44 protein-coding genes and 1 tRNA gene are annotated in these 52,298 nt (G+C 55.2%); 28 read left to right on the forward strand and 17 right to left on the reverse strand.

Going from position 1 to position 52,298, the window contains the following annotated elements:
- The 6 genes from LUQ43_RS10765 to LUQ43_RS10790 form a co-directional block, all read left to right on the forward strand.
- Positions 1–1,042, forward strand: a 1,042-nt coding sequence (locus LUQ43_RS10765) for a V-type ATP synthase subunit C (RefSeq protein WP_363318515.1), incomplete at its 5' end; no start/stop codon positions are given.
- A complete protein-coding gene (locus LUQ43_RS10770) occupies positions 1,043–1,348 on the forward strand; it encodes a V-type ATP synthase subunit F (protein WP_299967416.1) in 306 nt (101 codons plus the stop codon).
- A complete protein-coding gene (locus LUQ43_RS10775) occupies positions 1,339–3,105 on the forward strand; it encodes an ATP synthase subunit A (RefSeq protein WP_299967419.1) in 1,767 nt (588 codons plus the stop codon). The genes LUQ43_RS10770 and LUQ43_RS10775 overlap by 10 nt, the downstream gene beginning before the upstream one ends.
- On the forward strand, positions 3,102–4,490 hold the full coding sequence (locus LUQ43_RS10780; RefSeq protein WP_299967422.1) for an ATP synthase subunit B: 1,389 nt from the start codon (positions 3,102–3,104) through the stop codon (positions 4,488–4,490). Before LUQ43_RS10775 ends, LUQ43_RS10780 begins: the two co-directional genes overlap by 4 nt.
- 6 nt (positions 4,491–4,496) lie before the next feature.
- Positions 4,497–5,126, forward strand: coding sequence for a V-type ATP synthase subunit D (locus LUQ43_RS10785; protein WP_299967425.1), 630 nt, complete (start codon positions 4,497–4,499; stop codon positions 5,124–5,126).
- Positions 5,127–5,148: 22 nt separating this feature from the next.
- Positions 5,149–6,363, forward strand: coding sequence for a phosphoglycerate kinase (locus LUQ43_RS10790; RefSeq protein ID WP_299967427.1), 1,215 nt, complete (start codon positions 5,149–5,151; stop codon positions 6,361–6,363).
- A 111-nt stretch (positions 6,364–6,474) separates the two neighbouring features.
- On the opposite strand, the gene LUQ43_RS10795 is transcribed toward LUQ43_RS10790, so the two are convergent.
- Entirely contained in the window at positions 6,475–7,065 is a 591-nt protein-coding gene (locus LUQ43_RS10795) for a class I SAM-dependent methyltransferase (RefSeq protein ID WP_299967430.1), read from the reverse strand.
- 198 nt (positions 7,066–7,263) lie between these two features.
- The gene (locus LUQ43_RS10800; protein ID WP_299967433.1) at positions 7,264–7,749 is read right to left on the reverse strand and encodes a hypothetical protein; all 486 of its coding nucleotides are present in this window, start codon (positions 7,747–7,749) and stop codon (positions 7,264–7,266) included.
- A 157-nt stretch (positions 7,750–7,906) separates the two neighbouring features.
- Here LUQ43_RS10800 and LUQ43_RS10805 point away from each other — a divergent pair, with 157 nt between their 5' ends.
- From LUQ43_RS10805 to LUQ43_RS10830, 6 genes are all read left to right on the forward strand, one after another.
- Positions 7,907–8,221 carry a hypothetical protein gene (locus tag LUQ43_RS10805; RefSeq protein ID WP_299967436.1) on the forward strand — a complete coding sequence of 105 codons (315 nt, stop codon included), beginning with the start codon at positions 7,907–7,909 and terminating at the stop codon, positions 8,219–8,221.
- A gap of 77 nt (positions 8,222–8,298) precedes the next feature.
- The gene (rlmH, locus tag LUQ43_RS10810; RefSeq protein WP_299967439.1) at positions 8,299–8,778 is read left to right on the forward strand and encodes a 23S rRNA (pseudouridine(1915)-N(3))-methyltransferase RlmH; all 480 of its coding nucleotides are present in this window, start codon (positions 8,299–8,301) and stop codon (positions 8,776–8,778) included.
- A gap of 124 nt (positions 8,779–8,902) precedes the next feature.
- Positions 8,903–9,610: a VIT1/CCC1 transporter family protein gene (locus tag LUQ43_RS10815; RefSeq protein ID WP_299967442.1), complete on the forward strand. Its 708-nt coding sequence runs from the start codon at positions 8,903–8,905 to the stop codon at positions 9,608–9,610.
- A gap of 191 nt (positions 9,611–9,801) precedes the next feature.
- Positions 9,802–10,140: a hypothetical protein gene (locus LUQ43_RS10820; RefSeq protein ID WP_299967445.1), complete on the forward strand. Its 339-nt coding sequence runs from the start codon at positions 9,802–9,804 to the stop codon at positions 10,138–10,140.
- Entirely contained in the window at positions 10,141–10,473 is a 333-nt protein-coding gene (locus tag LUQ43_RS10825; RefSeq protein ID WP_299967447.1) for a hypothetical protein, read from the forward strand. It begins immediately after the preceding gene.
- Positions 10,470–10,736, forward strand: coding sequence for a hypothetical protein (locus LUQ43_RS10830; RefSeq protein ID WP_299967450.1), 267 nt, complete (start codon positions 10,470–10,472; stop codon positions 10,734–10,736). Before LUQ43_RS10825 ends, LUQ43_RS10830 begins: the two co-directional genes overlap by 4 nt.
- Here the strand turns inward: LUQ43_RS10830 and LUQ43_RS10835 are convergent.
- Entirely contained in the window at positions 10,733–12,637 is a 1,905-nt protein-coding gene (locus tag LUQ43_RS10835) for a PAS domain S-box protein (RefSeq protein WP_299967453.1), read from the reverse strand. The genes LUQ43_RS10830 and LUQ43_RS10835 overlap by 4 nt on opposite strands.
- Positions 12,638–12,931: 294 nt before the next feature.
- Here LUQ43_RS10835 and LUQ43_RS10840 point away from each other — a divergent pair, with 294 nt between their 5' ends.
- Positions 12,932–13,378, forward strand: coding sequence for a HEAT repeat domain-containing protein (locus tag LUQ43_RS10840; RefSeq protein WP_299967455.1), 447 nt, complete (start codon positions 12,932–12,934; stop codon positions 13,376–13,378).
- A gap of 151 nt (positions 13,379–13,529) precedes the next feature.
- Here LUQ43_RS10840 and rbr read toward each other — a convergent pair whose 3' ends face one another.
- Positions 13,530–14,102, reverse strand: a complete 573-nt coding sequence (gene rbr, locus LUQ43_RS10845; protein ID WP_299967458.1) for a rubrerythrin — start codon at positions 14,100–14,102, stop codon at positions 13,530–13,532.
- 121 nt (positions 14,103–14,223) lie between these two features.
- Here rbr and LUQ43_RS10850 point away from each other — a divergent pair, with 121 nt between their 5' ends.
- A complete protein-coding gene (locus tag LUQ43_RS10850; RefSeq protein WP_299967460.1) occupies positions 14,224–14,934 on the forward strand; it encodes a C39 family peptidase in 711 nt (236 codons plus the stop codon).
- Between the two features lie 29 nt (positions 14,935–14,963).
- Here the strand turns inward: LUQ43_RS10850 and LUQ43_RS10855 are convergent, their stop codons facing one another.
- The 4 genes from LUQ43_RS10855 to LUQ43_RS10870 all read right to left on the reverse strand — a co-directional run bounded on the left by LUQ43_RS10855 (position 14,964) and on the right by LUQ43_RS10870 (position 22,379).
- Complete coding sequence (locus LUQ43_RS10855; protein ID WP_299967462.1) at positions 14,964–18,578, reverse strand: PAS domain S-box protein; 3,615 nt, start codon at positions 18,576–18,578, stop codon at positions 14,964–14,966.
- Positions 18,579–18,874: 296 nt separating this feature from the next.
- Positions 18,875–19,159 carry a hypothetical protein gene (locus LUQ43_RS10860; protein ID WP_299967464.1) on the reverse strand — a complete coding sequence of 95 codons (285 nt, stop codon included), beginning with the start codon at positions 19,157–19,159 and terminating at the stop codon, positions 18,875–18,877.
- Positions 19,160–19,392: 233 nt separating this feature from the next.
- Positions 19,393–21,537, reverse strand: coding sequence for a PAS domain-containing sensor histidine kinase (locus LUQ43_RS10865; protein ID WP_299967465.1), 2,145 nt, complete (start codon positions 21,535–21,537; stop codon positions 19,393–19,395).
- Positions 21,538–21,923: 386 nt separating this feature from the next.
- Positions 21,924–22,379: a hypothetical protein gene (locus LUQ43_RS10870; RefSeq protein ID WP_299967468.1), complete on the reverse strand. Its 456-nt coding sequence runs from the start codon at positions 22,377–22,379 to the stop codon at positions 21,924–21,926.
- A gap of 65 nt (positions 22,380–22,444) precedes the next feature.
- Between LUQ43_RS10870 and LUQ43_RS10875 the strand changes: the two genes are divergently transcribed.
- Positions 22,445–22,819, forward strand: a complete 375-nt coding sequence (locus LUQ43_RS10875) for a hypothetical protein (protein WP_299967471.1) — start codon at positions 22,445–22,447, stop codon at positions 22,817–22,819.
- A gap of 383 nt (positions 22,820–23,202) precedes the next feature.
- Here LUQ43_RS10875 and LUQ43_RS10880 read toward each other — a convergent pair.
- Positions 23,203–23,276, reverse strand: a tRNA-Lys gene (locus tag LUQ43_RS10880).
- 101 nt (positions 23,277–23,377) lie between these two features.
- Here LUQ43_RS10880 and LUQ43_RS10885 point away from each other — a divergent pair.
- The 3 genes from LUQ43_RS10885 to LUQ43_RS10895 are packed head-to-tail and all read left to right on the forward strand — an operon-like array spanning position 23,378 to position 27,144.
- Positions 23,378–24,850, forward strand: a complete 1,473-nt coding sequence (locus LUQ43_RS10885; RefSeq protein WP_299967474.1) for a DHH family phosphoesterase — start codon at positions 23,378–23,380, stop codon at positions 24,848–24,850.
- A gap of 33 nt (positions 24,851–24,883) precedes the next feature.
- The gene (locus LUQ43_RS10890; protein WP_299967477.1) at positions 24,884–25,504 is read left to right on the forward strand and encodes a 6-hydroxymethylpterin diphosphokinase MptE-like protein; all 621 of its coding nucleotides are present in this window, start codon (positions 24,884–24,886) and stop codon (positions 25,502–25,504) included.
- Positions 25,501–27,144: a radical SAM protein gene (locus tag LUQ43_RS10895; protein WP_299967480.1), complete on the forward strand. Its 1,644-nt coding sequence runs from the start codon at positions 25,501–25,503 to the stop codon at positions 27,142–27,144. The genes LUQ43_RS10890 and LUQ43_RS10895 overlap by 4 nt, the downstream gene beginning before the upstream one ends.
- A gap of 425 nt (positions 27,145–27,569) precedes the next feature.
- Here the strand turns inward: LUQ43_RS10895 and LUQ43_RS10900 are convergent, their stop codons facing one another.
- Entirely contained in the window at positions 27,570–28,703 is a 1,134-nt protein-coding gene (locus tag LUQ43_RS10900) for a CBS domain-containing protein (protein WP_299967483.1), read from the reverse strand.
- A gap of 51 nt (positions 28,704–28,754) precedes the next feature.
- Here LUQ43_RS10900 and LUQ43_RS10905 point away from each other — a divergent pair, with 51 nt between their 5' ends.
- Together LUQ43_RS10905 and LUQ43_RS10910 are read left to right on the forward strand one after the other, a co-directional pair.
- Entirely contained in the window at positions 28,755–29,024 is a 270-nt protein-coding gene (locus LUQ43_RS10905) for a PRC-barrel domain-containing protein (RefSeq protein ID WP_299967486.1), read from the forward strand.
- Between the two features lie 67 nt (positions 29,025–29,091).
- Complete coding sequence (locus LUQ43_RS10910; RefSeq protein WP_299967488.1) at positions 29,092–29,829, forward strand: tRNA(His) guanylyltransferase Thg1 family protein; 738 nt, start codon at positions 29,092–29,094, stop codon at positions 29,827–29,829.
- Positions 29,830–30,342: 513 nt separating this feature from the next.
- Here LUQ43_RS10910 and ileS read toward each other — a convergent pair.
- Both ileS and LUQ43_RS10920 read right to left on the reverse strand, forming a co-directional pair.
- Positions 30,343–33,528 carry an isoleucine--tRNA ligase gene (gene ileS / locus LUQ43_RS10915; RefSeq protein WP_299967491.1) on the reverse strand — a complete coding sequence of 1,062 codons (3,186 nt, stop codon included), beginning with the start codon at positions 33,526–33,528 and terminating at the stop codon, positions 30,343–30,345.
- Between the two features lie 102 nt (positions 33,529–33,630).
- A complete protein-coding gene (locus tag LUQ43_RS10920; protein ID WP_299967494.1) occupies positions 33,631–35,349 on the reverse strand; it encodes an ATP-binding protein in 1,719 nt (572 codons plus the stop codon).
- Positions 35,350–35,574: 225 nt separating this feature from the next.
- On the opposite strand from LUQ43_RS10920, the gene LUQ43_RS10925 reads away from it, so the two are divergent.
- Genes LUQ43_RS10925 through LUQ43_RS10950 form a run of 6 tightly spaced genes read left to right on the forward strand, consistent with a single transcriptional unit; the run spans position 35,575 to position 40,708 of the window.
- A complete protein-coding gene (locus LUQ43_RS10925) occupies positions 35,575–37,008 on the forward strand; it encodes an aldehyde dehydrogenase family protein (protein ID WP_299967497.1) in 1,434 nt (477 codons plus the stop codon).
- 41 nt (positions 37,009–37,049) lie between these two features.
- Positions 37,050–37,514 (forward strand): TIGR00725 family protein, encoded by a 465-nt coding sequence (locus LUQ43_RS10930; protein ID WP_299967500.1) that lies wholly within the window; start codon positions 37,050–37,052, stop codon positions 37,512–37,514.
- A 27-nt stretch (positions 37,515–37,541) separates the two neighbouring features.
- The gene (locus LUQ43_RS10935) at positions 37,542–38,861 is read left to right on the forward strand and encodes a D-aminoacyl-tRNA deacylase (RefSeq protein WP_299967503.1); all 1,320 of its coding nucleotides are present in this window, start codon (positions 37,542–37,544) and stop codon (positions 38,859–38,861) included.
- The gene (ftsZ, locus tag LUQ43_RS10940) at positions 38,858–39,949 is read left to right on the forward strand and encodes a cell division protein FtsZ (RefSeq protein WP_299967506.1); all 1,092 of its coding nucleotides are present in this window, start codon (positions 38,858–38,860) and stop codon (positions 39,947–39,949) included. Before LUQ43_RS10935 ends, ftsZ begins: the two co-directional genes overlap by 4 nt.
- A 6-nt stretch (positions 39,950–39,955) precedes the next feature.
- A complete protein-coding gene (locus LUQ43_RS10945; RefSeq protein ID WP_299967510.1) occupies positions 39,956–40,165 on the forward strand; it encodes a protein translocase SEC61 complex subunit gamma in 210 nt (69 codons plus the stop codon).
- Between the two features lie 12 nt (positions 40,166–40,177).
- The gene (locus LUQ43_RS10950) at positions 40,178–40,708 is read left to right on the forward strand and encodes a transcription elongation factor Spt5 (RefSeq protein ID WP_299967513.1); all 531 of its coding nucleotides are present in this window, start codon (positions 40,178–40,180) and stop codon (positions 40,706–40,708) included.
- Positions 40,709–40,751: 43 nt separating this feature from the next.
- Here LUQ43_RS10950 and LUQ43_RS10955 read toward each other — a convergent pair whose 3' ends face one another.
- From LUQ43_RS10955 to rsgA, 4 genes are all read right to left on the reverse strand, one after another.
- Positions 40,752–43,043 carry a PAS domain S-box protein gene (locus tag LUQ43_RS10955; RefSeq protein ID WP_299967516.1) on the reverse strand — a complete coding sequence of 764 codons (2,292 nt, stop codon included), beginning with the start codon at positions 43,041–43,043 and terminating at the stop codon, positions 40,752–40,754.
- Between the two features lie 245 nt (positions 43,044–43,288).
- Positions 43,289–43,882, reverse strand: coding sequence for an SET domain-containing protein (locus LUQ43_RS10960; RefSeq protein WP_299967519.1), 594 nt, complete (start codon positions 43,880–43,882; stop codon positions 43,289–43,291).
- Positions 43,883–43,928: 46 nt separating this feature from the next.
- A complete protein-coding gene (locus tag LUQ43_RS10965; protein WP_299967522.1) occupies positions 43,929–47,306 on the reverse strand; it encodes a response regulator in 3,378 nt (1,125 codons plus the stop codon).
- Between the two features lie 196 nt (positions 47,307–47,502).
- Positions 47,503–48,600 (reverse strand): ribosome small subunit-dependent GTPase A, encoded by a 1,098-nt coding sequence (rsgA, locus tag LUQ43_RS10970; protein WP_299967527.1) that lies wholly within the window; start codon positions 48,598–48,600, stop codon positions 47,503–47,505.
- Positions 48,601–48,761: 161 nt separating this feature from the next.
- Between rsgA and LUQ43_RS10975 the strand changes: the two genes are divergently transcribed.
- The gene (locus LUQ43_RS10975) at positions 48,762–49,313 is read left to right on the forward strand and encodes a GNAT family protein (protein ID WP_299967530.1); all 552 of its coding nucleotides are present in this window, start codon (positions 48,762–48,764) and stop codon (positions 49,311–49,313) included.
- 1,156 nt (positions 49,314–50,469) lie between these two features.
- Here LUQ43_RS10975 and LUQ43_RS10980 read toward each other — a convergent pair.
- On the reverse strand, positions 50,470–51,642 hold the full coding sequence (locus LUQ43_RS10980) for a hypothetical protein (RefSeq protein ID WP_299967533.1): 1,173 nt from the start codon (positions 51,640–51,642) through the stop codon (positions 50,470–50,472).
- A gap of 167 nt (positions 51,643–51,809) precedes the next feature.
- Here LUQ43_RS10980 and LUQ43_RS10985 point away from each other — a divergent pair, with 167 nt between their 5' ends.
- Complete coding sequence (locus tag LUQ43_RS10985) at positions 51,810–52,286, forward strand: 50S ribosomal protein L11 (RefSeq protein ID WP_299967535.1); 477 nt, start codon at positions 51,810–51,812, stop codon at positions 52,284–52,286.
- The last annotated feature ends 12 nt before the right edge of the window (positions 52,287–52,298 follow it).

Below are 52,298 nucleotides of genomic sequence, written 5' to 3' on the forward strand. Positions count from 1 at the left end.
GAATATTTCAGCACCGTACATCTATGTGTGCACCAGGATGCGGGTGCGGAAGGCAAAACTCCTCCCCAAGGAGGAGTACATGCGGATGCTCAACATGAGCGTTGCCGAGATCACCCGTATCATTGAGGAGACCGAATACAAGCAGGAAATCGACGAACTCGGGACGACCTTCAAGGGCATGGACCTCATGGAAGTCGCCCTGAGCTGGAACCTGGCCAAGGAATACCAGAAGATCCAGGAGATCACCCCGGGCACGCTCAAAAGCTTTACCCAGGCATACCTCCGCCGCTGGGACATCCAGAATGTCTTAACGATTCTCCGCGGCAAGGTGCAGGGTGAGAAGTCGGGCAAGATCAAGGAGATCCTGATCCCCGCCGGCAGCCTGGACAAGGTTGTGCTGGACCGGCTGCTTGCCGAGGACAGCAATGACCGGATTATCGAACTCTTAAAAGATCACCGGATGTATGCGGTGCTTGCACGGGAATACCCCGATGCCAAGGAGACCGGGTCCTTCTCCCGTATGGAGAACGAACTGTACAAGCAGTTCTACGCGGAGATCCTCGGCGATGCAAAGGCCGGGATCAAGGGCGGGGCATCGTTTTTGTCCTACATCCAGCTGGAGATCGATATCAAGAACGTGAAGACCCTCTTCCGGCTCCGTGCGGATGCACAGGCCGATGACGTGCGGGACATGTTCATTGCCGGGGGAACCCTCTCGGTCGTGGATTTTTCGAGCCTGCATGCCATCAGGGATCTGAACGAATTCATCGACCAGCTCAAGGCAAATGTCAGAAACGACTCACTCCACACGCTGCTTGACGAGATGAAAGGCAAGAAGGCCATGCACGATATCGAGGTCAGGCTGACCCGCGTGCAGCTCGAGCAGATGGAGAAGATGAGCAAGCGCAACCCGTTCTCGGTTCACCCGGTCCTCGTCTATCTCGAGAAGAAGAAGTACGAGGTCTTCAACCTGCGGGCGCTCGCCCGCGGCAAGGAGTCGAAGCTGCCATCCGAGAAGATCGCGGAATACCTGGTGATGTAAATGGAGATCGCAGTAATCGGCAACAGTGAGTTCATTCTCGGGTTCCGGCTCGCAGGCATCCGCAAGACCTACGCAGCAGAGAACGAAGAGAAACTGAACGAGCACATCACTACGGTGCTGCAGGACAGCGAAGTCGGGATCCTCGTGCTCAACAGCAGTGACATGGATAAGATCCCAAGAAGGCTCCGCGCAACGCTTGAAAATTCCGTCAAGCCGACCGTGATTGCGATCGGCGGCGAGGAAGAGGGCGGGCTGTCCATGCGGGAGAGAATCAAGAGATCGGTGGGTGTTGATCTGTGGAAGTAAAAGGCAAACAAGCACAAGAACAGAAACAAGGGGTCCTGAAGAGGATCGCCGGCCCTGTCGTTACGGCAGTCAACCTTGATGCCCACATGTACGATGTGGTGAAGGTCGGCAAAGAACAGCTGATGGGAGAAGTCATCAAGATCCAGGGTGATAATGTCATCATCCAGGTATACGAGGATACAACGGGTATCCGCCCGGGCGAACCGGTCACGAATACCGGTCTCTCGCTCTCCGTGGAACTCGGCCCGGGTCTCCTGACCAGTATCTACGATGGTATCCAGCGCCCGCTGGAAGTGCTCGTCAACAAGATGGGCAACTTCATCCAGCGTGGTGTCACGGCACCAGGACTTTCCCATGACAAGAAGTGGACCTTCAAGCCGCTCGTTAAGGCCGGCGACAAGGTTGAACCGGGTGCGATCCTCGGCGAAGTTCAGGAAACGAACATCGTCCACAAGATCATGCTCCCACCCAATGCAAAGGCAGGCGTTGTCAAGACCATCAAGAGCGGTGACTTCACCATCGACGAGATCATCTATGTTCTCGACGACGGGCGCGAGTACCCGATGATCCAGCGCTGGCCGGTCCGTGTCCCCCGCCCCGTGCGTGAGAAGAAGAACCCGACAATCCCCCTGATCACCGGTCAGCGGATTCTCGACGGTCTCTTCCCGATCGCGAAAGGAGGCACTGCCGCAATTCCCGGCCCGTTCGGGAGCGGCAAGACCGTTACCCAGCAGCAGCTGGCCAAGTGGTCGGATGCTGAGATCGTGGTCTACATCGGCTGCGGAGAACGCGGCAACGAGATGACGGAAGTTCTTACGGAGTTCCCGAGTCTTGAGGACCCGAAGTCCGGAAAGCCCTTGATGGAGCGGACGGTGCTCATTGCAAACACCTCCAACATGCCGGTGGCAGCCCGTGAAGCATCGGTGTACACCGGTATCACCATCGCGGAATACTTCCGTGATATGGGATACGATGTCTCGCTGATGGCAGACTCGACCTCCCGCTGGGCAGAAGCCATGCGTGAGATCTCAAGCCGTCTTGAAGAGATGCCTGGTGAAGAAGGATACCCGGCATACCTCGCAGCCCGGCTCTCGGAGTTCTACGAGCGTGCGGGTCTTGTCGAGACCCTGAACGGAAAATCCGGTTCGGTCTCGGTTATCGGTGCAGTCTCACCACCTGGTGGCGACTTCTCGGAGCCGGTCACCCAGAACACCCTGCGTATCGTCAAGGTCTTCTGGGCACTGGATGCAAAGCTCTCCCAGCGCCGGCACTTCCCGGCCATCAACTGGCTGAACTCCTACTCCCTGTATCTCGATGCCCTTCACGACTACTATGACCGTGAAGTCGCACCCGACTGGAACAAGACCCGGTCCTGGGCCATGGAAGTCCTCCAGAAAGAGGCAGAACTCCAGGAGATCGTGCAGCTCGTCGGTTCCGATGCGCTGCCTGAGTCAGAGCAGGTGACCATCGAAGTTGCCCGTATGATCCGTGAGATCTTCCTCCAGCAGAACGCATACGACGCAGTCGACACGTTCTGTGACATGAAGAAACAGTACGACATGATGAAGGCGATCAAGCTCTTCGCAGACTATGCCTATGCGGCACAGCTCGCTGGTGTCAGCCCTGCGCAGATCCTTTCGGTCAAGTCGAAGAACGAACTGCCCCAGATCAAGTTCATCAAGGACTACAAGCCCGAACTCGCGAAGATCGAGAAGGATATGGACGCTGAGTTCAACACACTGAGGTCGGCAGCATGAAGGAATACAGGACGATCAACAAGATTGCCGGTCCGCTCGTCTTCGTAGAGAAGACCGAACCTATCGCGTACCAGGAACTCGTAAACGTGGTCCTTGCCGATGGCACGATCAAGCGTGGCCAGGTACTGGATACGAGCGATGAACTGGTCGTTGTCCAGATCTTCGAGACCACAACCGGTATTGGTAAGGACAGCGGCGTCCGGTTCACCGGAGAGACCATCAAGATGCCGGTTGGCAAGGAGATGCTCGGCCGTATCCTGTCCGGTGGCGGTAAGCCCATCGACGGCGGCCCGGAGATTGTTCCGGAGAAACGCCTCGACATCACCGGTGCTGCAATCAACCCGTATGCCCGGGGTATGCCGGCGGATTTCATCCAGACCGGTATCTCGACCATCGACGGGACCAACACCCTTGTCCGTGGCCAGAAGCTCCCGATCTTCTCGGCAGCAGGTCTGCCGCACAACAATGTTGCGCTCCAGATTGCCCGCCAGGCAAAGGTGCCCGGCTCGACCGAGAATTTCGCCGTGGTCTTCGCTGCCATGGGTATCACCAAGGAAGAAGCGAACTACTTCATGGCCGATTTCGAGCGCACCGGTGCTCTCGAGCGTGCCGTTGTCTTCCTCAACCTTGCGGATGACCCGGCGGTCGAGCGTATCATCACGCCCCGTCTCGCCCTCACCACTGCAGAATACCTTGCCTTCGAGCTCGGTATGCACGTGCTGGTTATCCTGACGGATATGACCAACTATTGTGAAGCGCTCCGCCAGATCGGTGCAGCCCGTGAAGAGGTGCCCGGTCGCCGTGGCTACCCGGGGTACATGTACACGGATCTCGCCTCGCTCTACGAGCGTGCCGGTATGATCAAAGGACTGAAGGGTTCTGTTACCCAGATCCCGATCCTGACCATGCCCGGTGACGATATCACCCACCCGATCCCTGACCTGACCGGTTACATTACCGAAGGCCAGATCGTGGTCAGCCGTGAACTGCACCGCAAAGGTATCTACCCGCCCATCAACGTGCTGCCCTCGCTGTCCCGTCTGATGAACCTCGGTATCGGCAAGGGGAAAACGCGTGAGGACCACAAGAAGGTCTCCGACCAGATGTACGCAGGATACGCAGAAGGCAATGACCTCCGCGGCCTCGTGGCCATCGTGGGTAAGGACGCCCTCTCCGAGCGCGACCGCCTGCTCCTGGAGTTCGCGGATCTCTTCGAGAACCGCTTTGTCCGCCAGGGATATGACGAGGACCGCACCATCGAGGACACCCTGAACATCGGATGGGATATCCTCTCGACGCTGCCGGTTGAGCAGCTGACCCGTATCGACCGTGAGCTGATCAACAAGTACCACCCCAAGATCAAAGCCGGTGCAAAGAAGGAGTAATCATCCATGGCGCTGCGCGATATCAAGCCAACCCGTTCGGAACTGATCGACCTGAAAAGGAAGATCAAGCTCTCCGAGCGCGGCTATAAGATCCTCAAGATGAAGCGCGATGGACTGATCATGGAATTTTTCAAGGTGCTTGCCAATGCAAAGGACTGCAAAGGCGAACTCCTCGTGAAATATGACCGCGCCGCCGAGATGATGGCGCTCGCGAACACGGTTGAAGGCGCAATCGGGGTGAAATCAGCGGCATTCTCCGTCAAGGAAGTGCCCCAGATCACCTTAAAGAGCAAGAACATCATGGGTGTCGTCGTGCCCCAGATCGAGTCTTCGAAAGTCAGAAAGACGCTCGCTGATCGTGGCTATGGTGTCCTCGGGACATCCACCGTCATCGACGAGACTGCCTCATCATTTGAGGAGCTTGTCGAAGCGATCATCATGAGTGCCGAGATCGAGACCACGATGAAACGCCTGCTCGATGAGATCGAGAAGACCAAGCGCCGTGTTAACGCGCTGGAGTTCAAGGTGATCCCGGAACTCACGGAAGCCCGGGACTTCATCAAGATGCGTCTCGATGAAATGGAACGCGAAGAGCTCTTCCGGATGAAGAGAACCAAATCCCGGAATACCGCATAATTTTTTAAAAAAAGGTGTATCGATGCCGATTGGAACGATCAAGGACCTGGGCGCTGAGGGAAAGACAGTTCTCCTCCGGCTTGACCTCAATTCCCCCATCGATCCCACGTCCAACCTTATTCTCGATGACAAGCGCTTCAGGGAACACCTCCCGACCATCCGTGCCCTGGAATCCAGCCGGGTCGTGATCATCACCCACCAGAGCAGGCCCGGAAAGAAGGATTTCACCACGCTTGAGGCCCATGCAGAGAAACTTGAACAGCTGCTGGGTAAGCCGGTTACGTACGTTGACAGCATCTTCGGGCGCCATGCCCGCGAGACGGTGAACGCGATGAAGATCGGTGAGGTGGTGATGCTGGAGAATGTCCGGTTCAATGCAGAGGAGAACCTGACGCTCAAGCCTGAAGAAGCGAAGAAGATCCATCTTATCCGGAAACTCTCGTCCATGGGGGACGTGTTTGTCAACGACGCGTTTGGTACTGCCCACCGGTCGCAGCCAACCGTTGTCGGCCTGCCTCTTGCGATGAGGTCAGCAGGAGGTCTCCTTATGGAAAAGGAGGTCTCAACGCTCTCAAAAGTCTTCTCCGGCGCTCCCCGTCCTGTCTGCATGGTGCTCGGCGGCACGAAGGTGGATGATTCCATCGACGTTGCCCGGCACGTGCTGGACAATGGCATCGCCGACCAGGTCATCGTCATCGGCGTTGTGGCGAATGTCTTCCTGATCGCGGCCGGGTATAATATCGGCAAACCCTCTGCGCAGCTGATTGCCCATCTCAAGTACCAGCCGGAGATCGAGAAGGCAAAAGAGATCCTCTCCCGCCACCGCGACCGCGTCGTGATGCCGGAGTCCGTTGCCGTCCGGCAGGATAACCGCCGCGTTGAATACGCAGTTGGTAAGATTCCCGAAGATGCGCCGGTGCTCGATCTTGGCATGGATGCGCTTGCCTCGATGGTTCAGGATCTCAAAAAGGCAGGGACTGTTGTCTTCAATGGCCCGGCCGGTGTCTTTGAGGATGCCGACTTTGCCACCGGCACCTTCGAACTCCTCCGGGCCGCTGCAAAGGTTGAATTCTCGGTTGTCGGTGGCGGGCATACGGCAGCCGTCATCGAGAAACTGGGTATTGAGAATGAGTTCACCCACATCTCCACCGGTGGCGGGGCCTGCATCGAGTTTTTGACCGGCAAGAAACTGCCCGCGGTCGATGCACTCGAGCAGTCAAAAAAGATCTTTGGATAATTATCTCATCTTTTTTTCAGGATGTTTACCGAAAAGATGATCATTGCGATCGTGATCCCGGTTGAAATGCGGAACCGGATCCATCTGACTTTGCTGTAAACGATACGGGCACTACTCCTTTCTCAGCACTGCCGCCCGGTTCACAAAGTACCAGAACCGGTCCACCTGCCGGAACCCGGCCTCCTCCGCCAGCGCAAGGTTCTCCCGAAACTCCCTGCCGGAGACAATGAACGGGGGCTCGGTGTAAATGTATGTCCCGCCCGGCTTCATGAGGGTGAATAGTTCCCGGAACAGCTTTTCCGGATCCGGTACTTCGTGTACAACAAAGATGGTGAACACGGCATCGAAGGTCCCGTGCAGCTCGTTTGGCAGGCCGATGGAGTCCGGCTTGCACTGGTGCGTCCTGATACGCGACATCAGCTCTTCAGGCTCCAGCTTTTTTTTGAGGATGTCGAGCATCTCTTCCTGGAGATCGACAGACCAGACCTGCCCGATCTCACCGACGCGCTGTGCAAACTCGCGGGAGAAAAAACCCGGCCCACAGCCAAAGTCGAGCACCCGGTCCCCGTATTTCACGTACCGCTCCGCGAGCCGTTCGGGGCGATAGATCATGCGGCGGAGGGGCGTGTCGAGGTGAGCGGCATTCTTTGCGGAGAAGACCTCGTGGTGGTGATGGGGGTTGGATTCTCTACCTGATGCCATAGAGACCTGTTGGAAAAGTGTGGGGATAACTGTTCTCCTGGATAAACGAACTCCTGAAAAGGTACTGGCCGGTTCGTCCGAAACCAAACATCGTATCCTTCTCATCGGCTCCGATCCTGAACCCGTCACCCTATAGATCGGCAGGATATTGCCCGTGGTTGATGCCCCCGGGCAGTAAAAAAAGAATGGTGGAGACTATCAATCTTTTTTCAGCATCGTGTCCATCATGATGCCGGTAAGGAAGTTCTCCTGCCGCTTCCGCTTCACGACAGATGTCGGCTCTGATACTCGCTGGGAGATGGTGACGATCTCATCAGCTGTGCCGACCTGCAGAACCGGAATTTCTGCCCTGTTCCTCCGTGCCCGCATGGTGGAAAGCACAGCAAACGAGAACCCGAGTGCCGTGAACATGAACAGGCAGATGGCAAAGAGCGTGGTGATGCCAAGGATCAGGCCGAAGCGTGTCTCCTGCATAAAGCCCCAGATGCCGACGATGAACAGCACCCAGAAGATAACCACTGCGATCCGGGTGGATTCAACAGGACTGGAAAGGCTGTGTTCGCGTTTCGATTCGTCACCTGCCGGGAACCGGTCGATCATCCTGCCCAGGGCAATGAGTGCAATGCTGCACCCTACTGCAAACACCCCGACAACCGGCAGGAGTAACAAAAGTATTTCGTTCATGACGCTCACCTCACGATATTCTCCCTTTAATCGCCGCGCTATAAAAAGTACTCCATATGAATTACCTAAAGAATACGTTTGAAAATTTTGTATTACTTAAAGAATATTCGGGGCAATTAATAGCCTATTTATAGTATTTTACCCTAGTTTCTAGGGAATGGCAGAAAAAATACCGGCGACCCGCGGGGAACGCGTTGCGATCTCGTATAAAATGCCCCCCAATATCTATGAGAAGGTCAATAAACTCGTTTACGAGGAAAAGAAGTTCTCTACGGTCTCCGACTGCATCACGCAAGCTTTATTAGCCTTCGTCGATAATCACCACGATATGGGACAGTTCAGGGAGCTGTTCAAGGACTACATGTCATCAGATGAGGGTCGGGAACTCATGAAAAACATGATGAAAGAAGTCCTGCTGGATGTGTTATCCAACCAGAAAATTGAACCAAAAGATTCCAAGGGTAATTCATAGGTAACATACTTCCATCTCTTCTTTTAGCCCCCCTTTAGCCTGTCATATGGACAAATCCTGGAAATCTGGTGCTTACCATGCAGATACGGATTATTGCTGTCGGCAGGATCAAGGAAAAGTTCCTGCAGGACGGGATCGCGGAATATGAAAAACGTCTCCGCTCATATGCGAAAGTGCAGGTCATTGAGATCCCGGAGGAGAAACGCCCCGCCTCTTCGTCTTCTCCTGGAGGACGTATTGCCATGGAAAAGGAAGGGGAACGGATCCTTTCTGCCATTCCAGACGGCTCGTTCGTGATTGCCCTTGACATTCAGGGGAAGGACTGGTCGAGTATTGCCCTTGCCGAGGCCCTGTCACGCTGGGAGATGGATGGCCGGAACCAGATTGCGTTTCTTATCGGGGGAGACCTGGGCCTCGCGCCTGCCGTACTCGCCCGGAGTGATCTACGGCTCTCCCTCTCGCGCATGACCTTCACTCATCCGATTGCCCGGTTCCTCATCATGGAGCAGATCTACCGGGCATTCCGGATCAAGAGCGGGGAGCCGTATCATAAATAGCTCCCGGGGATCGTCGCGGTTCCCGCACATTTGTTCCTTACCCTTCCCCTGACCAGTTCATTTCTTATTTTCACACCTCACATAGTAGTGGCATGACTCTGATCCAGGTAAAGGTGAACCGGTCATGAGCGGGGATTGTGCCCCGTCTCTCATGAGCCGGTTAAAAGAATCGTTCCGGGACTCTTCCGGAGAGATTGTATTTGGCATGTCCGATGGCACGGTCTCAATTTTCGGGCTGGTTGCCGGTATGGTGGCCAGTGCCCAGTCAGGTAACATTGTTTTCCTTGCCGGGGCCACAGCGGCCGTTGCGGCAACGGTATCGATGATGGCCGGTGTCTTCCTCGATCTTGAATCCGAGCAGGACACGGCCCGGGTCGAGTCAAAGCAGCGGGAAGCCGAGATCAGATGCGATCCCGATGGTGCAGTGAACAAGCTGATCAGCGATCTCCAGGGCACCGGCCTGAGTGCAGCGAGCCTTGACGGGATTCGTGCGGATTTCCAGAAGAACCCGCTCGCCATTCAGAAGTTTGAGGATGCCGTGTGCAATGAGGAAGAGGCCCCGGCACAGAAGATCCCGATCTATATCCATGCCTGCTGGATGGGAATTGCAGACTTCATCGCGGCCATGATCCCGGTGATCCCCTTTGCATTTCTGCCCCTTGAACAGGCAAAGATTGCCTGTATCGCAGGTACGGCAACAATCCTGTTCCTCCTCGGTCTTGGTCGTGCCCGGCTCGGCCAGCGCCCGGTCTTCCGGACCGTGCTGGAGACCATGGCGATCGCGACTGCGGCAGGTATCGCCGGTGTTATCTTCGGCATGCTGTTCAGCTGAAGATAACCGGGGAGAATTCCTCCCATTCTTTTTTCGTTCAGGTCCCGGAGCATGAACTGACGGGATTCACCAGGTTCCGGACCGTTCCGGATCCGGCATACCTGCATGGCCGGGAGAGAACTGGTCTTTCCGGGGAGAGCCAAACGATATTCTTTTATTTGCTCCCACAAATGTAGTCACTAGGCGCACCTGTGGTCATCGAGATCCTTTCATATAAAACCAGCATCCTCAATCCGCTGTTAAAGTTCCTCGTCATCATCATGTTTGCCATCGGGACCTGGTATTTTTACCAGGCCTGGAAGAAGTACGGGGGGAACCTGAAGATCATAGTCGGGGCTCTGACGTGCGGGGGTATTGCAGCATGTATTGGTGCCTCCGCCCGTTTCCTGGGTGATTTCCTGGTACAGTTCAAATGGATCGAGAGCACCGGTGCTATCCTCTTTGCCCTGGTCAGTCTCCTTGTTGCCTGGCTGGTCTATACGAAACTATCAGAGATTGCAGAAGCATTCGGGCTCAAGGGGGGGAAATAAATGATCGATCTCCTCGATTACACCACCAGCCCCCTCGTCCTTATCCTGAAAATTATAGCCCCGCTCATTTTCCTTGTGGTACTGGGATGTTATGTTTTTACCCGGAGGTATTATTCGGAGAAGATCCGGGTATTCATCGATTCCCTGATCCTGTTTGCTCTCTTTGCCTTTGTTGCCGGCTGGCTCAGGATTTATGCTGACGGGACAGAATTCGGATTCACGAAAGAGTATTCCCTCAGATGGTTCCAGTCCGTTGGATATATTGCAGCTTCTGGCGCCTTCATGTATGCCGGATATACCCTGCTGCACTTGTTTGAGGAGGATAAACCATGACGGGATATATTGACCGCATCATGGGAATTCTCGAACCAAAGGTCGGCCATGCCCTTGCACAGTCCGCACTCCGGATCAAGTGCAAGAAACTGGGGATCACGCCGGATGGCATCACCGCAGAAACACTTCCCCTCCTCGCAGACGATCTCTTTGAACCGCTCAGCATCTTTGCCGGTGATGAGTTTGCACGATCCCTGACCATGCAGATCAAAGAACTCTCCTCTGAAGAACGTGATAAAACCGCACAGGCTGTCGTGAGTTAAGATACCCGTGGTTTCCGGTCGTCTGCGGGGGTATGTCTGCGGATCCGGTAACCCCCTTTTGGGACAACCAGTTCAAATCGTGCCCCTGCCCCGGGTATCCCGGTCTCACGGATCCCGATTCCTGTAATGGCGAGGATCTCCCGGACTAAAAACAGGCCAAGACCGGTGTTCTTGCCGTACCCTCGTTCGAAGATCCGCTCTTTCTCGTCAGCCCCGATTCCCACACCGTCATCTTCCCACAGGATAATGAGTCCGGTACCTGATTCACGGTGTGTCACACGGATTTCGTGCACGCCCCCGCCATGCCGGAGGGAATTATCAAAGAGATTGAAAAACACCTTCTCCAGCATAGGGTCCGCATATACCTCGAAATCATCGATATCCGCGTGGAACCGGACCGAATCTGGCACCATGGTTACAGGAAGGATGGATGCAATATCCTGCCAGCGGGACGCGGTGTTCCCGAGGTTCTGGTAAATGCGGCCAAACTCAATCTGCGACTGTATTTCCCTGCTTGCGGTCCCGATTTTCTCGATATATCCACTGATATCCAGAGAGATGCCCTTACGTCGGATCAGGGCAAGGTTACTGTCAATGATGCTGATCTTGTTCAGGATATCGTGGCGGGTGATGCTGGTGAGGAGACCGAGTTTCCTGTTTGCGGTGCGGAGCGCCTCATCTGCCATCACGCGGGAGGTGATGTCGAGGGCTGTCAGGGTCGCCCCCAGGGAAGGATCCTGGGGATTGAGCGGCGTTGAACTGAGAATAACCGTGATGACCGTACCGTCTTTCTTCTGCCACCGCGCTTCCGCACCTCCATTCTGTCTCTCTCCGGCAGCTCCCGGATCCATCTCTCCTTCCGGCAGGTATCCGCCAGCCTCAGGCCAGATTATGCGGAGATCCTTTCCTTCCAGTTCCTGTCGGGAATACCCGGTCATCGTACAGAACCGGTCGTTCAGCTCCGTCATGATCCGATCCCGGAGCACGGCGATACCGGTAGGTGCTGTCCGGACAATACTGTTCAACCGTTCCTTGTTTTTCCGGAGTACCTTCTCCTGCTCCCCCAGCTGCTCGTACTGCTGGCGGAGTTCTTCTTCCGTTGCAGCCAGTTCTTCGTATGCGACATTGAGCCGGGCCTCCGCTTTTTTCCGTTCGGTGATGTCCGATCCCATGGCAATGGTTGCAACGGGTGTTATCCCATCGGTATCATAGATGTTGGCCGAGTTCCAGATCACCGTCCGGACCTCCCCGTGGATCGTACGGATGGGAATCTCAACAGCCTCCCATTTCTCTCCGAAGAGCGCCCTGACCACGAGGTCAAGCGAGCTCGCCCGGGAATCCTCCGGGAAAAGAACATCAAAATCATGTCCCAGCACGTTCGTCTCGGAAAAACCGGTCAGTTTTTCAAATGCCTGGTTGAATCGGGTGATCTTCGAGTTGACATCCCAGGTAACAATCGGGTTGGGAGCATGCGTGATCAGGTTCGTCAGGTAGATATTCGTCTTCCGGAGCTGCTCATCGGCCTTTCTCCTGCCGACAAGCTGCTGGATGATATGTGCCAGCTCGATAAAGAGCGCCTCGGGATCGCCGCCTTTCTGGATATAGAAATCAGCCCCGTTGTTGAGGGCCTGGATCACGACTTCCTCCCTGCCCCGCCCGGTAAACAGGATAAAAGGCAGGTCGTTACCCTGAGCGCGGAGGGTCTTCAACAGGGTGATGCCATCCATCCCCGGCATCTGGTAATCGCAGACAACAACATCGTAGGATGTTTTTTTCAGCAGTTCCAGCCCTGCCGTTGCTGATGTAACGGTATCGATGGTATACTCCCCGCTCACCTCGAGATACAGTTTACAGATCTCAAGGAGATCGGATTCATCGTCAATATACAGGACGTGGAGCATCAACAGACAGTACGTGCAGGAGAGATAATACCTTTATCCTTTTCCGGAAGGCGCCGGCGTTCCCGTCGCAGAAGAACCCTGTGACGGGTTTATCAATTAATTATTTATAATCTGATTACATTATATTAGGCTAATGTACCTTTCAGTTCCATGCAGGGAAATAAGGGCAACTCGGGTACGGTCCGCTTGTGGTAAGCGGATGCTTTTCTTCATCTGCTAGGTTCGGTCTCTTCCGATACTCCGGCAGGAAGTCAGTAATGTTTCGTGAACTTTGTGATAATTACGGTGGATTACATGAATACAAGCGTTGAAAACGAGAATGGCGAATGGTTCAATGCCCTGCCCCGCAGCGGGGGAGTCTATGATCTGGTATCTGCAGCCCAGACCAAGGCAGATACCGGGGAGCGGCTGCGTGCGGTCACGGCTCTTGGGAAGAGTGACGATCCCCGTGCGGTCCGTCCCCTGATGGACCTGCTTGACGATGCAGACCCGGAGGTCAGGTTGTCCGCAACAACTGCGCTTGGACTGCTGAAGAGCGGCCGCCCGGTGGACAGCCTGATCGGCCGGTTGAGGGACGCCGGAGAGAGGAGAGTAACCCGCGAACAGGCAGCTGTTGCGTTGTCTGCCATCCGGAGCACCGGAGCCCTCCGGGGACTCCGTGAGTTTGTTGCAGACGAATATGAGGATGCATCGCTCCGGTCGTTTGCTGGCGGACTTCTCCGCAGTACCGGGAGCTTGTGAGGGGCGGGAGATGTCCTGCCTCTGTCGTCCTGCACGGGGAGTCCGGGGCGGATATGCCCCTGCCATACTCTCCGGATACACCGGCTGAATAAGGAAATCCCACCTCCAGAATACAGGAGACCGGGATTGCACCCCCGCGATAAAAAAAGGATCAGTAATTCTCTATCCACAGTTCGAAGTATGCCTGCGGGTGATCGCAGGCCGGGCACTTCACCGGTGCGTTCTTGCCCTCGTGGACATATCCGCAGTTCCGGCAGTGCCATTTTGTCGGCATCTCGGATTTGAAGACGGTCTTGTTCACCAGGTTCTCATACAGTTTCGTGTACCGTGCTTCGTGGTTAGCTTCTACTTCGGCAATCTTCTCAAAGAGACGGGCGATCTCCTTGAATCCTTCTTTCTTTGCGGTGGCTGCAAAATCCGGGTAGAGTGTGCCCCACTCCATCTGCTCGCCCGCAGCTGCTGCCGCAAGGTTCTCTTTCGTGGTCCCGATGACCCCGGCCGGGTAGCCTGCCGTGATCGTTACCTCGCCTCCCTTGAGCTGCGCAAAGAAGAGCTTCGCGTGCTCCCGCTCGTTTGCCGCAGTGTCCTCGAAGACTGCCGCGATCTGCTCGTAACCTTCTTTCCGTGCAATGCTTGCAAAGAAACTGTACCGGTTCCGTGCCTGCGACTCACCGGCGAACGCGGCAAGCAGGTTCTGTTCCGTCTTGCTTCCTTTGAACTTCATGATCACTCTTGTGAGTGTTCTTTTTTTCAGGAGGGATATACCCAGCGGTCAATCCCGGCGGGTTCCGGATCCGTATCCTTGATAACGGGCAGCGTCCTAAGACTCACAAAGGTAGATCCTCATGAAGCGTCCCGGTCCGGCAATACTTGCGATTCTCCTCATCATTGTGGCCTTCGCATTGCTTGGTATAGCACAGTACGCAATCAGCACACCCCGACCAGGTTCCGGCAATATCACCTACGCACTGGACACTCCCCTGCCCGAACCCAGGTATTATACCGGCATCGATTTCGATACCCTGAAATCCAACGACCACCTGACGGTCATTCCGCTCAAAAGTTTCCGGCAGCAGGTGTCCAATTATACCTGCGGCCCGGTTGCGGCCATGACCGTGCTCTCCTATTACGGCATGCCTGCCAACAATACCGATGCCGATGAGGCGCGGATAGCACGGGAGATGGGGACCTCAGCGAATGGTACGAACCCGGAACAGATCGCATCCTGGTTCAACCGGAACGGCTGGAACGCCACATGGGGCACGGGCGGGTCCGGGCAGATGTTGCGGGATAATCTGAAGGCCGGCATTCCCACGATGGTAGAATGGATCGACTGGGGAGGCCACTGGGTTGTGGTCGTCGGCTACGACACCCGGGGCACGGAGACGGTCTGGGACGATGTAATCATCTGTGCAGATTCCGTTGACAGCCACGATGACCGAGTGGACGGAATAACGTACGCAAACTACGGGGAGTTCGATGCAATGTGGTTCGATGCCCATTACTTCCCGGAACATATGCAGAACCGTGCCTATGTGGTCGCGGTCCCGGCCTGATCTTTTTTTACCTGTGATCAGCCGCACGTTCAGGCTGACCTGGCAACAGCCCGGTATGCACCTTTCGGCACGGAGATCTCGAAAATGGCGCCCTTGCCATGGTACCCCACTTCACGGATCGATATTCCCGTGATGGCAAGGATCTCCCGTGCAAGGAAGAGCCCGAACCCCGTATGCTGGCCGAATCCTTTCTCGAAGATCTTCTGTTTCTCGTTAAGCGGGATCCCGACCCCGTTATCGGCAAACGTGATAACCAGTTCATTGCCTGCCTCTTTGCACCTGACCGTGATGGTTGTCACGCTCTTCCCGTACCTCATCGCATTGTCATAGAGGTTGAAGAACACCTTGTTGATCATCGGGTCTGCAAAGATCTCACAGGAATTGCAGGTGCAGTCAAGGGTGAGCAGCGGGGGCCTGGCATCCGCGATCACATCGCCAACCCGGAACCATGCCGGTGCCTGTGCTCCCATGTCCTGATAAGCCCTGGCAAAGTCGAACTGATGCTGGATCGTGTCAACCGCGGAGGAGATCTTATCGAGGAAGTCCGCAATGATTGGGTCGGGTTTCCTGAGTGCGGCAAGCTGCGTGTATCCCTGCACGACCGCAAGCTGGTTGGCGACATCATGCCGCGTGATACTGGTGAGGAGGTTCAGTTTACGGCTGCTCTCCCGGATCGCGTTCTGGAACCGTTTCATCTCGGTAACATCACGTGCGTTCCCCACGTACGAGAGCACCTGCTTCGTATCATCGATAACAGGGGAGATGGTCGAGGTATGGATCCGGATAGATCCGTCAGCATGGAGGACCCGGTACTCGATACCCGACTGTCGCTCGCCGGTTGCAACGACTTTCGCGAGAAATGCCCTGCACGCGGGGATATCGGCAGGATGAACAAAGTCCTGGAACGATCTGCCGGCCACATCGCCAGGGTTGTGCCCGAGAAACAGCGTCCAGCTCGGTGAGACGAATGTCAGGATTCCCTGAGCATTTATCGTATAGATGATATCATGGGTATTCTCCACCAGCAACCGGTATTTTGTCTCTGACCCCTGGAGCGCATCCTCCATCCGTTTCTGCTCCGTTATATCCCGGAGGGCCACGATATTTGCATCCTGGCCTTGGTACTGTATCCTGGTTCCCACCGATTCGACCCAGATCTCGCCCTTCTCTGAGGTATTCACCCGGTATCTCTGGATATTCCCGCCTTTGCCGGCATAGACATTCTGCAGGTCCTGGATTACCGTTTCCTGGAATTCCGACTGGATAAAATCAAGCACCCGGTTTCCGATGATCTGTTTCGAATCGGAAACGTTGAGCATGCGCAGGATACTGGGATTCACGTACAGGATCCTGCCGGTGAAGTCCTGGATAAGCACACCATCAAAGGCATAATCTGCCAGGACCCGGTAGAGTTCCTCGCTCTCCCTGAGTGCAGCCTCGATAGAAACCCGGTCGCTGATATCCATGATCACCCCGGAAAAGACCAGTTCGTTGCCGTGCCTGACCGGGCTCGATATGGCCCGGATCCAGAGGGTCTCCCCGGAGGGTTTGAGGAATCTCCCGGTGAACTCCCACGGTGTCGTGGATTTCACAGATTCATGAATCGAATCCATGAACCGGGATCGGTCGTCTGGATGGATGCGGTTCACAAACGCCCGGAATGAGCCTTCAGTATCCCCGCTCATCTCCCAGCCAAGGATCTTTCCTGCCTGCCCGTTCGCGTAATACATCCCCATACTGCCATCAGGCCGGACATAAAACTGGTATACAACTCCCGGGACCGTTGAGGTGATCTCTTCCAGCTGCTGCTGGCGGCGACGAAGTTCCTCATCGGCCGCGGTGACCTGGTGGTACGCGGCTATGAGTTCGGTCTCTGCCTGCTTGCGGGCAGTAATATCAGAAAACATCGCAACCATTGTACCGGGAGAGGTCTGGAATGCCGTTACGGAGTAGGCGCCATGGATCTTCTTGTTGTCGTAGCGAATGGTATCGGTCTGCCAGCTCCCGCCCTCTGCGGCAACCCTGCGGTAGTTTACGGGAATGTCCGTGGCGGCCAGATCGGGAAATGCGGCTTCGAACGTTTCACCGATAAGGCTCTCATGTTTTACGCCGAGTATTGCATCCGCACCGGGGTTTGAACCGGCAAAGACCAGCGCACCATCCGGTTTGAGGGTATAGAAATACATGCCGATCGGGGCATTTTCGATGATGTTCCGGTACTTCTTCTCGCTCTCCAGTCTCGTCTCTTCGGAACGTTTCTGCGTAATAATCGTCCAGAGCCCCTGCATCAGGAGAAGAATTTCATGAGCATCCTGATCGGTGTAATCCGTGGGTTTGTTTGCCACACCGGCCACGAGGACAATGTGACCGTTGTCGAAGACCGGCACGTTCATGTGCCGGAGAATCCGGGGATGGCCTTCCGGGTATCCCTTCTTCACCGGGTCCGGTGCCTCATAGTTGTTGGTGATGACTGCCTGGCGCTGCCGGACGGCTTCTCCCCAGAGACCGGTCTTTTCTGTTTTATACACGAGCGGCTTGTCCCGCATTGAGCATTCGGCCATGGCAGACGCTGACCAGGCGTACATGGCGAGTTCGCTCTCGTCATCATTGAGGAATGCAAGGTAGCAGAGAGGGCTGCCGGTAACGATTCCCGCCCCCTCAACAGCATAATCGAGGAGTTCTTTCTCGCTGTTCCGGGCCCGTTCATAGAACCCGATCATGTACGTGAGGCGTATCTCGCTCTCCCGGACCCGCCGCTCGCTGTCTGCCAGGTCATTGTATTGTTCCCGGAGTTCCTCCTCCGATGCGGCAAGCTGTTCGTTGGCGGCCCGGAGTTCTTTCTCACGTATTTTCTGTTCAGTGATGTCCCGGATCGATTCAATTGCGCCGGTGATCTTTCCCTCACGGCTATAGAATGGGCTGGCCTTTGCAAGGACGTGAATCGATCCCACCTTGGGAAGGGAGAGATCGGTTTCGGCAGAGATGGCGTGTCCCTCGCGCAGGACGGGGGAATAGACCGTGTCCATATTTCCATCCGGTTCCAGAATCATGTCAACAAGAGCCGGGCGCCGACTCCCGTAGAACGGCAGGGCATATTCATAATCTCCTTTCCCGAGCATATCTGCAGCTGCTATGCCGGTCATTGCCTCGATTGCCCGGTTCCATGCAATCACCCTCCCGTCCGAATCAATGGCAAAAGTAGCATCCGGGAGGAAGTTGATGAGATCGGTAAGACGCTGCTCGGAATCCAGGAGTGCAATCTCGGCCTGTCTCCTGCTGACCGCCTGCCGGATCTTGTGGACAAGTTCGGCGAACTGTGCCTTGGGATCGCCGCCTTTCTGGAGGTAGAAGTCAGCCCCGTTGTTGATCGCTTCGATAACGACCTCCTCACGCCCCCGGCCGGTGAAGAGGATGAACGGGATATTGCCAAAGGATCCCCGCACCCTTTTTAAAAATTCTATCCCATCCATCCCTGGCATCTGATAATCAGAGACAATGGCATCGAACTTGTGCTCTGCAAGTTCGGCAAGCCCCGCTTTTCCCGACGGAACCGGTGTGACACAAAAATCCCCCGTCTTCTCCAGGAAGATTTTTCCCAGTTCAAGGAGTCCCGGTTCATCGTCGACATAGAGGAGGGAAAGCATCACATGCTCCTGGGCAGGGCGACCAGCAAGAAGTTTAATGAAAGGAATTGACTGCATCAAATTTCAATGTTACGTGCCTACATACTGACAAGCCGGGCTTCACGTCATCGTCTTGTGCGGTGAGCAACAGGGTTTTATCACGATCGTGGCTGCATGCCCATGGGACACGTGATCCGGAAGAAAGGTTTCACGGGTTCATAGCCGGGAACCGGTAAGATCCGACCCTGACAGTCATTTCAGAAATTGTCAGATTATCCATGCTCACACCCCGGCCCCTGAAAAGAGAAGGAACGGGATCAGTCTTCCTGCTCGGTCTCCGGTCCCGTTTCAGGTTTTTGTTCCGACGGCGGTGTTGTTGTAACCTTCCACCAGAACCCTGCAACGCAGACAACGATCAGGACTACGAGCAGGACCAGGCTGAAGATATTTTCCGCCACGTTCGTTGTGATCGAGATATTCGTACGGGCAATATCATTGAATGTGCCGATCAGGAGTGCGACAATGAAGAAGAGGATAGATCCTGTAACAATGCCGAGGATCACTGCTGCTGCAAGACGAAGGGGATCCTGTGTTGTTGTCATCTGAACCATGTAGGGATATCAACGTCTCATGTATAAAAAAACCCGGTGATCTCCCCGCCCGGGAACCACCAGGTGAGAGGGGCAGCATGATAAGAGAATCCAGTCGGACATTTCAGGATATACGCATTATGACGAGAGAATCTGGCAGCGGGGGTATGCCCTTCCCGCACAATCCGGTAAAGAGAGATCGCGGAACTGAGCTCGATGAAAAGAAACCGCCCGGTTGGCATTGGTTATCGCTGGTCACTCGATCTTTTTTTACCCGTCGTGAACCGGTATCCCTCTTCGGGTACGATGATCTCGAATTGCACCCCCTCACCCGGCATTCCGTTTTCTGTTATCGTGATGCCGGTGATGGCGAGGATCTCGCGGGAGAGGAAGAGGCCGAGGCCGGTGTTCTTCCCGAACCCTTTCCGGAAGAGCTTCGTCTTTTCATCTGTCGATATGCCCACGCCGTTATCCCTGTAGGTAATGACCAGCCCCGCATCCGATTCGAGAGAAGAGAATGACATTGTCGTGACCCGTTCACCATGGCGGAGGGAGTTCTCCATGAGATTGAAGAACACCTTGACGATCAAGGGATCTGCAAAGATCTCAACACCCGGTACCGCAACCTGGACATCGATCGACCGGGTGTTGAGCTGTGTCTTTGCCTCCCGGATGACCAATCCTGCCTCCTGCCACTTTGGGGCATTGACCCCGATGTCCTGGTAATATTTCGTGAACTCGATCTGCCGCTGGATTGCTTCTGCTGCCTGTTCTTCCTTGTCGATGAATGCTTCGTATTTTGTCCCTTTGAGGTCCTCTTTGGAGAGTTCGAGGAACGTCCGGAGACCCATGATCTGGTTCAGGATATCGTGCCGCGTGATGGAGGAGAGCATGTTCAGTTTATTGAGGGCAGTTTTGAGGGTCTCATCGGTCTTCTTGCGCCCTGATATGTCCCGGATGATCCCCTCGGATCCCTGGAACTCCCCTGCTGGATTGGTATGCAGGCGGGCAGTCACCGATACCCAGAACGGCGTGCCGTCCCTTTTCACGAACTCCGCCTCCCAGTCCTGTACGCTTCCACCCTGGCGTTTCATGGCTTCGATCATCTGTGACCGTTCTTCCGGGTTCTTCCAGAGCGATGTGGCCGGACTGCCCAGTATCTCTGAAACGGTATTACACCCGAATGTGCGTGCAGCGGAAGGGCTCATCATGACCAGACGGCTGTCCTGATCGAACCGGAAATACACATCCTGGAGGTTCTCGAGGATGGTCCGGTACCGTTCCTCGCTCTCGCGGAGAGCGGCCTCTGCCTGCACCCGGGCAGTGATATCGCGGAACGTCACATACGCAGCCGGTCTTCCCTCCCAGATGCTGGGAACAGTCGTTACATCGACATCGATCGGGGTCCCGTCCAGCTTGAGGAACTGCTCACGAACCAGCTCAAGGGCCTTATCGGGTGCCTGCTGTACCCGTTCTGCGGTCCGTTCCCGGAACGCTGGTGCAACCATGTCAAGTGCGGATCTCCCGAGAAAGAGCGAGGGATCTTCGGAACCCAGGATCCGGGCAGCAGTCTGGTTGACATAGACGAGAATGCCCTTCTGGTGGATTGCAATACCATCGAACGAAGTCTCTACCAGCGACCGGTACTTCTGCTCGCTCTCCCGAAGCTCCCGTTCAGCCTTCTTGCGCTTGGAGATGTCCCGTGCCACATGGACGCTCCCGATAAGGTTTCCCCCGGGATCATACAACGGGTTTGTCGTCACGAGGAAGTCCCCGCCAAGAGTATCCTCATGTACTTCGGCGGAATGTTCCTGCCCGTCTTTCATAAGCAATGCGTGGGGGCAGAATGGGGGATGGGACGTTGTGTGGTGGACAACCTCGTAACATTTCAGGCCGACCGCCGTCTCCGGGGTTATTCCCAGGGTGTCTGCCATGGCCTTGTTGACCCTGATGATGTTGTGCTCTTTCCCGATGAGAGCGATCAGGTCAGGGACCGCATTGAAGGTGTTCTCCCACTCCTCTTTTGCCGTCACCAGTTCGTTCTTCTGGGCATCGACCCTGCCCGAGAGCCAGGTGACAACGACCGCGACGATGAGGTACACGACACAGCGGGCCGCCGCAGGAAGGAGATCCGGGCCTGTACCAGCCTGTACACCGGCCACCATCAGCAGGTAGAGTGCACAGAGGGTAACCGCAGCAGGAACCCCCCACCGGGGATAGAAGAATGCCGCGAGGATGATCGGGATATAGAACAGGTGCGGGAAGATGATGGATATCCCGGCAGCCAGCCCGTAAAGGTTTGCTGCAAGGGCAATGACAAACGTCAGGAAAATAAGGAATTGCGTGGCTCTCGGGTGTTCACGCAGCCGGGTGATGATGGGGGAGATCATGAAGGGACCATCTGCTCATACGGGAGTTCTTACGCTCTGCTTAGGTGTGCCGGATTAAAAATAGTATCGCGGAGGGCGTCGTGAAGATCCGGAATTACTCTGCACCATGGATCGCACTATCGTCTTTTCCGGGATAATCGGGCCGATGTCCCTGCCCCGTTATATAAGACGGAATCCCGCCTTTCTCACTCATACGAATGGGTCTTTGCAACTCAAAGATATAAGAAAATTCTTTGAACAGAAGTCAGATGAAATCGGTTTCAATGATGCAAATAAGAATTTTATCATGAGTCACGGAGTGAGTTCAATCAACTGGACTTCCTATAAACAGTTCTTGCCAGAGAATGTGTATGCTCGATATATGGACTGTTGGGGAATTGTCTCACTCACCTCTGAATGATATAAACTGAATTGTTGATTGTTGTTATAGGAAGACAACTCTCAACCCTATACTGGATTTGATATTTCCCATCTATTGGATCTTCAATAGCAGTTCGATCATATTCAAAAAATTGTTGGACTACTCCATTTGAAGATATATTTCTTATGTTAAAGGATCGATTCTCACATTTACGAAAATGGGGGGAAAAATCGTTACAAAATACTGTATCTACATGAACAGATTTTGCCGGAGAATCTCTGGTGTTGACAATTTTTATCGTAACATTATGGTGATTTGTTAACCCCATATTCATTTGAGAATCTCTATTCTCAACAACTGATACATTGATATTTTTGTCTTCTCCGTTTAAACAATTATCAGAGCATCCCGCTGCAAGCACAAATATTGCGATCACTAGACTGATGGGAATAATCTTAATTCGTGCAAAGGATAAACCCATTTTAGACCCTCTCTTGAGTATACAGAATTAGGTAAGACAATATATTTTTAGGTTCGTAAATTATTATGGGATATAAGAAGGAATTCATATTTGGTGTTACATCAGGTATGTTTTTTGGAATCTATCTGATAACGGGCCAAAACATAGATCCTGAAAGCCTTGCATTCACGATAGGAGATACGGTTAATAACGCAACTAAAACTGCCGTATCAAATCAAACACCAACCATGTGGGATCAATATCGTCCTTGGTTATTGTTAGCAAGTGCAATTTTTACGATAGCAGCGATATTATCCGTTATAAAACAGGGTTCTATTGCTATTGTCGTGGCCATTTTAGGGTTCATAGGAGCATTATTCCTAATATTATGTGCAAAAAGCACCAATTTTATGTGGATATCTCTTCCGTGTTTGATAGTGGGAGCAATTTTATCGAATTGAGTTCCAGAAGCAATTAAACAGATAGTAGATCGGTTAGTATGACATAAACAAATCCATACCAAGTCGATTCTGAATAATTTCGTTATAAATCATCCTGATTTTTTCTGGAGTATCATACCCCCCATTTCCGTTAATGAATTCTATGATTGAATAACCGTCTCGGGTGATAATGGGAAGGATCTTCTCAATTCGTGCACTCATTTGTAAGCCTGTATCTATCTACAAGGCTGATGGAGGCTATATCCTCTCAACTGAATCTAACAAGTTTATACCGTTGAATTTGAAAAAGGTCGGATCAAACATAACGGAAATACGAAATAACGAGTTTAAACCAACAGAAATTAGAAATAATCTCGCGCAAGAGTCAAAAACAGTCAAAAGAACGGGCCTGAAGGGATTTGAACCCTTGACCTGCGGATTAAGAGTCCGCCGCTATGCCGAACTAAGCTACAGACCCGCTTGTTGGGCTTACTAATGTGGTTGATAATTGCGAATAAATGTTTTGGCTGCATGCGGTTGGAATTCCTTAATATCGTGAAACGATACATCTTCTGTAACATGCCACAGGAAGCCCCGGTTGAGCAGCAGGGACCGGCAAAATACTGTATTTTCGGGTGCGGGACGAACGGTTACAACATCATTCTCGAACTCGCCAAGGAGCACGAGCGCGTGCTGGTCGTTGACCGGGACGAGGCAAGGGTCCAGAACCTCCGCGACCAGAAGTTCGATGCGTACCAGCGCGATATCGCATCCTCTGATATGCTCGCGGGGCTCCCCCAGTTCGAGATCGCGTTTGTCATGACCGGGGATGGCGACGCGAACCTTGCAGCGGTTCTTGCCATCAAGAAGCGGTACACCTCCGTCCAGATCGTTGTCCGGGCCATCGACCCGGTGAACGGCCAGAAGCTGACCGCTGCCGGGGCCGAGGTCGTTCTCTACCCGCAGGAAGTCGTGGCCCGCTCAGCCATCCTCCAGATCCGAAAGCAGCACTCAAGCCGGATATCCCAGCGCCTCTTCACCCTCATTGCCGGCTGGGAAGGGACGTTTGGCATCATCACCCACAAGAACCCGGACCCGGATGCGATCTCTTCTGCCATGGCGCTGGCCGAGATCGCAAAACAGGCAAACGGCAAGACCCTGGTCACCCGGATCTTTTACGAGGGCAATATCGGCCACCAGGAGAACCGCACGTTCGTCAACCTGCTCGATATCAAGATGGAGCACCTGACTCCCGAGGCGCTCCAGTCCTGTAATTTCCTTGCACTGGTGGATTGTTCGGGCCCGGGTGCCAACAACGACATCCCGCCCCAGACCAAGATCAACATCATCATCGACCACCACAAGGAGGGCAAGCACAGCGCGTCCCCGGGAAGTTTCATCGATATCCGCCCGGGTGTCGGGGCCACCGCGAGCATCATGACCCAGTACCTGCAGGAACTGGACGTGCCGGTCGACAAGCGGGTTGCCACAGCCCTGCTCTATGGTATCCGCACGGACACCAAGGAGTTCAAGCGCAATGTTACTCCGCAGGACCTCAGCTATGCGGGATTCCTCCTGCCGCTGACCGATGCCGACCTGCTCGACAAGATCATGTCGCCCTCAATGTCGCAGGAGACCCTTGACGTGATCGGCAAGGCTATCCACGAGCGGAAGGTCCAGAGCGGGTACCTCTTCGCCAACGTGGGGTACGTGATGAACCGCGATGCCCTGCCGCAGGCTGCCGAGCTCCTGATCACCCTGGAAGGCGTGAACACGGCGCTCGTGTACGGCATCACGGACAATGCGATCATCATCTCTGCCCGCAACCGCGACATCCGGCTCCACGTGGGTAACGCCCTTTCGGAAGCCTTCGGGGAGATGGGCGATGCGGGCGGTCACCCGAACATGGGGGCAGCCAGCCTCCCGCTCAACTACTTCTCCCGGGTGGAGAACAAGGCACAGCTCCTTGAGTTTGTGATCGAGCCGATCCTCCAGAAGTTCAAGAACCTTGTCGGTCTTGAGAACGAAGGAAAGAAGAATGGCGGACCGTAACCGGCCGTATTATCGGATGCCGGACGAGTAATTATGCAGTTCTCCGAATGGGAACCCCACTACCGCGAGATCCTTGAGTACTTCGGATTCGACCGGGCAGGGGACGAGGAGGCAGCCCGGCTCCTTGCCTCGCTTCTCGACCGCGACAACCTCCTCTCGCTCGCCGCCCTCACCGAAGGAAACGAGGTGACGGTCTGCGGGAACGCTCCCTGCCTGAAGAAGGAACTGGGAAAAATCAAGGGCATCGTGTTTGCTGCGGATGCAGCAGCGGAAGTCCTCGAAGACAACGGCATCCGGCCGGACGCAGTCTTCACGGATCTTGACGGGACAACCGACCGGCTTCTCGATATGAACCGCGAGGGAACGATCGTGATCGTCCATGCGCACGGTGACAATATCCCCCTCCTGAAGCACTGGGTTCCCCGGTTCCCCGGCAACATTGTCGGGACAACGCAGGCCGCCCCGCTCCCCCATGTCCACAACTTCGGCGGGTTCACGGATGGCGACCGGGCGGTCTTTGCCGCCGAGGAATTCGGGGCCTTGCACGTCACGCTGGTCGGCTTCGACCTTGATGATAAGAACGTGGACCCGATGAAACGCGGGAAACTCCACTGGGCGAGAAAACTCCTTGCCCTGATCGGGTACCAGGCATGAGTGCGACCGCGTTCATCCTTGACGGGTACGTGGACGAACCTGCCTGTCTCGGCGTTCCCCCGTATATTTCGCCCTATATCCGCACGGTTGCCGGGGCACTCATCGCTCACGGTCATACGGTCGGGTATCTCACCATCGACCAGCTGAGGAAGGATCCTATGCGGACCGCCGACCTGAACAAGGCATCCCTGCTGGTCATGATTGCGGGGGTCACGGTGCCGGGGAAGTACCTTGGTGGCACGCCCGCCACGCTCACCGAGATCCAGCAGATCGGCCACATGGTGCGGGGGCCAAAGAAACTGATCGGCGGCCCCATCGGGTTCGGCTACGCGGGGGAAGGCGGTCAGAAGGCGATCCGCCAGGTGATCAGCGGCTTTAACGCTTTCATGACCGGTGAACCTGCGGTTGCGCTGGACAATTACCTCACGGGCAACGGCCCGGCCGGGACGCTCGATTATTCCCGTACCGACCCGTGGAGCGTGGCGGGCAGCGGAATCATTGAGCAGCACCCCGATTACCCGTACGTGATGTGCGAGCTGGAGACCGCCCGGGGCTGCTCCCACGGTGCATCGGGCGGGTGCTCGTTCTGCACGGAGCCGTTCTATGGCATGCCGAAGTACCGGAACATTCCTGCGGTTGCGGAAGAGGTGGCTGCCCTTTCTGCTCACGGGGCACGGCACTTCCGGGTAGGGCGTCAGCCTGACATCCTTGCGTACGGTGCGGGGAGCGGGGAATACCCGGCGCCGGAACCGGCAAAGATCGAGGCCCTTTTTTCAGCAATCCGCACGGCAGCTCCTGATCTTGCAACACTGCACATCGACAACACCAACCCGGAGACGATAGCCCGACACGAGGATGCTGCCCGGGAGGCCCTGCGTGCTATCATCCGGCATCATACTTCGGGCGATGTTGCTGCCTTCGGGATGGAGACGGCCGATCCTGCCGTTGTTGCTGCGAACAACCTCAAGGCACAGGCGGATGACGTGTTCCGGGCCATTGAGATCGTCAACGAAGAGGGTGGGAAGCGCCGGGACAACGTGCCCGAGCTGCTGCCCGGCCTGAACTTTGTCTGCGGGCTTGCCGGTGAAACGGAACAGACCTATGACCTGAACGAGCAGTTCCTCGCCCGCGTACTGAAGGCCGGCCTCTCGGTCCGGCGGGTGAATATCCGTCAGGTGATGCCCTTTGAAGGTACGCCTGCTTACACCAGCAACACGCTCGGGAAACACGACCGCAGGTTCAAACAGTTCAAGGAGTTTGTCCGGAACAGGATCGATCTCCCGATGCTCCAGCGGGTCTTCCCCATCGGCACCGTGCTCCGGAATGTGCGGATCGAAGTGTCCGGGGATCTCTCGTTCGGCCGGCAGATGGGATCGTATCCGATCCTTGCCGGCATTCCCGTCCGGCTTCCCGAGCGGAGCGTGATCGATGCTGTTGTCGTTGACTGGGGCATGCGTTCGATCACGGCACTGCCGGCCCCGGTGCCGGTTAACACGCTTCCCGCCGCTGCGATCAAATGGCTGCCGGGTGTGGGGAAGATGAAGGTGGCTGCTGTGATCGCCAAGCGGCCGTTTAAGGATCTTGCAGCGTACCGGAAGATTGCGGGGAACTCGGCGATTGACGAGCTCATGAAATTTTAAAAACCGGCGTTTTCCCTTCTCCTCCTTTTCCCCCTTCCCTGTTACCTGCTCCAGGAGCCCCCACCTGCCGCTTGTAATGACGGGGGTGGGGGGTCGGGCAGATATTTTGGCCCTCACTGAATATCAGCGGTCTGCGAAGATCTTCACCGTAAAATTTCAGGATTTTTCCCTGTTTCCAACCGGCATCCGTACCAAAAAAGTGGTCCGACCCCCTACATCCCCTTCCCGTTTTCCCGTAAAATCCTGCTGTTTTACGACGTGAAACACAGGGAATCCTGTCTTTTTTGTATGTAGGGGGTCGGATGCATTAAATGGGTACTGATCCCGCCTCTCCCTCAAGGAAAACTCAGATAAAATAATGCACACCGGGTCTTCCCGAACAGAAACCCGGTCTGAACCTGAGAAGAAAATCCGTGAAAACGGCCTTAAACCTGCCGGAGTTCCGTGACCTTCAGGATATCCGTCCGGGTCACGATCCCGACAATCTTCCCGTCAGCAACAACCGGGATCCGGCCGATATCTTTGGCCGACATGATCCGGAGAGCGTCAATAACCGGGGCCGTCGGGGGGAGCGTGATGAGGTCTTTTGTCATGATGTCCCGGACCTGCATGGCCTCGCGGTCGATGGGCGAGGTCCTGTTCACGTCAGCGAGTGTGATCATCCCGACCAGTGTGTCCCGCTCGATCACGGGGAAGCCAAGGTGCTTGCTTGAGTACATCATGGCAATCACCTGGCTGACCGGCATGGTCGAACCGACGGTTGTCACGGGAGTGCTCATCATGGAGCCTACGGACACATCCTGGAGGAGGTGACTGTATTTCACGGCACTCGACTCCATGTTTGCCCCGATGTAAATGAAGAGGGCGATCAGGATCAGGAACGGCGAGAAGGCAAAGAGGCCGATGATCCCAAAGACGATGGCAAAACCCTTCCCGATATCCGCAGCGATCTTGGTTGCCTGGTGCAGGGGCATCCGCTTGGCAAGCCAGGCCCGGAGCACCCTGCCGCCGTCCATGGGGAATGCCGGGATGAGGTTGAAGGCGCAGAGGATGATGTTGAGCACGCCCAGGTACCCGAGGATGAAGATGAGCACGCCCGCCCATCCCGGATCGGTTGTGACTGACGGAACGGCATAGATCAGCAGGGAACAGATGAGCCCGAAAATGAGGCTCGCGATCGGCCCGACAATCGCCATGGGAAGTTCGGCCTTCGGGTCGGGAACGCCTTCCTCCATGGTCGCGATGCCGCCGAAGATCATCAGGGTGATGCTGTTGATCGCAATGCCCTTTGCCCGTGCCACCAGCGAATGGGCCAGCTCGTGCACGAGGACCCCGAAGAAGAGACCGAAGGCCACGATCGTCCCGAGCACGTACGGCATGTACCCCGCCGTTGCGATCGAGACGTCGATCGGGACCTGGTAGATCTCCCTGAGCATGTCGATGGTGAGGGTGATCTGGCTGCCGATGATCCAGGCAAAGAGCGGGATCACCAGCAGGAACGTGTAGTGGATCAGGATCGGAATCCCAAATAAACGCCCGATACGAAACGATCCGTCCATAATAAAGGGTTATCTTTTTAACTCTTAAGTATATACTTTCATCTGATAACGATGGAAACCCAGATTACCGAACTGTTCCAGCTGCAGATCTATACGGACAAGGGTATGTTCATTGGTGAGGTCGAAGATGTCGTCATCGATGTTGACTCCAAGAAGATTGAGTCGCTTGTCGTCAGTAAGGTCAACGACCAGCTCTTCGAGCTCAAGAACTTCAAGGGTCTCAAGATTCCCTACCGGATCATCAGCGCAATCGACGACATTGTCCTGATCCGCCACCTGCCCGGTGCGTTTGCCGGCGGCAACGGCGGGGAAGAAGAATAAGCCAACAGGCACGCGAGAACAGCGGGAGAATCACCCCCATATTTTCGTACTCCCGCAGGGTACTTTTATGGAAAACCGGGAAATCTTCTCTACGATAACCGCTATCGCTCCTGTTTTTGTACGGCTTGACGGCAGGGCATTCCACCGTCTCACGGACACGCTCGGGCTTGAGAAGCCGTTCGACGAGTTCTTCCATAAGGCGATGGTGACGGCCTGCACCTCGCTGGTTTCCGACAGCGGGCTGAACCCGGATCTTGCCTACACGTTCTCGGACGAGATCAGCCTCTATTTCACGAAACTCCCGTTCTCCGGCCGGGTGGAGAAGATCGATTCGGTGGCGGCCTCCTTTGCAGCCAGTTCCTTTACTCTCGCCCTTGGCGGGACGACGCTTGTTGCTTTCGATGCCCGGGTCATCCCGGCAACCCCGGAATATGCCATCGAGTACCTGGTCAACCGGCAGAACGAGGCGTGGCGCAACCACATCAATGCCTATTGCCAGCAGGCACTCATCGAGGAAGGGATGGATGCGAAGAAGGCCGCAGAGCAGCTCAAGGGTCTCCAGTCAAAGGATCTTCACGAGATGATGCATATCCGGGGCTTCAACCTCGCCACTACCCCGGCATGGCAGCGGAGGGGTACGCTCGTGTACAAGAAGCTCACCGAGAAGGAAGGGTTCAACCCGATAACAAAGGAGACGGTGGTTGCCGAGCGGAGTGCGGTTACCGCGGAGCCTGAACTGCCGTTGTTTACCACGCCGGACGGGCAGGCATTTTTAAGAAAGATCCTGGGATCCGGGCAGGGCTGACACGCCCCCCGCCGTACCGAACCTGCACCTCCGTCGTGAGCGGATCGCCCGGGTGAGCAGGTATCTCATCGTGTAATCTCGTTTCTCATCCTGCGAGTTTACCGTTATATTCAGCCGGTCTCTTGTCTCCACCGTTTTTTAGTATCCAAATCTTTTTTAACCCGCGTTTGCAAATGTTCCAAAATACCGTCATAAATCCGTTTAAACACGATTCCGTCTCAATTATATTGATTTTTTCAAAAAAGAAAGTATAAATACAACTATAGTAAACTATCCCCTATCCAAAGGAGGTGTTGTTCTGTTCGATTGGGGATGGCTTATTCAGCTCATCATTGCAGTCCTCCAGGCTATTGCACAGAATCTGCCCGTATAACCGGGCAGCCTGGAGCAGAGAAAAATTCCACTCCTTTTCAATACGATCCTTCTGGAATCGGATCATCCAAAGTTCATCAGAACGAATGCAAGTCACGTACAAGGGGAATTTCTAAAAAAGAACCGGAGGGGACGACTGAATCACTCAGCCTTCCCAATCCCGACAATCATCGCAACGCCTTCCACGTCCCACTCCTTGACGGATGCAAAGCGTGATGCATCGGGCTTTGATCCGTCTTGTGAAAACACGAAGGACTTTGCCCGGACCTCGTCGCCGATCATGGCAATGGCAGCACCGGTGTTGATCAGGGCAAGCACCCGCCTGTCGCCAACCGCTACTTCTGCATTGATATTGTCCTCGACTGCGAGATCGAGCTGCTTCCTCATGTCCTGGATCCGCCGGATCACTTCGCGTGCATAGCCTTCCGCTTCGAGATCCGGGGTGAGGGCAACGTCCACGTACACCATCGCATCGGTCATGGGGGCCGAGAAGAGATCTGCCGGGAGCTTCTCGGTGAAGGTCACGTGTTCGCTGCCGATCTCGAAGACCGCCCCCTCGCTCTCCAGCCGGAACTTCTGCCCGGCATCGACCGCGGCCTTGATCGCGTTGCCGTCAGCCGCCTCGATGAGGCCCTTGATTTTGAACGAGTCCTTGCCGAACCCTTTTCCGAGGGCCTTCATGACCGGCTCGGCATGCCAGCCGATCCGATCCCACCGGCCCATGACCACGGTGACCTTGCGGGCATTAGCCCGGTCCATGCAGACCGTATTGAGCCGCCCGATGGCAGCCTTCACCGGCTCGGCACTGGTGACCACCGTTACTTCAGAGACCGGCCACCGGAGTTTCCGCTTGCCGGCCTGCCGGGCATTTGCCGATGCCTCGTCGAACGAGCGGACGATCTCGACTGCATGTTCCAGATCCTGGTCCAGGAGCGTTGATTCCCCGGCATTCCAGTCGAGCATATGGATGCTTGCGGGATCGTTCGCACACCGGAGGTTCTGGTAGAGTTCCTCGGTGATGTGCGGGCAGAAAGGGGCAAGAAGCCCGGTCAGCCGGCGCATCACGTAATACATCGTCTCGTACGCAAAGACCTTCTGCTCGGACTCGCCCTCGAGCCACATCCGGGGCCGGACGAGCTGGACGTACCAGCGCGAGAGGTCTTCGAGGATGAAGTTCAGAAGTTCGCGGGTTGCCCGGTGGAGCTGGCACTCCTTGGTCGCGGTATCGACAATGGATGCGACCGTGTTGATTCGTGAAATGATGAACCGGTCCTCGTCCGGCATCTGCCGGATATGGGCCCGGATATACGCATCGTCCCAGACCCCGTTCTTTGACGCGGGCTCGAACCTGTCGAGGATCATATAGGGCAGCGGGAAGCGGTACACGTTCCAGAGAATGTTCATCGCCCGGTTGACGGTACCGACGCTCTCCCAGTTGAACTTCAGGTCGTCCCACGGTGCCGATGAGGAGAGAACATAGAGCCGGAGCACGTCCACGCCGACCTTCCCGATCACATCGCCCGGGCTCACCACGTTCCCGAGACTTTTACTCATCTTCTTGCCCTCTGCGTCAAGGGCAAACCCGTGCATGCAGACGCTCTTGTAGGGCGCCTTGCCGAAAGCGATGGTGCTTGCGCCCAGCTGGGAGTAGAACCAGCCCCGGGTCTGGTCCTGCCCTTCAGTGATGAAGTCCGCAGGCCAGTATTTTTCAAAGTCCTGCGTGTTCTTCGGGAACCCGAGCGTTGCCCACGAGGCGACCCCGGAGTCGAACCAGACGTCGAAGATATCCCCGACCCGCTTCATCGTGCCGCCACAGGTGCACGGGATGGTAATTTCATCGACATACGGGCGGTGGGGATCGGTAAGCGGTTTGCCGCTCAGTTTTTCCAGTTCCGCGATGGTGCCTACCACCTTGTAGGTGTCGCACTTGTCGCAGACCCAGACCGGGATCGGGATGCCCCAGTAGCGCTGGCGGGAGATGCACCAGTCGCGGGCCTCCTTGATCCAGTCATAGAACCGGGCGCTGCCGGCCCACTCGGGATACCACGTCACCTTCTCCACTTCCGAGAGCATCAGATCCCGCATCTCGGAAGCCTTCAGGAACCACTGCGATGTTGCCCGGAAGATGATGGGGGTCTTGCACCGCCAGCAGTGGCCGTACCGGTGTGTGACCATCTCCTTTGCCAGCAGGTAACTGCCAAGGGCTGCAAGCACATTATCGTTTGACTCCCTGACAACCTGGCCGGCAAAGATCCCGGCCTCGTTCCGGAACTTCCCGGCACCGTCAACGGGGCAGACGATGGGCAGGCCTTCCTTGGTCCCGAGCACGTAGTCGTCCCAGCCGTGGCCGGGGGCGATATGGACCATACCGGTATTTTCGAGGGCAACGAAATCTGCCGCAACGACCCGGTGCTGGATCTCCCGCTGTAAGGGCACCTGCTCCTTGAGGGGGGACTCGTATGTCCACCCGATGAGTTCAGCGCCCTTCTTCTTCTCCACGACCGCGTAGTCCTTGAACCGGCCCTTCTTCAGCACGGTCTTGACGAGGGGCTCTGCTATCCAGAGATACTCCTCTTTTCCATCTTTCTTGGCGAGTACTCTCGCGTACTCGAACTCTTTTGAGACTGCCACCGCTACGTTGGCCGGCAGGGTCCACGGAGTCGTTGTCCAGATGACGAGGAACTCATTGGTCTTTCCGATGAGGGGGAACTTGACGAAGACCGAGGGGTCGGTCTCGTCCCAGTACTCCACTTCGGCGTCCGCGATCGCCGTCTCGCACCGGGGGCACCAGTTCACGACCCGGTTGCCGCGTTCGACCATACCCCGTTCCTGTGCCTTCGCCAGCGTCCACCACGCCGCTTCGATATACTCGGTCTTCACGGTCTGGTATGCGCCCGGGAAGTCGAGCCAGATACCGAGACTCGCAAACTGTTCGTCCATCAGCAGTTTGTTCTTGATCGCGAACTCCCGGCACTTCTCGATGAACGGCTGGATGCCGAACGTCTCGATGTCTTTTTTGGAGGTGAACCCGAGCGCCTGCTCGACCTTCACTTCAATGGGGAGGCCGTGCATGTCGTAGCCGGCCCGGTCAATGACATTGCGGCCGTTCATCCGGTAATACCGCAGGATGGAATCCTTGATGATCTTGTTCCACGCGGTCCCGATGTGGATCTCCCCGGTGGTATACGGTGGCCCGTCCACGAAGAAGAACGGCTTGCCTCCGGCCCGGTGCTGCTTGACAGTCTTGTAGGTATCGCGGGTGCGCCAGTACTCCTGCACCCCGCGTTCTATCTCCTGCGCATTGAAGTTCGCGGTGACTTCCTTCAAAAAAACCCCTCGTGAAATTCCCTGCATCCGTATGGACGGTGGAATATGCGATAGATACGTTGGTGCCACTGCACAAAGTAGTTTTCTTGGATGTGGCTGATATCACGGGAACCGGAACTTCCCGGCAGGCACCCGGATCTCGAACCGGGCACCGTTTCCATAGGTTCCGGTCTCCCGGATCGTGATGCCCGTTATTGAGAGGATCTCTTTGATGAGGAACATCCCGAGGCCGGTATGTTTCCCGAAACCCTTGAGGAAGATCTTCTCTTTCTCCTCAGGGAGGACTCCTGCACCGTCATCCTCGTACACCAGGAGGAGATCCGGGTCTCCCTGCCGGACTGACAGCCGGATTGAGGATATCTGCGTTCCCCCGTGCCGGAGGGAATTGTCGATGAGGTTGTAGAAGACCTGCCCGATCATGGGATCCGTAAAGATCCTGACAGGCCCGGTCTCGCAGCGGAGACGGATCTTCTCTCCTGCATACGACTCCGCAGCCTGTGCAAACGTGCTCTCTACACTCTTCCATTCAGGTTTTTTCTGGCCGAGATCCTGGTAGTCCCGGGCGAACTCCAGCTGGAACCGGATCACCTCGAGGCTCTTTTTCATGGCAGTGATATGCGTGGAAGCCTTGGGATCCCGGTTATCCATCTCCAGCAGATCGAGATATGCGCCAAGGGCGGTTATCTGGTTGAATATATCATGCCGGGTGAGTGCTGAGAGCAGCATCAGCTTGTTGTTTGCCGCCTCGATCGCCTCCTCGGCAAGCCGCTGGTCCGTAATATCGTGGAAGCTGAAGACCCGTCCGATCGTCTGGTCGCCGATACGCTGCGGGTGGACGAAGACCTCGTAGATCCTTCCGGTTTTGAACCTGAGATCCGGGGTGACAACCTGTTCGGCAGATTCCGAAAGAGGGGTGACACGTGTCAGGAAACCTGCCGGGTCCTCAAGAAGAGGGGAGACCTGTCCTGTGAAGATCTCTGCTCCCGGGGCCTCTGTTGGTGGCTGGACCGGGAGGTTCAGGATCCCGGCAGCTTTCCGGTTATATGCCCGGATCACGCCTTCCCGGTCAACAACCACGATTCCATCAGCAGTGGATTCGAACGTTGCTTTCTGGAGGGAATTGGCCTGGCGGAGCTCGAAAGTCCGCTCATTTACCACGGCTTCAAGGTGATTCTTATGATCCAGGAGTTCCTGCTCAGCCTGTTTCTTGCGGTCGATGAACCAGATGATGGACCCGAGAAGGACCGTACCCACGCAGCTGATGATGATGAACGGGATCAGGGTGAGGATTCCGGCACTGTCCGGGGGTACACCCCCCGTGGGTTGCCGGCCTGAGAGAAAGACAGGTACTACCAGTTCGATGAGCGCAACGCCAATCCCTAGAAGGAGAAGCCGGACACTGTGCTGTCCGGGTAACCGGATCCATGACTGGCCGGAATAGAAGACCGTTCCCAGCAGGATCCCGCACATGACGGTCAGGAAATCCGATGTTGCCAGGGATCCGGTCGATGTAGCGCTCGCGGCAAGAAGAACGCTGGCGACAAATACCGCGGATACCGGTCCCCCGACGACCGCTGCAAGCGGTACGAGAATGACATTAAACCCGATGACCGATCCGCCGGAGTCCTGCCAGAGCGCCGGGATACTGATGACCGCCGTCACCCCGAAGACAAGCGCAACACAGAGTGAGTATACAAGCTGCGACCGGGAACGTATCGAATCCGGGATGAAATAGTAGAGCAGGATCAGGGCGGCGATGATTGCAAAGTTCTGGACCATGGTCCGCAACAGGTCCAGTGACAATAACGGCAGTTCGATCATCGTGCTGTTTTCCTCTCCCCGTGTTCGTGCCCGTATTACCCGGATCTGTTCATCTGCACTTCCTTGCCATTACCGGCAATTTTTAAGACCCTGTCCGATTAGCAGTCAATCGGCATTACCCTATAAAAAATGATTCCATGCCCGGAGTGTAATTATTCCCGGGTTGTGCTTTATTAGCTGGACCGCGTAACACTTCGTACAGCAGCGTGCAGGACGGAAGAGATCATGGAATCCTATCCACTACTTCTCGGCGGGGAGAAGAAAGAGACAAAAGAGACCATTCCGGTCCGGTTTCCCTATACCGGGGAACTCTATTGCAATGTCAGCCAGGCAACGAACAGCGACCTGAAAGCGGCCGTGACTCATGCCGTGGCAGGTTTTGAGAAGACGAAACGTCTCCCAACACATGCCCGTGCAGAGATCCTCCAGAACCTTGCCGATGAGATTCACAGGCGATCTGCGGAGCTCATCGATGTCATGATCATGGAGGGGGGCAAGACCCTGAAGTTCGCAACAACCGAGGTCGCTCGTGCAGAGGTAACCGTGCGGGCCTCCGCGGAAGAGGCTAAACGGATCTACGGCGAGATCATCCCCCTTGACCTGAGCGCTGACACGGTCGGAAGGACCGGTTTCCTCCGCCGGTTCCCGCTCGGGCCGGTTGTCGGCATCGTTCCCTTCAACTTCCCGCTCAACCTCGCCTGCCACAAGCTCGCCCCGGCGATCGCGGCCGGGAATTCCGTGGTGCTCAAGCCTGCGTCTGCAACGCCGGTATCGAGCCTGCTTCTCGGGGAGATGGTCCTTGCCGCCGGATTGCCAAAGGAAGCGCTCAGCGTGGTCCCGTGCGCCAGCGTCCGGGCCGAACAGCTGGCCCGCGATCCCCGGGTTGCCTGCCTCTCGTTCACCGGCAGCTGTGCGGTTGGCTGGCACCTGCGGGAGATTGCCGGCAGGAAGAAGGTGGGGCTGGAACTGGGCGGGAACGCGGCGGCGATTGTCCACGAGGACGCGAACCTCCCGTATGCAGCCCAGCGGATCGTGACCGGGGGATTCACCAACGCCGGGCAGGTCTGCATCTCGGTCCAGCGGGTGCTTGCCCAGAAGTCGGTTTACGAGGAGCTCGTAGAGCAGATCCTCGCGGGTACGAAAGCCCTTAAGGTTGGCGATCCCCGCGATCCGGCAACGGACGTGGGCCCGATGATCGACCGGCTGAAGGCAGAGGAGGCCTACCGGAAGGTGCAGGAGGCGATCCGGCAGGGTGCCCGGGCACTCACCGGGGGCACGCTCGAAGAGACGATGTTTGCTCCTACGGTGCTGGCCGATACAAAACCTGAAATGCGGGTGAACCGCGAGGAAGTCTTTGCCCCGGTCATCTCGGTTGCGCCGTATGATACGTTCGATGATGCCATGAGGATCGCAAACACAGGTGAGTACGGGCTCCAGGTTGGTATCTTCACGCAGAATATCAACCGGGCCATGCGGGCTTTCTCCGAGATGGACGTGGGGGGCGTGATGGTGAACGACATTCCCACGTTCCGCACCGACCAGATGCCGTACGGCGGGGCGAAGGGTTCGGGGCTTGGCCGCGAGGGTCCCCGCTTTGCCATTGAAGAGATGAGCGAGCTCCGCCTGATGGTGATCAACCGGATGGGTGGGATGGAATAAGGGGAACCGGGTTTATCTGGTTCCGGGCCAACATGTCATCCATGCAGATTGCCGTTGCCGGTGGTGCCGAGGCAAACCGGGAAGAGTACAAAGCGGCATACGCGGTCGGCCGCCTCATCGCGGAGAGCGGGGCGGTACTGATCTGCGGCGGTCTTGGCGGGGTGATGGAGGCTGCGTGCCGGGGTGCACAGGAAAAGGACGGCACCACCATCGGGATCATCTCCGGCACCGGTGACGGGAACGCGTACCTTGGCATCGTGATCCGGACCGGCCTTGGCCATGGACGGAACGTGCTGGTCGCCCAGTCGGGGGATGCCCTGATCGCGGTGGGCGGCAGTTACGGTACCCTCTCGGAGATCGCGATCGCCTTGAAGACCGGGTGCCCGGTCTTCGGCCTCTCCACGTGGAAGATCGAGGGCGTGGTGCCGTGCAAAACCCCGGAGGAAGCGGTGAACCTGGCCGTTGAGGCGGCACGTGCCCGGGTGGCCGGCCGCAAGCACCCTTAATCGGCTGTCACGTCCAAAGGTGATAGAATGAGGATCGCGCTCGTCAATTCCCTGCAGGATGTGGCAGGGCAGAATATCCGGCACCATATCGAACATCTCCTCGCGGAAGAGGGCGGTGCAGCGTGGCGGCCGAATGGCCACACGTACGATTTTTACGATGTTAACGAGCGGCTGATCCATGCCGGGGAGGTTGACCGCGGGATCGAGGCAGACCTTCTCATCTTCCTCTCCCGCCATTCCAGCGTCAACCCGGTCCCTGTTCTCACCGTCCACGTCACCGGCAACTATGGTGTCGCGGAACTGGGGGGATCGCCCCGCACCCTCGCACCCGCTGCACCGGCCATGATGCAGGCAACCCTCCGGGCGCTGGCCCGGCACTGCCCCGAAGGTTACCGGGTCTCGTACGAGGTGACCCACCATGGCCCGACATCCCTTTCCCATCCTTCGTTCTTTGTCGAGATCGGGAGCACCGAGACCGAGTGGACCGATCCCGTTGCCGGCCGGGCGGTGGCAAAAGCCGTGCTCAGCGCAGTACCGGTCAATACCATCCCGCTGATCGGGATCGGGGGAACCCATTACGCACCCCGCGAAACGGAGATCGCCCTCACCACCCGGGGGGCATTCGGGCATATCGCCAGCTCCCTGCGGCAGGCTGCCGTGCTGGATAAAGAGATGGTACAGGAGATGATCCGGCAGAGCGGGGCGGTTGCGGCCTATGTTGACCGTAAGTCATTGTCCCGCCCTGAGTTCGAGAGGCTGACCGGGATCCTTGATTCCCTTGAACTGCCCCGGTTATCCGAGAGCGAGATTGCCGCACTCGGCCATCTCCCGTGGGAGACCTGGTGTGCGATCCGGAAGATGGCCGATGCCGTTTCACCGGGAGCCCGGTGTTTCAGCCACGCACTCGCAGGAGCCGGAACACCGGTCCTTGAACGGGCAAATCCCGATTTACTGGCCGAAACCGTGAAAGCAGATGAGCCGGGTCTCATAAAAAATCTCGACAACCTGCCGCTCGTTCACCTTTCCACGCGCGATAACCGCCTGCTTCCCGAATTCATCACCTATCCGGAATTTTCCCCCGAAATAATACATGCTTTAAATACATTGTGCGTAAAAATCATACGTAGTAAAGAGATCACTGCAACGGAGAGAGATTTCCTGATCATTACGAAGATCCGGTTCGACCCAGGAAAAGCGCGCGAACTGGGGGTTATGCCCGGACCTTCCTACCATGAGCTGGCAGGGGGCCGGCCGGTAGTTGTCGACGATCGGACCATCACACCGGAAATGGTGTCCTCCCGTAGTGAAGTCAGAATCCACATCCCGGGGTTGGAGAAGTTTTCATGAGGTCAATTGTAGAAGAGGCACTCACCAAGGCAAGGGACGAGACCGTGTCCCCAACGCAGAATAACGAAGACCTTGACCAGATACTCGCTGAGCTCAAAACCGAGATCGCGGTGATCGGCTGTGGTGGAGGAGGATCGAACACGATCTCCCGCATGATGGAGGAGGGTATCCACGGCGCAAAACTCATCGCCATCAACACGGATGCCCAGCACCTGATCCGCACCCGTGCGGACCAGCGTATCCTTGTCGGCCGCCAGCGGACCCGGGGCCTTGGCGCCGGCTCCATCCCGCAGATCGGGGAGGAAGCGGCCCTCGAGAACGAGGCAGAGATCCGTGCCGTTGTCTCCGGCTGCGACATGGTCTTCATCACGGTCGGGCTTGGCGGCGGTACCGGTACCGGTGTTGCGCCTGTCGTGGCAAAGGCCGCCCGGGAAGAAGGGGCCCTGACCATCGCGATCGTCACCCTGCCGTTCGCCGCAGAGGGATCGATCCGCATGGAGAACGCGGAAGCCGGCCTCGAACGCCTCCGGGAGGTTGCAGATACCGTCATTGTTGTGCCCAATGACAAGCTGCTCGAAGTCGTCCCCAAACTCCCCCTCTATGCTGCGTTCAAGATCGCCGATGAAGTCCTGATGCGAGCTGTCAAGGGCATCACCGAACTGATCACCATGCCCGGTCTCGTCAACCTCGACTTTGCCGATGTCCGCACCGTCATGGAACGCGGTGGCGTTGCCATGATCGGGATGGGCGAGAGCGACAGTGAGGACAAGGCAGCCGACTCGGTCAAGAAGGCAATCCGCTCCCCGCTCCTGGATGTGGATATCAGCGGTGCAACTGCCGCACTCGTCAACGTGGTCGGTGGCCCGGACATGACCATGGAAGAAGCGGAAGGCGTGGTGCAGGAAGTCTACAGCCGTGTTGACCCGAGCGCCCGGATCATCTGGGGAGCCCAGATCGACCCGGCGATGGAAGACAAGATGCGCTGCCTGCTGGTAGTCACGGGCGTACGGTCGCCACAAATATATGGTCGTAATGAGAAACTTACCCCCAAAGTTCAGAAACAGTTTGAGATCGATTTTCTCAAGTGATTAAATATGGAAATTTCAAAGCCTGAAATCAAAACGGATGTCCTGCATGAGGAATTATTCCGTAAGTACCTCCGGGTCCTCAAGCTCGCGCGCACTCCCACCCGGGAAGAGTTCACCAAGATTGCCACGGTTGCGGCAGCCGGTGTTCTTCTCGTCGGCATGATTGGGTTTCTCATCTTCGTTGTATTCGAACACAAGACCATGCTGGGATTCTGATCCCCGATGTCTATGACCCAGACTCCCACCCCCTCCGCTCCGGAAGCCCCGGTCACCCCGGCAGCCCCTGAGGCCTTCGTGAACCGGATCTTCGCGATCAAGACGACCTCCAAGCAGGAGCGGACGGTAGCGGACAATATCCTCAAAGCAATCGACACCAAGGCAACCGATATCAAGGTGACCTCGATCATCGTCCCGAACGAGCTGCAGGGCTATGTTCTCGTTGAGACCCCCGAGCAGCGGAACCGTATCGAGCAGCTCGTCGAGATGATCGCCCATGCCCGTGTCGTTACCAAGGGAGAGACGAACCTTGCGGAAGTCGGCCACTTCCTCATCCCGAAACCGGTCGTCTCCGGTATCGAAGAGGGTACCATCGTCGAACTGATCGCCGGGCCCTTCAAGGGCGAGAAAGCGGTTGTTAAGCGCGTGGACTCCGCAAAGGAAGAGATCACGGTCGAGCTCTACGAGAGCGTTGTCCCGATCCCGATCACAGTCCGTGGCGACAATGTCCGTGTTGTCGAGAAGTTTTCGGACCAGAAGTAATTTTTTTTAAAACGATTTTTAGAGAAGTTTCGAGGATTGCAGACTACGGTGTCAGGCCAGTTCGCTGCGTCTGCCCCGCCACCTCCCGGAGGGAGATGATGTCTGCAGGTCTTCCCTCGTACGTGATCACCCTGCCGATGCTCTCCACGAACACGTCCCTCCCCTTCAGGGAGATCAGGTGGTAGCGCGCAATATAGGCGTCGTGACCCCGGGCCACCTCTTCGAAGTCCTTCACGACATCAGCACGGGACTCCGGCGCGATCACTTCCATTACGTTCCTGCTGATGAGGTCCTCACAGTTTTCTGCATCGACCGTCCGGGCTGCAGCATTGTTGCAAAACAGTACTTTTCCCTGCATGTCGGTGATCATGATCGCTTCAAGGGCATGATCGACCAGCGAGCGGAACTTCACTTCGCTCTCGCGTAAGGCATCTTCGGCCTGTTTGCGCCGGGTGATATCCCGGATGATCCCGGCCACACCTGACGGCGAGCCATCCGGATGGAAAATCCGGTTCGCACTTAAGGATACCGGAGTCTCTGTCCCGTCCCGCTTCCGCAGCAGCACTTCGTAATCCCTCACGTACCCCTTCTCTGCGAGTTCATTGAGCAGAATCTGCCGGTCTTCGGGATTGGCATAGATTTTCGTTATCGGCTCCCCGATTAGTTCCTCCCCGGTCCACCCGGTGAGGCGATTGAGGGAGGGGGAGAGGATCGTAATGATGCCGTTTGTGTCCGTCTGGTAGTAGAGGTCTTCAAACGATTCAAAGATCGTGCGGTACCGCTCCTCGCTCTCTTTGAGAGCAGCCTCAGCACGTTTGCGTTCGGTGATATCCCGGACGGTACCAAAGAACGCTTTGGTTGATCCGTCAGGATTTTTCCGGGCCACGATTGAGATGAGCGTGTCGAAGTCTGTGCCATCCCGTTTCCTGAATGCAATCGGATACTCTCTGACATATCCTTCCCGTCTGACGAGTTCAAGGAACGGTGCCCGTTCTTCCGGGTGTGCATACGTGGATGCAACATCGATGGATAACGCCTCTTCGCGACTCCTGCACCCGAGTCTTTCGAATAAATTATCATTAAAATCGATATATTTCCCATCTGTCCCGGAGATGAAGACACTGTCCTGGGATGTTTTGAAAAACAAGCGGTACTGCTCCTCACTCTCCTTAAGCGCATCTTCCGCGAGTTTCCTGTCGGTGATATCTGTCACGTAATTCAGCGTTGCCGCCGCATCATTCCATTTGATGGTCACGACACTCAGTTCAACCCACTTGATGGTCCCGTCCTTTCGGGACAACCGGAACGGATACCGGGACGGGACCGTCTCCCCGTTGATCCGTCTCTTGAACCGGTCGATTAATACACCGAAGTCTGCCGGGTGGACAAAATTTTTAAACGGCTTGCCGAGCAGTTCCTGTTCAGAATACCCCGACAGTGCGGTTGTCTGCGGGTTAACCATCTGGAGTATCTCATCCTGCACGACATAGATCCCCTCTCCGGCATGTTCGATAAGGTGCCGGTAGCGTTCTTCGCTCTCTTTGAGTGCATCCTCGGCGAGTTTCCGGTCGGTGATGTCGATCATGAAGTTCAGGATTGCAGGGCGCTCGTCCCAGGTGATAACAACCACATTCAGTTCAACCCACCGGATTGTTTCATCCTTCCGGATAATCCGGAAAATATAGTGTGTGGGAAGATTGGATCCGGCCATACGTTTCCTGTAGTTGTCCAGCAGAATACCCGCATTATCCGGGTGGACAAACCGGGTGAAGGGCTGGTTGAGCAGTTCCGGTTCGGAATACCCGGACAAGCTGATGAGCTGCGGATTAACCAGCTTAAACAGTTCGTCCTGGGTAACAAAGATCGCTTCACCGGCATGTTCGATGAGTTTGCGATAATCCTGTTCGCTCTTCTTCAGGGCCAGGTCCGCCCGTTTCCGGGAGATTGCATGGAGGATCTTGTGCTCCAGCTCGGCAAACTGGGCGGTTGGCGCACCTCCCTTCTGGAGGTAAAAATCGGCACCGCTGTTGAGCGCGTCAATGACCACCTCCTCCCGGCCGCGGCCGGTGAAGATGATGAACGGGGTCGTGTCATCCCGTTCACGCAGGTTTTTTAAGAACTGGATGCCGTTCATCCGGGGCATCTCAAAATCAGAAACAATGGCATCATACGACGCGGAGTTCAGGTGGTCCAGTGCAGCAGATGCCGAGAGATACGTAGTGACAGATAATGTCCCGTTACTCTCAAGGAAGATCTTGCCGATCTCCAGCAGACCCGGGTCGTCATCAACGTACAGGATTTTATTGATGGTGGGTGTGCTGGTATTGCTCATCATTATAGGGAAGTATTATGTATAACTGATTTATTGCTGTCGATCGTTCTATGAACTACGGCTGGATTTTCCGGGTGCTCCCCGCGTCCGGCTTCGGCCCGTGTTCCTCCTACGCATCCGGATTAAAAAAATGGTCTGCCGGTTGCAACCTCGTCGTCTTTTTAGTGTTCAATCGCAGCAGCGAAGTACCTGTTCGGTCCCGATGGAAGAAAATCCCGTATACGATACTGCAGCCAGGAGGAAGGTACTCACCGGGAAAGCAATACGGCGGTCTCGTTTTCGGGAACAATTACGTCGCTGCCTGCCAGTTCCCCAGCACGAGCCGCATTCCGTGCCTCGATCTTATCCTGGATATACTGGGAAAAATACCCCTGGTACCGGTCCTGTAATGCGGGAAGCATCCAGTCCTGTTCCGTTATCGTTTTCCGGCAGAGTGGTGAACCGCAGGCACAGTCCAGGGAAAAGACCATGTCGCTTCCCACCGATTCAGAGACCGTCATGGCGTAATCAAACGTGATCTCCTCCCCGGCCCGGATATCCCGCATGGCAACCAGGAAGACCTGGCCTTTGAACCCGGAGTTGGGGCAGCAGCTGTGGTTGAAAAAGTCCGTATCTTCCGCAACGGTGCCGGAAGGACCCAGGACAAACCGCTCCTCGATCTGCATGGTAAACCTCTGGAGCTCTTCGGGGATCTGGTACATATCGTCGATCAGCATGATCTTCCCGCCGAAAATTGCCAGCCGCTCATCCTTTCTGATATCCGCCCGGGCAAATATCCCATGCCCTTCCGTATCCGAATTTCGTTTCTCCAGATGGGGATGCAACCAGCTGCTGATAGTCATGAACACGCTCGTAAGTACGTGGAGATGTGTAAGAGACCGATGTTTTTTATTGATTGTGGTGACGGGAATGATCGGGAGTACCGGTGCAGGCGGGAGGACTGCCGGGATCGTATCCCGAACGGTAACTCCCGGCAGGCACAGCCATCTCGAATCGCGCCCCCGTGCCCGGCACTCCGTTTTCGGTCATCGTGATGCCGGTGATGGCGAGGATCTCCTTTGACAAGGCCAGGCCAAGGCCGGTGTTCTTCCCGAACCCGCGCTCGAAGATCTTCTCCTTTTCAGCGGCGGCAATCCCGTTACCATCATCCTCGCAGACAATGATCAGGTCCCCCTCACGTTCCTGCACAGCGAAGCGGATGGCCGAGATCTTCCCGCCATACCGCATCGCGTTATCCATCAGGTTGTAAAATACCCTGGCAATGAGGGGATCGGCGAACACTCCCATGCCCGGGGAGATGTCGTTTTTCACCAGGATCCGGCCGAGGGGGACCTGCATTGCTGTTGCATTCACCAGTGCCTGGATGTCCTGCCATGCAGGTGCCCTGACCCCGATCTCATCGTAATCTTTGGTGAACTGGATCATCGTGGAGATGCGCTGTGCGGAAGCATCGATATTCCGGAGATATTCCGTGAACACGGGATCGGCATGCCTCCTCTCCATCAGGGTAATGTATGACCTGATGACCGTGAGCTGGTTCCTGATATCATGTCGGGTAATGCCGGAGAGCAGGCTCAGTTTCCGGTTTGCCTGTTTCAGGGCATCATCCGCCCGCCTGCGCTCGGTGATATCGCTTGAAATCCCCTCAATACTGGTGATCTCACCGGATCCGGTGCGAAGTGGAACCGTTTTTGAGACATGCCAGCGCCATGAGCCGTCGGCATGCGACACGCGGTATTCGATCTCCTGCTGCGTGATTCCCTCCTCGAGTGTCCTCTTCATGGCGAGCAGGCAATGCGGGAGGTCATCCGGATGAATGAACTGCCGGATATTTTTTCCCACGACTTCGGATACCCGGCGTCCAAGGAGCGTGGTGACACTGGGGGAGATGAAGATGTATTTACCCTCCGCGTTCACCGTATAGATGATGTCGTGGCTGTTCTCGATGAGGAGACGGTACTTCTCCTCGCTCTCTTTCAGGGCATCTTCGGCTCTCTTGCGGGCGGTGATATCCCGGATCGAGATGAGGTCTGCGGTTTTTCCCTCGTAGGTAACGGTCTTGCCAATGCTTTCCACAAATTTTCTGCTCCCTTTTGCCGAGATCACATGGTACTGCGCAAAGCACGCATCATGACCCTGGACAACCTGTGCAAAGTCACGCACGGCATCGGGCCGGGATTCGGGAGCAATGAATTCCATCACGCTCCTGCCAACCAGGTCTGCCCCGCCTCCGACCTCTATGGTGCGGGCTGCCGCAGTGTTCGCAAACAGGATCTGCCCATGGAGGTCGAGGATAAGGATTCCTTCAAGGGCATACTCGACAAGGGACCGGAACTTCTCCTCGCTCTCCCGCAGGGCATATTCATCATGTTTGCGCTGGGTGATATCGCGGAGGATTCCGGCGACTCCCGCAGGGGTGCCATCTGCATGGTATATGAGGTTTGCATTCAGCGATGCCATGGTCTCTGTCCCGTCACGCTTTACTGCCAGCACCTCGAAATCCCTTACATGTCCGTTCTTTGCGATCGCATTGAGCAGGTTGTTCCGGGATTCCGGGTTGGCATAGATTTTCGTTACCGGTTTGCCGATCAACTCTTCCTGTATATACCCGGTCACATGATAGAGTGAGGGCGAAAGATGGGTGATAATCCCGTTGACATCCGTCTCGTAGTACAGGTCATCAAACGAATTAAAGATCTGGCGGTACCGCTCCTCGCTCTCTTGAAGCGCTGCCTCTGCAAGTTCACAGTCAGTGATATCCCGGATGGTGCCGATGAACGCTTTGGTAGATCCGTCAGGATTCCTCTGCGGCACGACAGTCATGACGGAATCAAAGCATGTGCCGTCCCGTTTCCTGAATGAAAGGGGGTACTCTTTGACATATCCTTCCCGTTCGACAAGGTCAACGAGTACGGCGCGATCTTCCGGGCGCCCATAGAACGAGATGACGGGCACGCCAATGACTTCATCACGACTGGCAAAGCCAAATGTCTTTACAACGGCATCATTGCAATCAATCCACTGCCCCTCCGGCGTTGTGATGAAGACGCTGTCCTTAGCTGTCTTGAAAAAAAGATGGTACCGCTCCTCACTTTCCCTGAGGGTGTCTTCCATGCGTTTTCGTTCGGTGATGTCCCGGATGGTGCCGATGAACGCTTTGGTAGATCCGTCAGGATTCCTCCGAGGCACGACGGTCATGACGGAATCAAAGCGTGTGCCGTCCCGTTTCCTGAATGATACCGGATGCTCTTTGACATACCCGTCCCGCTCAACGAGTTCCACGAACACCGCCCGTTCTTCCGGGTGTACATAGAATGAGATGATGGGCCTGCTGAAGACTTCATCCCGGCTGGTACATCCAAACATCTCCAGGATAGCATCATTAAAATCGATCCACTGTGCATCAGGAGTTGTGATGAAAAGGCCATCCAGGGTTGTCCTGAAAAACTGGCGGTATCGCTCCTCGCTCTCCCTGAGCGAGTCTTCCATGCGTTTGCGTTCGGTGATATCGGTCAGGAAGTTCAGGATGGCGGGACGTTCGTTCCATGTTATGGAAACCACGTTCAGTTCGGCCCACCGGACGGTTTCATCCTTGCAGATGATCCGGAAGATATAGTGGGTGGCGAAGTTGGCTCCGCTCATGCGTTTCCTGTACCGGTCCAGTAACAGGCCGGCATCTTCCGGGTGGATAAACCGGGTGAATGGCTGGTCGAGCAGTTCCTGTTCGGCATACCCGGTCAATGTGATCAGCTGCGGGTTGACCAGTTTGAACACTTCGTCCTGGGTAACAAAGATCCCTTCGCCGGCATGCTCGATGAGTTTGCGATAATCCTGTTCGCTCTTCTTCAGCGCCAGGTCCGCCCGTTTCCGGGAGATTGCATGGTGGATCTTGTGCGCGAGCTCGGCAAACTGGGGTTGCGGATCGCCGCCTTTCTGGAGGTAAAAATCAGCCCCGCTGTTGAGCGCATCGATGACCACCTCTTCCCGGCCCCTGCCGGTGAAGATGATAAATGGTGTGGCATCTCCTCGTTCACGCAGCGCTTTCAAGAAGGTGATACCGTCCATCTTCGGCATCTGGTAATCAGAGACGATCGCGTCATACCGTTCTGAGGCCAGGTGGTCGAGGGCCTCACGTGCGGAGAGGAATGTCTTGACAACAAACGAGTGGTCGTTCTCTAAGAAGATCTTGCCGATCTCCAGCAGGCCTGGTTCGTCATCCACATAGATGACGCGACACACCTCGGTTGCCGGAGAATTATCCTGCATTACTGGATACTATTCCCCGAACAGATAAATGAGTGTCGTTTCGTATCAATTCTGCTGCACGACGGGTACAGTGCGGGGTGCCGGGCCTGCGGATTCGTTGCCGGTCGTTTTTTGGGAAATTTGCCGGAAATTTTTTCACTCTTTTAACCCGCAATTGATGGTGATTACCCTCAAAAATTATACCTGCCTGGGGCCTCTAAAACTCCCGCTTTCCCTGAGAGATCTCCTTTGCGAGTTTCGAGATTCCTTTCCATCGTTTCCGTTCTGACCGTACAAGCCCAATCTCGGCCTTCTCCTGCGTGAATGCACGTTCCCGCATGAGCCGGTGATAATTTTCCAGCCGGGATGAAGGAAGCGTCCCGCTTTTCACGGCTTCCTGCACGGCACAGCCCGGCTCCCGCTCGTGCCGGCAGTCAGAGAACCGGCATCCGGTTGCGAGTTCGAGAATCTCCGGAAATGTGTCGGCAATGCCATCTGATGCCGTGCCCATGCCAACCTCCCGGATCCCGGGAGAATCGATCATGAGTGCCCCGCTCTTCAAGAGGAAGAGCTGGCGTACGGTCGTTGTATGCCGGCCTTTCCCGTCATAGTCCCGGATAACGGAGGTTTCCTGGACGGGCCGGTCCAGCAGCCGGTTGATCAGCGTGGACTTGCCGACACCGGATGAACCGATAAGTACGATCGTGGTGCCGGGGGTAAGGAATGGTTCGAGCCGGGCGATCCCGTCCCCGCTGATGGCACTCACGGGAATAACCGGAATGTCGGATGCGACCGGGATAATTTCATCAGTGAGCAGGGCAGGGTCTGTTGCAAGATCGGATTTATTGATCACGATCACCGGTTTTGCTCCCGATGCATGGGCGATCGCAAGGTATCGTTCGATCCTCCGTGCATTGAGGTCATGGCCGGCTGCCGTGACAATAAACACGATGTCGATATTGGCCGCTATGACCTGGTCTGTGCCGTCTCTTCCGGAAGTTCCCCGCGAGAATACCGATTTCTGCGGCAGGATATCAACAATCGTGGAGGAACCGGCTTCAGGCTGGCGGAGCAGCACGATGAAATCGCCCACTGCGGGAAAGCGGCCGAGCTTTTTTAAGGCCCCGGAGATCCCTGCCGTAACGGATCCGCCATCGATAACAACGTCCCATACGGTTTTCTGCCGGCAGACCACGCGGCCGGGAACATAGGGCCCGGTATATTTTGAAAATGCCTGCGCATGTTCTTCTGTCCAGCCAAGCTGTTTCAGGGTAGAGGAATGCACCTCTGTGCATCCGGAATCAGATGTGTTCATGGAAATAACCTGAACGTGTTTCAGGAACGTGGGGCTCAGGGTGCCAAGTGGTTTGTGGTCGCGGTTGCTCCCCTCCTGTCAGAACCCCGGAGGGTGTTTTTACAAAACTGTTTCAACATTCCCGGACACATTTTCTTACTGGATTAACCGCGGGGCATGGCATGATTTTTTGCATTACCACAGAACGGCTGCTGCTTGAGGATATGAACCGGGAGGATCTCGTCAGTATGATGCAGCTCGCCCGGGACCCCCGCGTCATGAAATACGTGTTCATCTGGCTTGAGAACGATGAGCAGGTTGCCGGGTTCGTGCAGCACGCAATCGATGAATCTGTGCGGGCCGACCGGCAGGATTACGTACTCGCGGTCCGGGTTGCGGGAACCGGGGAGTTCGCCGGCTTTGCGATGCTCGAGATCGATCCTGAACAGCCGACCACTGCGGAGGTCGGGTGTATCCTGGTGCCCGGCTGCTGGAAATCCGGGTATGCCTCAGAAATTCTCCGGGCTCTCCTTGCCTTCGGGTTCGGCAGGCTTTCCCTGCATCGGATTTACGGGAAATGCGATGATCTCAACCATGCCTCGGCCCACGTGATGGAGAAGTGCGGGTTGCAGTATGAGGGCACGCTCCGCGAGCATGTCTGGCTGCGGGATCACTGGCGGTCGAGCCGGTATTACGGGATGCTGGCTGGGGAATACCGCCCTGACGTACCCTGATACCTTGCCTTTTGGGTCTGGCAGGCGTTCCCTGTACCGGATTTACGGGACGATGTCTCTTCTTTGCCCGCGGTATGGAGAATGCGGATTGCTGGATGAGGGTACTGGCGATTAATGGCGGGGGAGGGGGGTCGCGTGGGTACAAAAAGATCCCGTGCTGAAGGGCGGGTCTGGAAATTTCACGTCATAAATTATCGGTCCTTCCGCTTTGCCTGGGGCTCCCGTTTTCATCTTGTACCCACGCGACCCCCCCTCCCCCTTTGTATTTTCGCGCAGATTTTTTGCGTATTTTTGAGCAATTTTACGATGTGAGTTTTATGGATGTGGGGAGGTTTTTGCGGGCCGGGTGCCAAGGGGGGGTCGCATGGGTACAGATTGAGGGGGAGGGCGAAGAGGGGGGCCATGTTGGGTGATTGAATCATGGAATAACAACACCGATTATCCGCTGCCGGTCCGGACCAGTTCGAAACCCAGAGGGAGGCGGATCGTGCAGCTGAAAGTTGTGATCACCAAAGGAGAGGACGGTTCTCTCTCGTCCCGGCTGCATCATACAGGGCCAGACTATCAAGGAGGTAAAACAGAATATCAGGGACGAGATCACCCTGCATCTTGAACCCAATCTGGATATCATCCCTGGCAAAGGGGCACAAGTCATCGGGGTTGCGGTGTGGAGCATCTCCCGGTGACCATGTTCTCATCCGCGACTGTTTTTTTAATTGACAACTTGATTGACAACTGAATTGACAACCACTATCTTACAACGTAATGGGCTTCCCGACGGAGAATCCCCAAGAGCATGTGCCCGTCACCAGCCCAGATTTTATTATCCGACGTGAAAATGAAGATCCAGGGCTCATCCGGCCACGTCCAAACCTTGTGGTAAACCCCAAATGCCCACAGAACGCGTCTATGTGCGTCTTTTTGCAGGGTGATTTTCGTTTGGGTTTCGGGAATTTGCCGGTGTTTGAATTTGGGGGAGATCGTGCAACTAAATAGTGCTAAATAGTGCCATGGTCCGGTACCGATTCTCTGTCGTAAAAATGGGATTATTGGGTGGATTTGAATAGAAACAGTGTCGGTTGCCCGATAAATGAGGGGAATCGGGGGGTAATATGGGGCTGGATTAGTACTGGGCGAGGACCGATGAATGATTCTATTAAAAATTAAAATTTTTTGAAATGCCAATATCGTTTATCTCACTGTAACAGAATGGATTTGGGTAAAATGTTAGCCTCTCTGATTTTGTGATTAGAATAATCCCGCTGACATTTTTCATTAAAGGATTCGATAAAAATAATCCAACTTTGTTCAGATAACAGAATTTTTTTGGAATCAAATTCATTTCTTCTAAGAATTTTTTCCATCCAAAATTACTTGCAGATTCAATCTCACAATAATTTTGAATATATTTTCGCTTATTTTTCACAAGTTCTCGCCATTGTTTTTCTCTTTCTATTTTCATTTGTTCTAACAGTTGAGGATCTCCGGAATCCCAAATACCATATTCAATTGTTCGACCGTAAAGTAGCATCTTGAAGTCCATTTCATCAATCGAACTATCATCGCTTAAAAAAACAAGAATATACGGAATCTTTCGATTATTTTTTTTGAAACTAGATCGCTTACATGCCTTTTCTAATAACCTGCCAGTGACATATAGTTCAAAAACCTCTTCAGGAAATTTCCAACCAGAACTCAAAATTCCAGGATATCCAGTAGTGGAATCTGCGGGTAGTATTGTAAATTCTATCCCATCAGTTTGAAATTTTTGAGGAGTATCCTCCACAGTTATTTTTTTCACGTGTTCTTTAAATTGGAGCATTGAGTTTTTAGCTAATTCCTTTTGAACGGTTCTATCAGTTTTCGAAAATGCTGGAAGAGCTAATTCTGTTTTAAAAACTGTATTCACAATGAATGGTTTGTCTTTCAAGAATTCTCGTAATTCTTCAATAATATAAAGAACGGCATTACTATCACTAAACCGTGTAACCTCAAAATAAAATGACTTGTTAAATTTTTCTCCATGAATATCTGGAGATTGGGTGGATTTTCCAAAAAAATCATCTGATAATAATGTAACAACAAATCCATGTTCTGCAAGTTTTTTTGCTGCCATGAATTCAGCAGTTAATGAAGAAAATTTATCTAAAGCATTTGTCTCTTGGATTTTTTTACCTATATTTCGACAATCTAATCGTTCTAAATCAGCAATAAGGTTGTCAAGAGAAGATAGATACTCATGATGTCTTGAAAATTTATCCAGCACCACTCTCTCAAGTTTTGGATTTTGTTTTAAAAGATTCAAAAATGGAGTATCATCACTTTTCATAAAGTATATTTGAACTTTCAATTTTAATCATTGTTTGAATTGATCGATCGCGTGATTATTGATGTAATAAAATGCCCATCCAAGATCACCTTTATCTCCCTTCCCGTCAAATTTAACAGACCCAAGCTCGGAACCCTCCGCAGGAGGGACGGCATGGTGCAAAGACTATGGCAGAAGTGGTCGAGGTATTAGTACCCGGCGGAAAGGCAACGGCAGGTCCACCATTAGGACCGTCGCTTGGACCACTCGGTATCAACGTGAAGGCCGTAGTTGACGAGATCAACAAGAAGACCGCATCCTTCAACGGCATGCAGGTCCCTGTCAAGATCGAAGTCGACGCAAAGAAGAACTTCACGCTGACGGTCGGTATCCCACCGACCACGGCACTCATCAAGAAAGAGGCCGGTATCGAGAAAGGATCCGGAGAGCCCAACGTCAAAGTGGCAGGGAACCTGCCATTCGAGGCCGCTGTCAGAATTGCCAACATGAAACTCGAAGGCATGCTCTCGTACGAGCTGAAGACCGCAGTCAGAGAGGTCATCGGCACGTGTGTCAGCATGGGAGTTACCATTGACGGCAAGAAGGCAAAGGATGTCTTCGCCCTCATTGATGAAGGCAAGTACGACAGTGTTCTCGTGAAATAACATGAGAAAACC

Source organism: Methanoregula sp., assembly GCF_028679125.1.
Lineage (GTDB): Archaea > Halobacteriota > Methanomicrobia > Methanomicrobiales > Methanospirillaceae > Methanoregula.

What these genes read in the sequence shown, in the direction of transcription:
- LUQ43_RS10975 (WP_299967530.1), top strand. Translation starts at nt 48,762, where the DNA reads ATGATTTTTTGCATTACCACAGAACGGCTGCTGCTTGAGGATATGAAC.
- LUQ43_RS10980 (WP_299967533.1), bottom strand. Translation starts at nt 51,642, where the DNA reads ATGAAAAGTGATGATACTCCATTTTTGAATCTTTTAAAACAAAATCCA.
- LUQ43_RS10925 (WP_299967497.1), top strand. Translation starts at nt 35,575, where the DNA reads ATGGAATCCTATCCACTACTTCTCGGCGGGGAGAAGAAAGAGACAAAA.
- LUQ43_RS10960 (WP_299967519.1), bottom strand. Translation starts at nt 43,882, where the DNA reads ATGACTATCAGCAGCTGGTTGCATCCCCATCTGGAGAAACGAAATTCG.
- LUQ43_RS10795 (WP_299967430.1), bottom strand. Translation starts at nt 7,065, where the DNA reads ATGGCATCAGGTAGAGAATCCAACCCCCATCACCACCACGAGGTCTTC.
- LUQ43_RS10905 (WP_299967486.1), top strand. Translation starts at nt 28,755, where the DNA reads ATGGAAACCCAGATTACCGAACTGTTCCAGCTGCAGATCTATACGGAC.
- LUQ43_RS10865 (WP_299967465.1), bottom strand. Translation starts at nt 21,537, where the DNA reads ATGATCTCCCCCATCATCACCCGGCTGCGTGAACACCCGAGAGCCACG.
- LUQ43_RS10920 (WP_299967494.1), bottom strand. Translation starts at nt 35,349, where the DNA reads ATGATCGAACTGCCGTTATTGTCACTGGACCTGTTGCGGACCATGGTC.
- LUQ43_RS10890 (WP_299967477.1), top strand. Translation starts at nt 24,884, where the DNA reads ATGCAGTTCTCCGAATGGGAACCCCACTACCGCGAGATCCTTGAGTAC.
- LUQ43_RS10805 (WP_299967436.1), top strand. Translation starts at nt 7,907, where the DNA reads ATGGCAGAAAAAATACCGGCGACCCGCGGGGAACGCGTTGCGATCTCG.
- LUQ43_RS10935 (WP_299967503.1), top strand. Translation starts at nt 37,542, where the DNA reads ATGAGGATCGCGCTCGTCAATTCCCTGCAGGATGTGGCAGGGCAGAAT.
- LUQ43_RS10910 (WP_299967488.1), top strand. Translation starts at nt 29,092, where the DNA reads ATGGAAAACCGGGAAATCTTCTCTACGATAACCGCTATCGCTCCTGTT.
- LUQ43_RS10830 (WP_299967450.1), top strand. Translation starts at nt 10,470, where the DNA reads ATGACGGGATATATTGACCGCATCATGGGAATTCTCGAACCAAAGGTC.
- LUQ43_RS10850 (WP_299967460.1), top strand. Translation starts at nt 14,224, where the DNA reads ATGAAGCGTCCCGGTCCGGCAATACTTGCGATTCTCCTCATCATTGTG.
- LUQ43_RS10825 (WP_299967447.1), top strand. Translation starts at nt 10,141, where the DNA reads ATGATCGATCTCCTCGATTACACCACCAGCCCCCTCGTCCTTATCCTG.
- LUQ43_RS10985 (WP_299967535.1), top strand. Translation starts at nt 51,810, where the DNA reads ATGGCAGAAGTGGTCGAGGTATTAGTACCCGGCGGAAAGGCAACGGCA.
- LUQ43_RS10945 (WP_299967510.1), top strand. Translation starts at nt 39,956, where the DNA reads ATGGAAATTTCAAAGCCTGAAATCAAAACGGATGTCCTGCATGAGGAA.
- LUQ43_RS10770 (WP_299967416.1), top strand. Translation starts at nt 1,043, where the DNA reads ATGGAGATCGCAGTAATCGGCAACAGTGAGTTCATTCTCGGGTTCCGG.
- LUQ43_RS10780 (WP_299967422.1), top strand. Translation starts at nt 3,102, where the DNA reads ATGAAGGAATACAGGACGATCAACAAGATTGCCGGTCCGCTCGTCTTC.
- ftsZ (WP_299967506.1), top strand. Translation starts at nt 38,858, where the DNA reads ATGAGGTCAATTGTAGAAGAGGCACTCACCAAGGCAAGGGACGAGACC.
- LUQ43_RS10860 (WP_299967464.1), bottom strand. Translation starts at nt 19,159, where the DNA reads ATGACAACAACACAGGATCCCCTTCGTCTTGCAGCAGCAGTGATCCTC.
- LUQ43_RS10840 (WP_299967455.1), top strand. Translation starts at nt 12,932, where the DNA reads ATGAATACAAGCGTTGAAAACGAGAATGGCGAATGGTTCAATGCCCTG.
- LUQ43_RS10900 (WP_299967483.1), bottom strand. Translation starts at nt 28,703, where the DNA reads ATGGACGGATCGTTTCGTATCGGGCGTTTATTTGGGATTCCGATCCTG.
- LUQ43_RS10950 (WP_299967513.1), top strand. Translation starts at nt 40,178, where the DNA reads ATGACCCAGACTCCCACCCCCTCCGCTCCGGAAGCCCCGGTCACCCCG.
- LUQ43_RS10855 (WP_299967462.1), bottom strand. Translation starts at nt 18,578, where the DNA reads ATGCTTTCCCTCCTCTATGTCGACGATGAACCGGGACTCCTTGAACTG.
- LUQ43_RS10785 (WP_299967425.1), top strand. Translation starts at nt 4,497, where the DNA reads ATGGCGCTGCGCGATATCAAGCCAACCCGTTCGGAACTGATCGACCTG.
- LUQ43_RS10800 (WP_299967433.1), bottom strand. Translation starts at nt 7,749, where the DNA reads ATGAACGAAATACTTTTGTTACTCCTGCCGGTTGTCGGGGTGTTTGCA.
- LUQ43_RS10875 (WP_299967471.1), top strand. Translation starts at nt 22,445, where the DNA reads ATGGGATATAAGAAGGAATTCATATTTGGTGTTACATCAGGTATGTTT.
- rsgA (WP_299967527.1), bottom strand. Translation starts at nt 48,600, where the DNA reads ATGAACACATCTGATTCCGGATGCACAGAGGTGCATTCCTCTACCCTG.
- LUQ43_RS10835 (WP_299967453.1), bottom strand. Translation starts at nt 12,637, where the DNA reads ATGCTCCACGTCCTGTATATTGACGATGAATCCGATCTCCTTGAGATC.
- LUQ43_RS10870 (WP_299967468.1), bottom strand. Translation starts at nt 22,379, where the DNA reads ATGGGTTTATCCTTTGCACGAATTAAGATTATTCCCATCAGTCTAGTG.
- LUQ43_RS10815 (WP_299967442.1), top strand. Translation starts at nt 8,903, where the DNA reads ATGAGCGGGGATTGTGCCCCGTCTCTCATGAGCCGGTTAAAAGAATCG.
- LUQ43_RS10885 (WP_299967474.1), top strand. Translation starts at nt 23,378, where the DNA reads ATGCCACAGGAAGCCCCGGTTGAGCAGCAGGGACCGGCAAAATACTGT.
- rlmH (WP_299967439.1), top strand. Translation starts at nt 8,299, where the DNA reads ATGCAGATACGGATTATTGCTGTCGGCAGGATCAAGGAAAAGTTCCTG.
- LUQ43_RS10790 (WP_299967427.1), top strand. Translation starts at nt 5,149, where the DNA reads ATGCCGATTGGAACGATCAAGGACCTGGGCGCTGAGGGAAAGACAGTT.
- LUQ43_RS10965 (WP_299967522.1), bottom strand. Translation starts at nt 47,306, where the DNA reads ATGCAGGATAATTCTCCGGCAACCGAGGTGTGTCGCGTCATCTATGTG.
- LUQ43_RS10955 (WP_299967516.1), bottom strand. Translation starts at nt 43,043, where the DNA reads ATGATGAGCAATACCAGCACACCCACCATCAATAAAATCCTGTACGTT.
- rbr (WP_299967458.1), bottom strand. Translation starts at nt 14,102, where the DNA reads ATGAAGTTCAAAGGAAGCAAGACGGAACAGAACCTGCTTGCCGCGTTC.
- LUQ43_RS10930 (WP_299967500.1), top strand. Translation starts at nt 37,050, where the DNA reads ATGCAGATTGCCGTTGCCGGTGGTGCCGAGGCAAACCGGGAAGAGTAC.
- LUQ43_RS10895 (WP_299967480.1), top strand. Translation starts at nt 25,501, where the DNA reads ATGAGTGCGACCGCGTTCATCCTTGACGGGTACGTGGACGAACCTGCC.